This window comes from Arthrobacter psychrolactophilus (genome assembly GCF_003219795.1).
GTDB classification, from domain to species: Bacteria; Actinomycetota; Actinomycetes; order Actinomycetales; family Micrococcaceae; genus Specibacter; species Specibacter psychrolactophilus.
The window spans coordinates 1-42,237 of the sequence record NZ_QJVC01000028.1 but is presented as its reverse complement, the minus strand read 5'-3'; the positions used below and the strand labels follow the sequence as shown (position 1 = coordinate 42,237).

45 protein-coding genes are annotated in these 42,237 nt (G+C 62.1%); 27 read left to right on the top strand and 18 right to left on the bottom strand.

The annotated features are described in order from the left end of the window. Positions 1 to 92: 92 nt before the first annotated feature. On the bottom strand, positions 93 to 677 hold the full coding sequence (locus CVS30_RS17115; RefSeq protein WP_245934668.1) for a nucleotidyltransferase family protein: 585 nt from the start codon (positions 675 to 677) through the stop codon (positions 93 to 95). Between the two features lie 54 nt (positions 678 to 731). Between CVS30_RS17115 and CVS30_RS17110 the strand changes: the two genes are divergently transcribed. From CVS30_RS17110 to CVS30_RS17090, 5 genes are all read left to right on the top strand, one after another. After that, positions 732 to 1,187, top strand: a complete 456-nt coding sequence (locus tag CVS30_RS17110) for a GNAT family N-acetyltransferase (RefSeq protein ID WP_110486767.1) — start codon at positions 732 to 734, stop codon at positions 1,185 to 1,187. 84 nt (positions 1,188 to 1,271) lie between these two features. Then, positions 1,272 to 1,742: an NUDIX hydrolase gene (locus CVS30_RS17105; RefSeq protein ID WP_110486766.1), complete on the top strand. Its 471-nt coding sequence runs from the start codon at positions 1,272 to 1,274 to the stop codon at positions 1,740 to 1,742. Then, positions 1,739 to 3,016 (top strand): Y-family DNA polymerase, encoded by a 1,278-nt coding sequence (locus tag CVS30_RS17100; protein WP_110486765.1) that lies wholly within the window; start codon positions 1,739 to 1,741, stop codon positions 3,014 to 3,016. The genes CVS30_RS17105 and CVS30_RS17100 overlap by 4 nt, the downstream gene beginning before the upstream one ends. Before the next feature lie 64 nt (positions 3,017 to 3,080). Further along, on the top strand, positions 3,081 to 3,494 hold the full coding sequence (locus tag CVS30_RS17095; RefSeq protein ID WP_181419853.1) for a ribosomal maturation YjgA family protein: 414 nt from the start codon (positions 3,081 to 3,083) through the stop codon (positions 3,492 to 3,494). Then, the gene (locus CVS30_RS17090) at positions 3,469 to 4,629 is read left to right on the top strand and encodes an FAD-dependent oxidoreductase (protein WP_306418798.1); all 1,161 of its coding nucleotides are present in this window, start codon (positions 3,469 to 3,471) and stop codon (positions 4,627 to 4,629) included. The genes CVS30_RS17095 and CVS30_RS17090 overlap by 26 nt, the downstream gene beginning before the upstream one ends. On the opposite strand, the gene CVS30_RS17085 is transcribed toward CVS30_RS17090, so the two are convergent. Then, entirely contained in the window at positions 4,588 to 4,932 is a 345-nt protein-coding gene (locus tag CVS30_RS17085) for a hypothetical protein (RefSeq protein ID WP_110486762.1), read from the bottom strand. The genes CVS30_RS17090 and CVS30_RS17085 overlap by 42 nt on opposite strands. A gap of 86 nt (positions 4,933 to 5,018) precedes the next feature. Here CVS30_RS17085 and CVS30_RS17080 point away from each other — a divergent pair, with 86 nt between their 5' ends. Further along, positions 5,019 to 6,008, top strand: a complete 990-nt coding sequence (locus CVS30_RS17080) for an LLM class flavin-dependent oxidoreductase (RefSeq protein WP_110486761.1) — start codon at positions 5,019 to 5,021, stop codon at positions 6,006 to 6,008. A 93-nt stretch (positions 6,009 to 6,101) separates the two neighbouring features. On the opposite strand, the gene CVS30_RS17075 is transcribed toward CVS30_RS17080, so the two are convergent. Beyond that, positions 6,102 to 7,556, bottom strand: coding sequence for an FUSC family protein (locus CVS30_RS17075; protein ID WP_110486760.1), 1,455 nt, complete (start codon positions 7,554 to 7,556; stop codon positions 6,102 to 6,104). A 73-nt stretch (positions 7,557 to 7,629) separates the two neighbouring features. On the opposite strand from CVS30_RS17075, the gene CVS30_RS17070 reads away from it, so the two are divergent. Further along, positions 7,630 to 8,130, top strand: a complete 501-nt coding sequence (locus tag CVS30_RS17070; RefSeq protein ID WP_110486759.1) for a MarR family winged helix-turn-helix transcriptional regulator — start codon at positions 7,630 to 7,632, stop codon at positions 8,128 to 8,130. Here CVS30_RS17070 and CVS30_RS17065 read toward each other — a convergent pair. Next, on the bottom strand, positions 8,127 to 9,056 hold the full coding sequence (locus tag CVS30_RS17065) for an NAD-dependent epimerase/dehydratase family protein (RefSeq protein ID WP_110486758.1): 930 nt from the start codon (positions 9,054 to 9,056) through the stop codon (positions 8,127 to 8,129). The genes CVS30_RS17070 and CVS30_RS17065 overlap by 4 nt on opposite strands. 133 nt (positions 9,057 to 9,189) lie before the next feature. Here CVS30_RS17065 and CVS30_RS17060 point away from each other — a divergent pair, with 133 nt between their 5' ends. Both CVS30_RS17060 and CVS30_RS17055 read left to right on the top strand, forming a co-directional pair. Continuing rightward, the gene (locus CVS30_RS17060) at positions 9,190 to 9,882 is read left to right on the top strand and encodes a TetR/AcrR family transcriptional regulator (protein WP_110486757.1); all 693 of its coding nucleotides are present in this window, start codon (positions 9,190 to 9,192) and stop codon (positions 9,880 to 9,882) included. Between the two features lie 46 nt (positions 9,883 to 9,928). After that, the gene (locus CVS30_RS17055) at positions 9,929 to 10,504 is read left to right on the top strand and encodes a DinB family protein (RefSeq protein ID WP_110486756.1); all 576 of its coding nucleotides are present in this window, start codon (positions 9,929 to 9,931) and stop codon (positions 10,502 to 10,504) included. Positions 10,505 to 10,509: 5 nt separating this feature from the next. On the opposite strand, the gene thiE is transcribed toward CVS30_RS17055, so the two are convergent. Further along, entirely contained in the window at positions 10,510 to 11,190 is a 681-nt protein-coding gene (gene thiE, locus CVS30_RS17050) for a thiamine phosphate synthase (RefSeq protein ID WP_110486755.1), read from the bottom strand. A gap of 133 nt (positions 11,191 to 11,323) precedes the next feature. Between thiE and thiO the strand changes: the two genes are divergently transcribed. The 4 genes from thiO to CVS30_RS17030 are packed head-to-tail and all read left to right on the top strand — an operon-like array spanning position 11,324 to position 14,368. Beyond that, on the top strand, positions 11,324 to 12,589 hold the full coding sequence (gene thiO / locus CVS30_RS17045) for a glycine oxidase ThiO (protein WP_110486754.1): 1,266 nt from the start codon (positions 11,324 to 11,326) through the stop codon (positions 12,587 to 12,589). Then, on the top strand, positions 12,586 to 12,825 hold the full coding sequence (gene thiS / locus CVS30_RS17040) for a sulfur carrier protein ThiS (RefSeq protein WP_110486753.1): 240 nt from the start codon (positions 12,586 to 12,588) through the stop codon (positions 12,823 to 12,825). The genes thiO and thiS overlap by 4 nt, the downstream gene beginning before the upstream one ends. 48 nt (positions 12,826 to 12,873) lie before the next feature. After that, the gene (locus CVS30_RS17035; protein ID WP_110486752.1) at positions 12,874 to 13,674 is read left to right on the top strand and encodes a thiazole synthase; all 801 of its coding nucleotides are present in this window, start codon (positions 12,874 to 12,876) and stop codon (positions 13,672 to 13,674) included. A gap of 37 nt (positions 13,675 to 13,711) precedes the next feature. Beyond that, positions 13,712 to 14,368, top strand: coding sequence for a 4a-hydroxytetrahydrobiopterin dehydratase (locus CVS30_RS17030; protein WP_110486751.1), 657 nt, complete (start codon positions 13,712 to 13,714; stop codon positions 14,366 to 14,368). A gap of 58 nt (positions 14,369 to 14,426) precedes the next feature. On the opposite strand, the gene CVS30_RS17025 is transcribed toward CVS30_RS17030, so the two are convergent. From CVS30_RS17025 to CVS30_RS17000, 6 genes are all read right to left on the bottom strand, one after another. Next, on the bottom strand, positions 14,427 to 14,732 hold the full coding sequence (locus CVS30_RS17025) for a hypothetical protein (protein ID WP_110486750.1): 306 nt from the start codon (positions 14,730 to 14,732) through the stop codon (positions 14,427 to 14,429). Positions 14,733 to 14,769: 37 nt separating this feature from the next. Next, positions 14,770 to 14,994, bottom strand: coding sequence for a DUF3107 domain-containing protein (locus CVS30_RS17020; RefSeq protein WP_110486749.1), 225 nt, complete (start codon positions 14,992 to 14,994; stop codon positions 14,770 to 14,772). A 62-nt stretch (positions 14,995 to 15,056) separates the two neighbouring features. Then, the gene (locus CVS30_RS17015) at positions 15,057 to 15,695 is read right to left on the bottom strand and encodes a TetR/AcrR family transcriptional regulator (protein WP_245934666.1); all 639 of its coding nucleotides are present in this window, start codon (positions 15,693 to 15,695) and stop codon (positions 15,057 to 15,059) included. Positions 15,696 to 15,851: 156 nt separating this feature from the next. Continuing rightward, the gene (locus CVS30_RS17010; RefSeq protein WP_110486747.1) at positions 15,852 to 16,655 is read right to left on the bottom strand and encodes a MetQ/NlpA family ABC transporter substrate-binding protein; all 804 of its coding nucleotides are present in this window, start codon (positions 16,653 to 16,655) and stop codon (positions 15,852 to 15,854) included. A 70-nt stretch (positions 16,656 to 16,725) separates the two neighbouring features. Further along, positions 16,726 to 17,427 carry a methionine ABC transporter permease gene (locus CVS30_RS17005; protein WP_110486746.1) on the bottom strand — a complete coding sequence of 234 codons (702 nt, stop codon included), beginning with the start codon at positions 17,425 to 17,427 and terminating at the stop codon, positions 16,726 to 16,728. Continuing rightward, on the bottom strand, positions 17,421 to 18,404 hold the full coding sequence (locus tag CVS30_RS17000) for a methionine ABC transporter ATP-binding protein (RefSeq protein WP_110486745.1): 984 nt from the start codon (positions 18,402 to 18,404) through the stop codon (positions 17,421 to 17,423). Before CVS30_RS17000 ends, CVS30_RS17005 begins: the two co-directional genes overlap by 7 nt. 334 nt (positions 18,405 to 18,738) lie before the next feature. Between CVS30_RS17000 and moeB the strand changes: the two genes are divergently transcribed. Further along, positions 18,739 to 19,926: a molybdopterin-synthase adenylyltransferase MoeB gene (moeB, locus tag CVS30_RS16995; RefSeq protein WP_110486744.1), complete on the top strand. Its 1,188-nt coding sequence runs from the start codon at positions 18,739 to 18,741 to the stop codon at positions 19,924 to 19,926. Here the strand turns inward: moeB and CVS30_RS16990 are convergent. Together CVS30_RS16990 and CVS30_RS16985 are read right to left on the bottom strand one after the other, a co-directional pair. Then, positions 19,923 to 21,008 carry a hypothetical protein gene (locus CVS30_RS16990; protein WP_110486743.1) on the bottom strand — a complete coding sequence of 362 codons (1,086 nt, stop codon included), beginning with the start codon at positions 21,006 to 21,008 and terminating at the stop codon, positions 19,923 to 19,925. The two genes, moeB and CVS30_RS16990, sit on opposite strands and share 4 nt — an antisense overlap. 118 nt (positions 21,009 to 21,126) lie before the next feature. After that, positions 21,127 to 22,479, bottom strand: coding sequence for a glutamyl-tRNA reductase (locus tag CVS30_RS16985; RefSeq protein ID WP_110486742.1), 1,353 nt, complete (start codon positions 22,477 to 22,479; stop codon positions 21,127 to 21,129). A gap of 163 nt (positions 22,480 to 22,642) precedes the next feature. Here CVS30_RS16985 and hemE point away from each other — a divergent pair, with 163 nt between their 5' ends. The 9 genes from hemE to CVS30_RS16940 all read left to right on the top strand — a co-directional run bounded on the left by hemE (position 22,643) and on the right by CVS30_RS16940 (position 32,051). After that, a complete protein-coding gene (gene hemE, locus CVS30_RS16980) occupies positions 22,643 to 23,698 on the top strand; it encodes a uroporphyrinogen decarboxylase (RefSeq protein WP_110486741.1) in 1,056 nt (351 codons plus the stop codon). Between the two features lie 47 nt (positions 23,699 to 23,745). Beyond that, positions 23,746 to 25,257 (top strand): protoporphyrinogen oxidase, encoded by a 1,512-nt coding sequence (gene hemG / locus CVS30_RS16975; RefSeq protein ID WP_110486740.1) that lies wholly within the window; start codon positions 23,746 to 23,748, stop codon positions 25,255 to 25,257. A 73-nt stretch (positions 25,258 to 25,330) separates the two neighbouring features. Continuing rightward, complete coding sequence (gene hemQ / locus CVS30_RS16970; protein WP_110486739.1) at positions 25,331 to 26,026, top strand: hydrogen peroxide-dependent heme synthase; 696 nt, start codon at positions 25,331 to 25,333, stop codon at positions 26,024 to 26,026. After that, entirely contained in the window at positions 26,023 to 27,192 is a 1,170-nt protein-coding gene (locus tag CVS30_RS16965) for a ferrochelatase (protein ID WP_110486738.1), read from the top strand. The genes hemQ and CVS30_RS16965 overlap by 4 nt, the downstream gene beginning before the upstream one ends. Before the next feature lie 17 nt (positions 27,193 to 27,209). Further along, entirely contained in the window at positions 27,210 to 28,190 is a 981-nt protein-coding gene (hemC, locus tag CVS30_RS16960) for a hydroxymethylbilane synthase (protein ID WP_110486737.1), read from the top strand. Next, entirely contained in the window at positions 28,190 to 29,101 is a 912-nt protein-coding gene (locus tag CVS30_RS16955; RefSeq protein WP_110486736.1) for a uroporphyrinogen-III synthase, read from the top strand. Before hemC ends, CVS30_RS16955 begins: the two co-directional genes overlap by 1 nt. 15 nt (positions 29,102 to 29,116) lie before the next feature. Beyond that, complete coding sequence (hemB, locus tag CVS30_RS16950) at positions 29,117 to 30,097, top strand: porphobilinogen synthase (protein WP_110486735.1); 981 nt, start codon at positions 29,117 to 29,119, stop codon at positions 30,095 to 30,097. Between the two features lie 42 nt (positions 30,098 to 30,139). Continuing rightward, positions 30,140 to 31,447 carry a glutamate-1-semialdehyde 2,1-aminomutase gene (hemL, locus tag CVS30_RS16945; protein WP_110486734.1) on the top strand — a complete coding sequence of 436 codons (1,308 nt, stop codon included), beginning with the start codon at positions 30,140 to 30,142 and terminating at the stop codon, positions 31,445 to 31,447. A 55-nt stretch (positions 31,448 to 31,502) separates the two neighbouring features. Next, on the top strand, positions 31,503 to 32,051 hold the full coding sequence (locus CVS30_RS16940; RefSeq protein WP_181419852.1) for an MOSC domain-containing protein: 549 nt from the start codon (positions 31,503 to 31,505) through the stop codon (positions 32,049 to 32,051). Positions 32,052 to 32,102: 51 nt separating this feature from the next. Here the strand turns inward: CVS30_RS16940 and CVS30_RS16935 are convergent, their stop codons facing one another. The 3 genes from CVS30_RS16935 to CVS30_RS16925 are packed head-to-tail and all read right to left on the bottom strand — an operon-like array spanning position 32,103 to position 34,547. Further along, positions 32,103 to 32,840, bottom strand: coding sequence for an amino acid ABC transporter ATP-binding protein (locus tag CVS30_RS16935; RefSeq protein WP_110486733.1), 738 nt, complete (start codon positions 32,838 to 32,840; stop codon positions 32,103 to 32,105). Between the two features lie 3 nt (positions 32,841 to 32,843). Beyond that, positions 32,844 to 33,602, bottom strand: coding sequence for an amino acid ABC transporter permease (locus CVS30_RS16930; RefSeq protein WP_110486732.1), 759 nt, complete (start codon positions 33,600 to 33,602; stop codon positions 32,844 to 32,846). A 12-nt stretch (positions 33,603 to 33,614) separates the two neighbouring features. After that, positions 33,615 to 34,547 (bottom strand): ABC transporter substrate-binding protein, encoded by a 933-nt coding sequence (locus CVS30_RS16925; RefSeq protein ID WP_110486731.1) that lies wholly within the window; start codon positions 34,545 to 34,547, stop codon positions 33,615 to 33,617. A 777-nt stretch (positions 34,548 to 35,324) separates the two neighbouring features. Between CVS30_RS16925 and CVS30_RS16920 the strand changes: the two genes are divergently transcribed. Further along, entirely contained in the window at positions 35,325 to 36,146 is an 822-nt protein-coding gene (locus CVS30_RS16920) for an MBL fold metallo-hydrolase (protein ID WP_110486730.1), read from the top strand. 887 nt (positions 36,147 to 37,033) lie between these two features. Next, a complete protein-coding gene (locus CVS30_RS16910; RefSeq protein ID WP_110486728.1) occupies positions 37,034 to 38,254 on the top strand; it encodes an MFS transporter in 1,221 nt (406 codons plus the stop codon). Between the two features lie 197 nt (positions 38,255 to 38,451). Here the strand turns inward: CVS30_RS16910 and CVS30_RS16905 are convergent, their stop codons facing one another. Further along, positions 38,452 to 39,093 (bottom strand): GNAT family N-acetyltransferase, encoded by a 642-nt coding sequence (locus CVS30_RS16905; RefSeq protein WP_110486727.1) that lies wholly within the window; start codon positions 39,091 to 39,093, stop codon positions 38,452 to 38,454. A gap of 316 nt (positions 39,094 to 39,409) precedes the next feature. Then, entirely contained in the window at positions 39,410 to 40,474 is a 1,065-nt protein-coding gene (locus CVS30_RS16900; RefSeq protein WP_181419851.1) for a DUF4232 domain-containing protein, read from the bottom strand. A gap of 315 nt (positions 40,475 to 40,789) precedes the next feature. On the opposite strand from CVS30_RS16900, the gene CVS30_RS16890 reads away from it, so the two are divergent. Both CVS30_RS16890 and CVS30_RS16885 read left to right on the top strand, forming a co-directional pair. Beyond that, positions 40,790 to 40,969: a hypothetical protein gene (locus tag CVS30_RS16890; RefSeq protein WP_110486724.1), complete on the top strand. Its 180-nt coding sequence runs from the start codon at positions 40,790 to 40,792 to the stop codon at positions 40,967 to 40,969. Positions 40,970 to 41,873: 904 nt separating this feature from the next. Beyond that, positions 41,874 to 42,137, top strand: a complete 264-nt coding sequence (locus CVS30_RS16885; RefSeq protein WP_110486723.1) for a type II toxin-antitoxin system Phd/YefM family antitoxin — start codon at positions 41,874 to 41,876, stop codon at positions 42,135 to 42,137. Positions 42,138 to 42,237 lie beyond the last annotated feature (100 nt).

Below are 42,237 nucleotides of genomic sequence, written 5' to 3'. Positions count from 1 at the left end.
CTACCCATACCACAATTATAGTCACCACGTTCACGAAACACCAGAAGAATTCGAAAAATACTAGAACAAATATCTGAACGAGCAAAGAGGTGCTAACTGGCTGATGGCCAAGGCAAAACGGTCAGGGATGGCCAGACCTTACTCCACCGCTTGGTCTTTGCCTCGTATATATCGCGGGGAGCCAGGATTGGATTTGGAACCACTTTGTGAGCGAAGAGATCCTTGAATCCGTGTGGTGCGTACGTCTTCAAGGTTCCCGCGGTGTCGGCGGTGACGGCAAAGCAGCAGGTCTTGGCCGCGAAGTGGTCGATGGCATCGCTCGTGCTGGTGAATGCAACGGCGGGAACACCAAAGTGCTCCTCGTACCAAAGGTGCACGCGCGCCTCGTTGCGGACCTCCACGTCCACACCGAGGCTGCTAAAGAGCTCCTTAGCCCGCTGAATGACGGCGTCCTCGGCCTCATAGGAAGTGTCTGCATCAAAGTAGAAGAGGTCGTAGTCACGAATGCCAGCCTGTGGGTCCTTGCCTTCGAGAATATTCCAGACTGTTTGGAAGAGCGCGCCAGCTGTTAACCACCAATCCGATATCCCGAGCTGGGGTGCCAACTGGAGGATCTGCCCATTGATCGGATTCCGATGGATATAGTCCAAGAAGAGCTTTTCGTCGTGGTTACTCACGGCTCTATCCTGCCGTAATTTTGTCATTATTGGCCCATCGAGTTGACTGGACGAATGATCCCCCTGTTCTCATTGAAGGCGGCCACTGCTGCCGATGCGCTGTGGATTGCCGAACTTCGAGCGGTCGTGCTGCGAGAAGATCTTGAACGTCTCGGACGCTACGATTCCGTGCGTGTGCGCCAGCGCTTCCTCGACGGCTTCGACCCCGAGCTGACGCAGCTCATCCTTGTTGACGGTGAGGTGGTTGGCAGTATCGCCGTCCGGCCCGCCCCTGACGTTCAATGGATCGAACATTTCTATCTTGATCCCGCATGGCAGGGGAGGGGTCTGGGAGGGGCGGTCCTGTCGGAGTCGATGAGGCGGCATGCCGATGAGCGTCCCTTCCGCCTGAATGTCCTCGCCGGCAGTCCTGCGCAACGGCTCTATCTGCGGCACGGTTTCACGGTGGAGTCGCAGGATCCGGTTGATGTTTTCATGGTCGCCCCTGGCGGTGCCAAGCAAGGGTCGTAAAGCCGGGCTTGCCGTCAGGCCCAAAAGTTTGGGAACATAGATTCGAATACGGTTTGTTGGACACCCGACGTGCGAGGAATTGTTATGAATCAAAGAGTCGCTCTTGTTCCGGCCAGCTACGTCATCTTCCGTCGCGATAATTCGGTGCTGCTCCAGCTTCGCCAGAATACGGGCTACATGGACGGGCATTGGGCTACGGCTGCCGCGGGCCATGTAGAAGCCGGAGAATCTGCGGAGGCGGCCGCGATCCGTGAGGCCTATGAAGAACTTGGTGTGCGCATTGCTGCCGAACATCTCGTTCCTCTGACGGCCATGCACCGTTTTAAACCGCAGGGCAGTCCCCTTGAACAACGCGTGGACTTTTTCTTCAGTGCCGACCTATGGGCGGGGGAGCCGCGCATCATGGAGGGCGACAAGGCGGCGGATCTACAATGGTTCTCCCTCAACGCGCTGCCCGAAGTAATCGTGCCACATGAACGCTACGTTCTTGAGTGCCTCCTGACCGGGATGGCACCCATCGTTAATATCGACATGGGAACGCCCGTGACACCGTGAGTAACGAGAGAATCGCGCTGGTAGACGTGAACAACTTTTATGTCTCGTGCGAGCGGGTCTTTGACCCGAGGCTGGAAGGCCGTCCCGTCGTCGTGCTTTCCAATAATGATGGCTGTGTCGTGGCGCGATCCTCGGAGGCGAAGGACTTGGGGATCAAGACGGGCACGCCGTGGTTCCAAATCCAGTCGCAAGCTGCCGGCTGGGGTCTGGTGGCACGCTCGAGCAACTACGAGTTGTATGGGGACATGAGTGCTCGCGTCATGGAGGTCGTGGGGCGCTACGGCACCTGGCAGGACGTGTACTCGATCGATGAATCGTTCCTGGGGCTGGTGGGGGATCCCGCACAATTGCAGGCCGCCGGGCGCGATATCCGTGCCGCCGTGATGCGCCACGTGGGTGTGCCCGTCTGCGTGGGGGTTGCCACCACGAAAACGCTGGCGAAGTTTGCGAACAGGATCGCGAAACAAAATCCCGCCCTAGGTGGGGTATGCGCCCTCGAGGCCATGCCCCCGGAACACGTGGCCGCGATTCAGGGGCGCGTTCCGGCGTCGGGCCTGTGGGGAGTGGGCGGCAGGACGGCGAGTCGACTCAAGATGATGGGCATTGAAAGCATCGCCGATCTCAAGGCCGCAGACCCAGCGCTCATCCGGAAGAAGTTCTCTGTGGTGTTGCAAAGAACCGTCATGGAGCTCAATGGCACGGAGTGCATCCCGCACGCCGAGGAGCGCGCCGACAAGCAACAAATCATGTTCTCGCGCAGTTTCTCCACTCCCGTCACCACGGTGGCGGAGATGGAACAGGTCATGACGGTTTATGCCCAGCGCGGTGCCGCCAAGCTCAATGAGGAAGGACTGCGGACCTCGTCCATGACGGTGACGGCTGGGACCAGCCGTTTTGCTGGTGGGGAGGGAAGCTTTCCCGCCGCCACGATTCGCTTCGTGACACCCACTCAGGATCCCATCGTGCTGGTTCGGGCAGCCGTGGCAGCCATGAGGCAGAGCGCCATTCCGGGAGCCTCATATCTGAGGGCCGGCGTCATGTTTCACGGACTCGAGCCGCTCTCGGCGCCGGCAACGCTCGACGTTTTCGGCACAGGGGAGCCCGGCCCGGACGTCGGAACAGTGTTGGGCGATGTGCGCAGCAAATTTGGTTCGATGGCCATAGGTATTGGGATCGGCGGATTTGCCGTTGCCCCGGCGTGGTCCATGAAACGAGAACTCGCCTCACCGCGCTACACGACGGAATGGAAGGAGCTGCCGATCCTGCGGGCCTAGGGTGGAGAGTGGCGGAGGCGCTGGCTGAGATAGAGCGGTCCCCTCCATGGGTAGACTCGAGGCCATGCCCTCAACACTGACGTCCCGGCGTTCCGCGCTTCTGATCGCCGCCGTTCTCACCGTCGCCCTAGGGCTGGCAATTCACTTCTTCGTCCCCGGTGATCTCGCCAGCCTGATCGCCGATGCCCTCTACACGGTGTTGGTTTATCTCGTTCTGGCGTTCATTCTTCCCAAGGCCCAGCGCCTGTGGATTGCGCTCGCGGCCTTCGCCGTCAGCGCCGCCATCGAACTGGCCCAGCTGACCGGTGTCCCCGAACAGCTCGCGGTGAGCTTTCCGCCGTCGCGCTTAATCTTTGGTACGACCTTCTCCGCACTCGATCTGGTGGCCTACGAGGTCGGTGCGGCGGCCGTCTACCTCGCCGATCGTGCCCTCTCCCGGACCCTGCGGCAAGGTGGTATCACTCACAATCGGAAATAGCCCCGTAGCGCAACAGGTTTGCACACTACAGGAGGCAAAGATGCTGGATGTAGTGGTTATTGGAGCAGGTCAGGCCGGACTGTCGGCTGCGTATTACCTTGCACGGCAGGGACTCGCGCCCGAGACGGACTTTGTGGTGCTGGACGCCAATCCGGCTCCCGGTGGCGCGTGGCTGCATCGTTGGCCGTCCCTCACCTTGGGCGCCGCGCACGCCGTTCATGATCTTCCCGGCATGAAATTGCCGCCGTCCGATCCCACAGTGCCCGCATCGGCGGTGGTGTCTCGCTACTACGGTGACTACGAAAAGTCTTTTGGCCTGCCCATCCGTCGCCCCGTCAAGGTCCATGCCGTGCGTTCTGCGACTGTAACGGACGACGGCGGTGTCCCCGACGACACGCTCAGCCAGCCTCTGGTGGTGGAGACCGATCAAGGCAATTTCACCGCACGCCTGGTCATCAACGCCACGGGCACCTGGGACAAGCCCCACTGGCCGCACTACCCGGGCGTCGAGAGCTTCACGGGCCGGCAGCTGCACACCCACGACTTCCAATCTGTCCAGGAGTTTGCAGGGCAGCGCGTCCTTGTGGTGGGCGGTGGCACCTCGGCCGTGCAGTTCCTCTTGCAGCTGGCTGAGGCCGGCGTCGAGACGGCCTGGTCCACGCGACGTCCAGCAGACTTTACCAAGCGGGCCTTTGACCCCGAATGGGGACGCGACGTTGAGGCACGCGTCAACGAACGGACCGCCGCGGGTCTGCCACCCCTGAGTGTTGTGGGCGTGACCGGATTGCCCCTGACCGAGCAATACCAGGAGGGGATCGACGCCGGAATCCTTGTGTCCCGCGGACCCTTGGCACGGCTGACGGCCGAGGGCGCAATTTTTGAGGACGACTCAGAATTTGCCGCCGACACGATCCTGTGGGCCACGGGATTCCGGGCCTCGATGGATCATCTGGCACCCCTGAAACTGCGCGAAAATGGTGGTGGCATCGTGATGGATGGCGTCAAGGTGGCCCGCGAACCCCGGCTCATCTTGGTGGGTTACGGCGCCTCGGCCTCCACACTGGGTGCGAACCGAGCCGGTCGGGCCGCCGCGTTAGCTGCCCTCGATCGGCTTAACGTCCCGCTCGGGGTGTAACGCGGAACTGTCGATAATCACCTTGGTGGGGACGCCGTCGTCGTCCATCACCACGTGAAAACCCTTGGGAAGATCACCGGGGGAGGGGATGGGCGCGCGCATCCGGGACTGTTCCTCGCGCTCTTGTTTCGCCTTGACGGCCTGCGGATTCAGCACTGCATCAAAGCCGTCGAGGGCGCCGCCCAGGGCGCCCATGTGCCGCCGGGTGTCGGGATGGGACACGCTGCGCTGGAACCAGGTGATCGCCACAATGGCCACCACAACCATGCCCAGCATGATCAGAATCGTCCACCACCATTCCATGTGACGAGTCTAAAGCCGTGGCGAGGAAATATCCCGGGTGACTTGGCGGTTGGCGCAAGAGAGACCCTTTTGAAAGGCAGCACCACATGACACTTCCACTTTCCATCCTTGACCTGGCCCATGTGGGCGAGGACGGCATTGCCGAGAGCTTCCGCGCATCCGTGGAATTGGCGCAGAAGGCTGAGGGGTGGGGCTACAAGCGGATCTGGTTTGCCGAGCATCACAACATGCCCTCGATCGCCTCCTCGGCCACGAGCGTATTGATTGCGCACGTCGCCGCTCACACGACGTCGATTCGCTTGGGTGCCGGTGGCATCATGCTACCCAACCATTCGCCGCTGCAGATTGCCGAACAGTTTGGCACCTTGGAGACCCTCCACCCGGGACGTATCGACCTGGGCCTGGGGCGTGCCCCGGGCAGCGATCAAAACACCATGCGGGCGCTGCGTCGGGACCCCATGTCGGCCGACACCTTCCCGTCCGACGTGCAGGAGCTGCAGGCGTACTTTGACGGCGAGACCCGGATCTCCGGCGTCAACGCCTACCCGGGCAAGGACACCAGGGTGCCGTTGTTCATCCTGGGCTCCTCGCTCTTTGGCGCCCGGCTCGCCGCAGCCCTGGGCCTGCCGTACTCCTTCGCCTCGCACTTTGCCCCGCAGGCACTCGAGGACGCCGTGCGGATTTACCGCCGTGAATTCAAGCCCTCGGCCGTCCTGGCCGAGCCCTATGTCATCGCCGGCGTCAATGCCATCGTGGCCGACACCCAGGAAGAAGCCGACAAGCTGGCGTTGGACGCCCGCCGCCGCCGGGTGGTCTCCCTCGTAGCGCGCGGGCAGACATTCACGGAAGCCGAGATGGACCTGTTGTTGGATTCCCCGGCCGGGCAGCAGGTGAGCACCATGTTCCGGTATGCGGCCATCGGAACGCCGAGCGTGGCGCGCGCCTACCTTGAGGACTTCGCCAAAGTGGCCGACGCCGACGAACTCATCGTCGCCACGCAGGTCACGGACCGCACCGCCTGGATCCGCAGCTTTGAGCTGCTGGCAGAGGTTATGGAGCTGGGCGCGCAGGCCTAAGGCTTTGTGCTGAGGTAGCGGCGGTGCCTGAGTGCCGCGTCGTGCGTCATGGCTCCCTCTGCGGTGGGAGCCTCTCCTCCCGCCACGGAATCCCTAGGGCTTCGTGGGTAGATGGTGGCGGTCGGCCAGCGAGATGCTCAGCGCCGCCACGAGGGTGCCGATCACGACGCCAATGAGCGTATCGGCAACCCTGCTCAGGGCCGCGTCGGGGCCCAGATGCGAGCCCAGCCCGGTCATAATCAAGGCCATGGGCGTCACGGCGATCGTGGTCAACGTGTAGTTCTTCAGCACGAGCAACTCGGCCACGACCTGGAACGCAATGACCAGCACCACCGACGGCCAGAAGCCCAGTGACAGCGACAAAATTACGACGGCGATCGCCGCACCCACCACGTTGCCCACCAAACGCTGAATGCTGCGCTGGACTGTGACGGCATAGTTGAGCCCTTGCAGGGCCGCAATGGCGCCCATGGTTGCCCATAGCGGATGTTCCAGACCAAGTGCAACCGCCACCCAACCGGATAACGCGGCAGCAAGGGCCATACGCAGCGCCTGATGAATACTGCTCCGCGCAGCAAATTCGCCGCGAGCTGTGGACAAAAAACCTTGCGGGGCCGTGCCGCGGCTAGAGATTACAGCGTTGTCGGGCGCAGGGACTTGGATTGAGAGCATGGGGATGCCACGAACCTTGCGCAGCTCCGATTTATGCCGCCCGAGGCGGGCAAGTGCGTCCCCCCGCGATCCACTGCCAGAGGTCTGGAACAGCGCCAGAGTTGCTTCGGCGTCATCAAGCAAGAGGTGAAGCTGTTCCGCGTGCTGATGGAGACGGCGCGAACGTGAGCTGTTCTCATTCAACGTTCCGGCGCTTATCGTCACCGAACCGCGAGCCGAGCGCAAGGCGGCGGCAGCGGCGGTGCGGGAACCGGCGTCGTCGGATTCTAGGGCGATGACGGCCGAAATGCCGCGCGCGACGGCCAGCCGCGAGGGGGCCAAGGGTACCCACAGGGCAGGTGCCATGGCGGCGAACCAGCCGACCACAACGCCGATTGCCATGGCCACGATGGGCAGGGCCATGTCGGTGAAAGAGTGTGCATAGCCCGAACCGACGCCTGCCGCGAACACCAGAATCACGGCGCCGGGGCCGGAGATGCGGAAGGCCGTGAAGACATGTGACGCTAGGCCAGCCAGAAGCGAAAGGACCAGAATTTGAAGCACCATCGGGACTCCCGCGGCGCCCAGGAGTACGCCAATGGTAATGGCCACGATCATGCCCACGCCCACGATCGCCATCATGCGCCCGAGCCGACGGTAGGGCTGGTAGCGACCAAAGGCACTCGTCAACGCCCCGAGGGCGGCCATGCCGGCAAGCTGCGGTTGCCCCATGAGACCGCCCGCAACGAGGACGATCGTTGCGGCAATTCCCACCTTGATGGCCGTGGTGAAAATGGCATCCGCGGGCCGCATATGAAAGGCGCCGCGCCAGGCGGCGGGCGAGAGCGAATGGGCCAGAGCGGTGCCGGAGTGACGGAATCGGGTCGAAGGGGTCATAGGAACATCTTACAATCTATTTTACTAGTAAAATAGATCTCTGATATGTGAGTGTGATCTCTAGACTGAGGGAATGACTGTGAAGGTATCGGATTTTGTGGACCGGGCGCGGCTCGGCTGGGCACGATCACGTCCCGAGCTGGATGTCTCCAGCATCGAGGTCATGGCCCGGATCGGCCGCATTGGCGCGTTGGCGGCGCACCGGGCCGGACGCGAGCTAGCGCCGGCCGGGGTGACGCGCGCCGAATTTGATGTGCTCTGCACGCTGGCGCGCGGGGACGGACCCATGCGCGCCAGCGAGGTCACGGCGGCAACGATGCTCAGTGGCGCCTCGACAACCAAAAACGCCGAGCGGCTCGTCAAGCGCGGCCTCATCGAGCGGCTGCCCTGGGAGAACGACGGCCGCGTGGTCCTCATGCAGCTGACCGCGGAAGGTGAGGCGCTCATCGACCAGGAATTTCCGCATATGCTGGCCAGCGACGCCCGGATGCTCTCGGGATTATCGCCACACGAGCGCGCTCAGTTGGCTGCACTCTTGCGGAAGCTTGCCCTCACGGTTGAATCGATGAGTTAGGCGCGCTGCTGCCACCACTCCACGGTGTCACGAGCGGCAATGGTCAATGGCGTAGGGGCGAGGTCCAGAAGTCGTTCACTCACTGCGGAGTCCATGATGAAGGGCTGCTCAAATTGGTACAGCAACTCCGCCATCTCCTTCATCTCCGGTGAGACTACAGCCGCCGCCCGGACAACCCACCCCGGAATCGCGGAGATCTTTGGTGAACTCAGGCCCGCGGCCGTGGCGAAAGCCTGCGCCAGTTCTTGTTGTGTCAGCGCTGGCAAGGTGGGCGCATGAAGGACTTGATTCCGCGCTTCGGCAATGGTCGACGCGCGAACCATGGCGGCCGCCAGATCGGGGATGTACGTAAAGGAATGGGGAGTTCTCGCGCTGCCCATGACCCATAGCCGCTTGCCTTGCAAGAGTGTGGGCACGGCGCGCTCTCCTGCATGAGCCGTGAGGACCTGCGGGCCAAAGAAATCCGAGGCCACGACGCTGATGGTCGGCGTGGCGGAGGCGGCCCGGGCTGCCAAAAGATCCCGTCGAATTCCCCGCTTTCCGCCACGGGCCTGCCGCGAACTGTGCTCCGTCATGAGCTGTTCTGGAGTGTCGTAGGAATACAGGCTTTCAGGGAAAATAACGACGGCGCCCGCCTCGCCGGCCGCCGTTAATACGGCGTTTTCTGCTCGCGGCAGGCTCGAGCGCCACGCATCGGCGGAGTATGTGGAGCTGTGAATGCAATGGAACACCGCATCCGCTCCGCTGAAGGCTGTGCGGAGTTGATCTATATTGCCGGCATCGATCGTGAGTCGCTCGATCAGTGGGTGTTCCGGGCCGGAACCGGAGCGGGTGAGCACGCGAACCGGATGCCCTTGCTGCGCGAGTTGCTGTGCGACGGTCCAGCCCACGGGACCCGATCCTAAAACAATCTTGTGTGACTTCATGATGCTTTCCTCAGCTTCCAGGGAACAATTGAGAGCGGTGCTCTCGGATAAAGCGTGGCTGACGCAGCAAGATAAGTCAAGAGCACTGCTCACTTAAGTTGACGATGGTCTCGAATCGAGTGACACTGAGACTATGATGCAAACACCGCGCGAACGGGCGCGCCAGCAAACCATGGCGGAAATTGTCACGATTGGGCGCCGGCATCTGGAGCTCCATGGTGCTGCGGGGCTGTCGCTGCGGGCCGTTGCCCGTGATTTGGGGGTGGTTTCCTCAGCGATTTATCGCTACGTCAAGAACCGAGATGAGCTGCTGACGCTACTTCTGGTTGATGGTTATGACGCTCTCGGTGACGCCGTGGACGCGGCCGTGCAAGGCGTGGCTGAGGATGACCCAGTTGGTCGATTTCGGGCCTTGGCGCGTGCCGTACGGCAGTGGGGGCTAGCCGAACCGGCGTGCTATGGGCTGCTTTTTGGCTCACCCGTGCCAGGCTATGAGGCGCCCGCCGAGCAGACGACCGCTCCAGGAACACGTGTTATATTCCAGCTGGTGCAGATTCTTGAAAGTGCCGATCACAACGGGCGAATTGCGCTGGGCGACCGAACGCTTGATCCGCGACTGGCCGCTGACTTCTCCAAAATCCGTGACGAGAAGGGCTTGACCATGGACGATCAGCTCGTGGTAGCGGCTGTCTTGGTGTGGTCAGCGCTCTTTGGGGCCGTGAATTTTGAGGTTTTCGGGCACTACGGACAGACCACCTTCAGCGATCCCGCGGCACTCTTCGAGGCCCATCTGCCCGGGTATGAAGCGATTCTGGGGCTTCGTTAGGTGAGGCTCCTCGCCACGCGCGTCCGCATGGTGAATACTGGCAGGCATGGATGACAAAGCCGTTCTTCTGAACTATTTACAGCTGCGCCGGGCGGATCTGCTGGCCAAAATCGATGGCCTCAGCGACTACGACGCCCGCCGCCCCATGACCCCCACGGGAACCAGCCTGCTGGGCCTGATCAAGCATGTCGCCAGCGTGCAGGTGGGCTACTTTGGTGAGGTGTTCGGCCGGCCCAGCGACCTAGACCTGCCATGGTTCGCCGAGGATGCACCCCTTGACGCTGACATGTGGGCCGGGCCCTCGGAGAGCCGGGCCGACATCATGGCACTCCACGAAGCATCCGCCCGGCATAGCGACGAAACCATTGAACTCCTGCCCCTCGACACGCCGGGTGAGGTGCCATGGTGGTCCGGAGAGCGCCGCCACGTCACGCTCCAGCAGATCCTGGTTCACATGTGCGTGGAAACGGCGCGCCATGCCGGCCACGCCGACATCCTCCGGGAACTCATCGACGGGCAGGTGGGCAACGGGCCCCAAGACGCTAATGTTTCCCACCGCACCACGGAGGAGTGGGCCGCGTATCGGGCCGAGCTCGAGGCCGTGGCCCGCGGCGTGCGTTAGGGATATTACCCCAGCGCTGGCAGACGAGAGAGCAATTCCTGGGCGGCCGCCGTCGGATCTGCCGCGTCGGTGATGGCCCGGACCACGACAATGCGGGACGCACCCGCGGCCACCACCTCATCGACGTTGCTCAGGTCCACCCCGCCAATCGCGAACCACGGTTTGCTCGTCTTCAATGAGGCGGCATGCTCCACGAGGGAAAGTCCGACGGCGGCCCGGCCGGGTTTGGTGGGAGTGGCCCAGACCGGTCCCACGCAGAAGTAATCGGCCTCGGGGTGAACCGCGGCGGCCGACACCTGGGACGGGTCATGACTCGAGAGGCCCATGACGACGTCGGCGCCGATGAGGGAGCGTGCCGCCGGAAGTGGGAGGTCCTTTTGGCCGATATGGAACACGGGCGCACCGCTGAGGGAGGCGATGTCGGCCCGGTCGTTGACGGACCACAACTTGCCACATTCCTGCGCAACAGAGCGCAGAACGGCGAGAAGTTCGAGCTCTTCGGCGGCCTCGAGGGACTTATCACGCAGCTGGATAATATCCACGCCACCGGCATAGGCCGCCCGGAGGAAGTCGGCAAAATCGCCTTGTTTGGCGCGGGCATCCGTGCACAAATACAGCCTGGCTTGGTCAATCGGGGCGGCGGTCGGTGCGGCTAGGGTGTCATGGATGAGAGAAGTTGTGCTCATATCTCATAGACTAGTGCAGTACCGCGGGAGCCAGTGAAGCTGGCTGAGAGGGCGCCGATTGCGCCGACCGACTGACGCCCCTGGGGCTCAAGAACCTGATCCGGATCATGCCGGCGTAGGGAAGGAGAATGTCGTGGCACCTACCGTGCCTGAAATTTTAACCACCGAGGTAGCCGTCATTGGCGGCGGCATCATTGGCCTGGGCATCGCCTGGGAAGCCCAACGAGCCGGCCATCGAGTGACCGTCATCGACCCGGCCCCCGCGAGCGGCGCAACGTTTGCCGCGGCCGGAATGTTGGCGCCCGTGAGCGAGCTGCACTACCAAGAAGATGAGCTGCTCGCGTTGACCTTGGCGTCGGCGGCCCGCTGGCCGGAGTTTGTCGCCTCCCTGCCCGGGGCCTTGGCCACGGGATTCAACACCTCGCCCACCCTCGTGGTGGGCGGCGATCCCGCGGACCGCAAGGCCCTGGCCGATCTGCGCGAGGTGCAGCTGGCCAACGGCCTCGAGGTGACGCAATTGACCATCCGGGAAGCCCGAGCCCAGGAACCCTTGATTGGCCCGCAAATTTCCTGTGCCTACAAGGTCGAGCAGGACCATCAAGTGGATCCCCGTGCCATGGCCGCTGCGCTCCGGACTGCCCTGCAAGACGCTGGTGCGGCCGCCGTTGCTGACGCTGCTGACAGCGAAGGTGCCGCGCCGACATTCCTGGAGGTGTCCGCCGTCGGGCTTCTGCATGAGGACCCGAGCGACACCTTCTCGCGCGTGACGGGAGTGGAGCTGGCCGATGGTCGGCTCCTGCAAGCCAGCGAGGTCATCGTGGCCAATGCGCTGGGTGCCCCGGGGCTCGCGGGGCTGCCCGAGGGGCTGCACCTGCCGATTCGCCCCGTCTATGGGGATATCCTGCGGCTGCGGGTGCCCGAACATCTGCGCCCGCTCACGACGGCCACGATTCGCGGCATCGTGCGCGGCCTGCCGGTGTACATCGTCCCGCGAGACAACGGCACGGTCGTGATTGGGGCGAGCAGCCGCGAGGATGGCTCGGCCGGTGTCAGCGCCGGGGGAGTATACCAGCTTTTGCGTGACGCGCAGGTGCTGATCCCCGCCGTGGCCGAGCTGGAATTGCTGGAAACCACGGCGCGGGCCAGGCCAGGAACCCCGGACAACGCGCCCCTGCTCGGTCGGGTCGCGGGCGCCGATGGGAAAGATCTTCCAGGCCTCATCATCGCCACAGGATTCTTCCGCCACGGCGTGCTCCTGACCGCCATCGCCGCCCACATCACGCGGCAATTATTGGGCAACATCACGGATCTGGCCTGGACGGCGTTTCGTCCCGACCGCTTCTCACCCACACTGCACGCCCCCATTGCCACAGACGCCACCACTAAGGAACAGCCATGAGCAACCTGACTCTCAACGGAACGCAGCAGCCCTTCAGCGCGGGAACCACCGTGGCCGATCTCGTCACGGCCCTGACCGGACGGGTCCTGTTGGCGACGGGTCAAGCGGTCGACGGCGGACGGCTGGGTGTCGCTGTGGCCCGCAACTCGGACCTCGTGCCACGCAGCCAATGGGCCGCCACCGCTGTCCAGGATAACGATCAGCTCGAAATCGTCACGGCCGTCCAAGGCGGCTAAGACCTACGCCGCAAGTCTCCTACCCTCGATTTTGAAAGTGCTTAGCTCATGACGCAACTCCTCAACACTCCCGACGCTCTCGTCATCGATGGCGTGGCCTTGAACTCCCGACTCATCATGGGTACCGGCGGGGCGCCGAGCCTCTCCGGATTGGGTGCAGCCCTCGTGGCCTCCGGCACGGAACTGACCACCGTGGCCATGCGCCGCTACTCCGTGGATGAGGCGGCCGGTGGCGGCACCAATCTATTCAAGCTGCTGCTGGAAAACAACATCCGCATCCTGCCCAACACGGCCGGTTGTTTCACGGCGCGCGAGGCCATCATGACGGCCGAGCTGGCCCGCGAAGCCTTGGAGACCGACTGGGTCAAGCTCGAGGTGGTTGCGGACGAGCACACCCTGTTGCCGGATGCCCTGGAACTAGCCGACGCCACCGAACAGCTCGTCAATCGCGGCTTCAAGGTCTTTGCCTACACGAACGACGACCCGGTGTTGGCCTTGCGTCTGGAACAGCTTGGCGCCGTGGCCGTCATGCCTTTGGGCGCCCCGATTGGCACGGGCCTAGGTATCTTGAACCCGCACAATATCGAGTTAATCGTCTCCCGGGCTGGCGTCCCCGTGGTGCTGGACGCCGGAATTGGCACGGCCTCCGACGCCGCCCTCGCCATGGAGCTCGGCTGTGACGCCGTGCTTCTAGCCACCGCCGTGACCCGCGCCCAGAATCCGCTCATCATGGCGGAGGCCTTTAAACACGCCGTGATCGGTGGCAGACTGGCAGCACAGGGCGGTCGCATTCCCAAGCGTGCGCATGCCCGGGCATCCTCGGCCATGGCAGGTCGCCCCGATCTGTAAAGAAGCACCCGAGGTGTAGGCGAGCAAGGAGGCCATCATGGCTGTGCACGATGTCTTGAGCCGGGAACAAATCGACGCCGAGCTGGCAACCCTGCCGGGGTGGAGGTTCCGCCTCGGTGGGCTGGCGGCGGTTCTGAAATGTCCGACGTCGGCCATGGCCTTAGAGCTGTTGGCCAGAATCGGTGAGCTGGCCCAGAAGGCCAACCACCACCCGGATGTTGACTGGCGTTACGACACCTTATTTGTGGCGCTGAGCTCGCACGATGCCGGCTCGAGGGTCACCGCCCGCGATGCGGCCCTGGCCAAATCGATCTCGGCCGCGGGGAAGGATGCGGGTGCCGTGGAAGAACCGTCGCGCCTGCGGAGCCTGGAAATCACCATGGATACGGACAATATCGAGGCCATTGCACCCGTGTGGGCGGCGGCCCTGGGCTTCGTTGCGGGCGCGCCGGATGACTTACGGGATCCTGCGCGCAGGCTACCAACCCTGTGGTTTCAGCAGACGGCCACGCCCAATGCGAACCGGTTCCACCTAGATATTTACGTGCCCGCGAGCGAGGCGCACAAGGTGCTGGCAGCGGTCGAGGAAGCCGGGGCGAGCCTGGATCGCTCCCATGCCCCGTCCTTTGTGATTGCCACGGATGCTCAGGGAAACCGGCTGTGCATCTGTTCCGAGGAGGGTCGCGACGCTTAAAGAGGTATGCGCGGGACCCGAAGTGAGTCCCGCGCATACCCTTTTAGAGAATGCGAGCTTAGTGCATCGCCAAGATCGCGTTATTCCGTACTAGCTGCTGGTGTGCGCGGGAGCGTCCCACGAGGCCAGCCGTGGCCCACGCCGCGGCGCCGCCCACCACAATCGAGAGAATCCACGGGATCCACGCGGTGGCCGGATCGTTGTCCAGACCAACCGCCATGGTGATGATCCAGACGATCAAGGACGCGCACACGGCAGCACCTGCCGGTAAGAGCGCGCCAAAAGTTGCGCGGTGCTTATCGACGGCCCAGGCAAGGGCGCCTAGGGCAGCTGCGAACAAGGCAATGACAATCAAGGCGACCATGATCGAAGACCGACTCTCTGAGCTAGTAATGAGGGACTTAGAGTCCCGCGAAACCTACGCTACGGGGCTTTTCGCCACCGAGTTCAACGTAGCCCAGGACGTTACCCGGAACAATGACGACGCGACCCTTTTCATCCTTGAGGGTCAGCGTGGTGCCCTTGGTCAATGCCTCGGACACCAAGGCGGCGACGTCGTCCGCCGTCTGATCAGATTCAAGGACAATTTCGCGGCCAATGTTCTGGATGCCGATCTTGATTTCCACAGTTATCTCCTTGGTGCAAGCTAAAAAATAGTTCTCAGTACACCCACTTTAGGGGCAGGTACTCAGGATTCCTTGGGGAAACGGCTAATTCCGCGCCAAGCTAAACGGTAGACCAGATCGCTGGCCACCTCGATGTCGAGATCGCCATTGGCTTCGAGCCAATAACGGGCGCTGACCTGTGCCATCCCGGCCAGGGCACGGCCCAAAAGTGTGGCCTCAACAGGGGGCAGCTTGGTGTCCTCGGCGATGACCTTGCCAATCGCATCGGCATAGTCTGCGTTGAACTTTTCCAGCCGCGCGGCAACCTCGGGATCGTTGACCAGATCGGATTCAAAGACCAGACGATGGGCTTGATCGTCCTTGGCCATGAACATGAAGTACGCCTTCATGGTGGCCTGGACCCGCAATTTGTTATCCGTGGTGCAGTTCAACGCATCGATCAACATGGTGGTGAGGCCGGCCAAATGACTATCCAGCAGGGCCAGGTACAGCTCACGCTTGCTGGGGAAGTGCTGGTACAGGACGGGCTTGCTGACCTTGGCGGTCTCGGCAATCTCATCCATGGCGGCGCCGTGATAACCATGGTTGACGAACACCTCAAGAGCGGAAGCTAACAGCTGGGCGCGACGTTCATCGCGGGGCATACGTGCCGGCGTTGTCCGTGCTGCGGGACGTTCCTTGGCGGCGGGTTCCAAACTCATGGTGGCAGCCTTTCTTTCCGGTGCCCCTTGAAAATGCTGGGCTGTTTGGTGACATTCTACCCGCCAGTAGGCAACAAACGGGGACCACCGGTGCAACTTGGTGGTCCCCGTTGATTGCGCGTGGCTCAGGGTCCGCATGCGGGTGTGAAGCTAAAACTAGGATGCGGGGATAACAAGACCCTTGAACTCGGTGTTGATGTAGTCCTTCATGTCCGGGGAGGTGAGAATCGCCAAGAGCTTCTGCACGCGGGGATCGTCCTTCATCTCTGCCCGCACCGCGAGCACATTGTAGAAGGGGCTGTCCTCGCCCTCAACGACAAGCTGCTTGTCCGAGCTGAGTCCGGCCGGCAGGGCGAAGGCCAAGGTGACGATGGCGGCGTCCTTGTCATTGAGGGCCTGCGGGAGGCTTGCGTTCTCAATTTCCGTGAACTTGAAGTTCTTCGGGTTCGCCGTGATGTCCTTGAGCGTGATGGGGTTGTCCTTGACCTCGATCAGGCCCTTGGAAGCCAGGAGCAGCAAGGCGCGGCCTTCATTGGTCGGGTCGTTGGGGACCGCGATGGAGGCACCCTCGGGCAGCTCGGCGAGTGTGGCGATGTCGTTGGAGTACAACGCCATCGGGGGCAGGTAGACCTTGCCGACGCTGACCAGATCCTTGCCGGCGGCCTTGTTGTAGGTCTCCAGGAACGTGGTGTTCTGGAACAAGTTGGCGTCAATGTCGCCGTCGCTGAGGGCAGCGTTCGGGGTGTTGTAGTCGCTGAATTCCTTGTAATCGAGAGTCAAACCATCCTTGGGTGCGAGCTCCTTGGCGACGTGCTTGAGCATGTCGCCGGCCGGAACAGCAAGCGCGCCCACCTTGATCGTGTCAGCGGAGGAAGCGTCCGAGCCGGAACCGCAGGCCGTGAGCGCGAAGATGGCGGCAACGCCGACAGCGGCGGCCTTGAAAAAGGTGGAACGGAGCATGATGATTCTTTCGATAGGGGTAGCTGCAGGGGCGGAGCAATCCGCCGTAGGACCAGCTGAGGAACGGTATTTAGCGGTGTGAGAGTCGCCGGGCGGCAAAATTGCCTAGCGACTGGAAGAGCTGGACAAAGACGATCAAGAGGATGACCACGGCAAACATGTATTCGGGGCTATAACGCTGGTAGCCGTAGCGGAAGGCCACATCTCCCAGCCCACCACCACCCACGGCGCCAACCATGGCCGAGTAGCCGATGAGACCCACAATTGTCGTAGACAGGCCCAGGGCGAGGGCGGGAACCGCCTCGGCCACCATGACCTTGGCCAGGATCGTCCAGCGCGTTGCGCCCAACGATTCGGCCGCCTCGATGAGCCCCACGGGCACCTCACGGATGCCGATCTCCACAAGCCGGGCGAAGAAGGGGATTCCGGCAATCGTCAGCGGGACGATGGCCGCCGTCGGGCCGATGAAGGAGCCCACGAGCATCCGGGTGAAGGGAATCAGCAAGATCATCAAGATGATGAAGGGGATGGAGCGGCCCACATTGACGAGCAGATCCAACAGCTTGTTGATGACGATGCCCAGGGTCCGGCTGCCGAAGGGCTTCGCGAGGAGCCCGCCAGTTTCCGTCGTGACGAGCACAACACCGGCGGCAAGGCCGAAGATGACGGTGAACAGCAGGCTGAAGCCCACCGTGTACAAGGTTTCGCCGGCACCTTGGAGGATGGTCTGGAAAAGATCAGACCAAAAGGACGGGTCATTGCGATCTAGCATCCGATAACCTCCACGAAGAGTCCTTGACCGCGCAGATCGGCTATGGCCGCCGCGACGGTTTCTGCGGAGCCGGGCAGCTCCAGCCGGGTTCGGCCTGTTTGATGGCCATGGACAGTTTCGATGGCGGCACCGAGAATGCCCACATCGATGTTGTACGTACGGGCCAGCTGTGCAATGACGGGGCGGTCCGTCGTGACACCGTTGAAGGTGATCTCGATGATGGTGTTCCCGTTCAGCGGGATTTCGCCGAGCGGGAACAGCGCCTGACCCAGCAGGGACTTCTCGGTGGTCAGCAAGCCCTCGACGGTGCCCTGCTCGAGGATTCGACCCTGACTCATGACGGCGGCGGAATCGCAGATGCGCTTCACAACGTCCATCTCGTGCGTGATCAGCAGGACGGTCAGGCCCAGTTCCCGGCTGAGCTGGCGGATGAGATCCAGAATCTGCTGGGTCGTCTCGGGGTCCAGTGCGGAGGTGGCCTCGTCACTGAGGAGCACGGACGGCTTGGACGCCAGGGCACGGGCAATGCCAACACGCTGCTTTTGGCCGCCAGAGAGCTGTGCGGGGTAGGCGGTGGCCTTGCCCGAAAGTCCCACGAGGTCCAGGATCTCAGCGGCGCGCTTGCGTCGGGCGCCGCGGTCCATGCCGGTGATCTCGAGGGAAAGCTCCACATTGGACTGGACCGTGCGGCTGCTCAGCAGGTTAAAGTGCTGGAAAATCATGCCGATATTGTGGCGTGCCGAGCGTAGCTGGGCGCCCTGCAGCAGATTCATGTTCTGGCCGTCGACGGTCACCGTGCCGCTGTCGGGGCGTTCCAAGGAATTGATGGTTCTGATCAAGGTACTCTTGCCAGCGCCGCTTTGACCGACGACGCCGAAAATCTCGCCCTTGGCGATGTTCAGGGAGACATTGTCGAGTGCGTGAACAACATTTTCCCCCGAACCATAGCTCTTGCTGATCCGGTCAACTGAAATCATGGTGCTCCTGTCTCCGCTGATAGTTCCGGCACTGAATTGATGAATCACACAGGCCGTGTGGACCGCATAAAATTCTTCCAAAGAGGTGGGGTTGAGGAGAAATTAGAATAATTGCCGCTTTTGGGGCATAAAAGCGGTACTTCGTTCATGTAAATACCGGGCATCGTCGTGAGCGAGGCCACCAAAGCCGGTTATGGCGGGATAATCAACGCCACCGCGCATATCCATTCAAAGTGAGACGGTAGTCACATATTCCCTCTGAGGTGGGCGGCTAATGTGAGCCCCTGTGGCGACGGGCTGGCCACTGGAGCGGGCGCGCCCTAGATTTATAGTTATGGTTTCCTTGATCCAGCCACTTGCCCCGAAGGCTCCCGCACTACCGCCTCTTGTTGCGCCCGGTCCGCCGTTGGCGCATGAGGAATTGGAGCGTTACTCACGCCATGCCTTGATCCCTGATATTGGCCTCGAGGGACAGCGGCGCCTGCGCAACGCCAAGGTGTTGGTCATTGGCGCCGGCGGTCTCGGATCTCCCGCCCTCCTGTACTTAGCGGCCGCCGGGGTGGGCACGCTCGGCATCGTCGATGATGACACAGTTGAGCTAAGTAACTTGCAGCGCCAGGTCATCCACGGTGTGGGGGATATTGGTCGAAGCAAGCTGGAATCTGCCCGGGAATCAATTGTTGAGCTCAATCCTGGCGTACAGGTGGTGCTGCACCCCGTGCGCTTGGATTCGAGCAATGCGCTGGAGCTCTTCGCCGATTACGACATCATCTTGGACGGCGCCGACAACTTCGCCACCCGCTACCTCGTCAACGATGCGGCAGCCCTGCTCGGCAAGCCGTATGTGTGGGGATCCATCCTGCGTTTCGATGGCCAAGTCAGCGTTTTTTGGGACAAGTTCGGCCCCAACTACCGCGATCTGTACCCCGAACCTCCGGCTCCCGGCTCTGTTCCGTCCTGCGCGGAGGGCGGCGTATTTGGTATGTTGTGCGCCTCGATTGGCGCCATGATGGTCACGGAAGCCGTCAAACTCATCACGGGAATCGGCCAGACGCTTTTGGGTCGCCTCCTGATCTTTGACGCCCTCTCGGCCCGCTGGCGTGAAATTCGCATCGCCAAAGACCCCGCGGCCCCGCCCATCACCGAACTCGTCGACTACGAGATCTTCTGCGGTTTCGCGCCGGCCGGGACCCAGGAGCACGACGACGAGCTCATCTCCGCGGAGCAGCTCGCCGAACGCTTGGCTCGCCGAGAGCGAGGCGAGGAGGACTTTGTCTTAATCGACGTGCGCGAGCCTGTGGAGTTTGAGATCGCCCGGATTCCTGGCTCGGTGCTGATTCCCCTGGCCGGGATTCGCGACGGTTCGGCCCTAGCCCAGGTGCCGCGCGGGGTGCCGTTGATTCTGCACTGCAAGGCCGGCACCCGCTCGGCCCAAGCATTAGCGAGCCTGACCGCAGAAGGTTATGACGACGTCGTCCATCTTGCAGGTGGGATTGACGCGTGGGCTCAGTCCGGGCACTAGCCTACAAGGGAGCAGGAGGCGTTGCTTCGGTACATCTCCTCCACGGTGTCAGGCGCCCGATCGTTGCCGTCATTGAGGTGATCGACGGGCCACCACTGCAAGCCGATGCGGTTGATATCGCTCAGCGAACCGGGGTTGGGAATCTGGACGTAGTCGAACGTGGCGGCCAAGACATCGCCGACGGCGAGGGCCTGATTGACATTGAAAAGTGTGTAACCGGAATATGTCTGGGTGTCTGGTGTGAGTAGCCCCGGTGCCGAAACCCCGTTGAGCGTCACATTCGTGGCCGTTACGGCCGAGGTAATTCGGTAGTCATAGGCGACCATGACCTGGTCGGATGCGAGCGTGGGATTCGGCCCGACGCTGGTCATCGTGGCGCTCGCAACAAATTCGGCGTTGCAGCTACCGCCATTCCAGCTGTAGGGCGCCCATGTGCGCTCGATATCGACACCCCACGGAGCGGCCGGCGTAATCGCGGAGGCGCCCCATGGGCCGAGCTCATTGTTACCCGGATTGGCATCGTCGAGAATGATGATGTGCCGGGTCGGTACAAAGTCATCGATCGCATCGTTGGGATAGGCGTTAAGTAACGCGGTATGAGTCAGGATGGCCACGGCTGCGGGGTCGGTGTAGGAGCTATTGGGTTGAATCTCCAAGGGGATGGTGAAGGAAACCGTTGAAGAGTTTCCGGCGACGACCGGCGCTGAAGGAGTGATGGGAACCGAGACATCGCCCATGCGAGCCTCAAAGGTTGTGGGGCGGAAGACTCGATTGTCATAGGTGAGGCTTGCTGCAGTTCCCGCCGGGATGGCCTCGGTGCCATGGTTGAGGATGAAGAATCCGCCCGGGTCGATGACCGAATAAACTCCCGTGAGATCTGCGGTGAAAAGACGGGAGGTGCTACCCCTTTGTAGGCCAAAAGCCTCGGCGTCATAGGCGAAGGGTGTGCTGGCGGATGCTTGAGGTGCGGCGACGGCCAAGGTAATGACGGGAGCCGCCCATGCTGCGGCATTGACCACGGTGCGGCGAGTGGGATGCTGTGTGGTTTTCGCGGTGGGATGAGTGTTCTGGTTGCGTTGCATTGCCAACTCCTGGCCGGTTCGACGACTAATAACTCCATCGAATGTAGCATCTGAGTCATACCTTCGTGAAGAGCGGAGAGCAGATTTTTTGCCGGTGCAAATGACCCCGCGAAACTGCTTAGACCGCGGTTTCGCCTTCGATACGGCTCGTGATGGCGGTGCTGATGGTCTCCGGTGAAATCTTCAGCCCGTACAAAACATCCAGTGCGGCCAGGTAGCTTTCCGCGTCACCGGCGGCGGCAATTTCCTTGGCCCGAACCGTGGGGGTGTGCAGCAACTGCTTGACCATGCGACGCATGGCAAACTCCACCTGATCGGCGGCCGCGGAACAGCCGTGCTGCTTGCGCACCTTGGCGATTTCGGTGTCCAGGACGGCCATGGTGTGCCGGCGCAGCGCCACGATGGCGTGGTCAAGGGAACGCGAATTCTGGGACTGCTCAAAGTTGGCCGTGGCCTCGGCGACCATGGCCGAGGCTTCCGCCAACGTTGACTCCTGCTCGGCCGGGGCAGCCTGCCGCACAGTCTCCAGCGTCAGCAGATCAACGCCCGGAAGATCGGCGATATCAGGGGCAAAGTCATGTGTCAGGGCCAGGTCGATGGCTGTCAGTTGCTGCGTCGAGCCTGCCCGCATGGCGGCCAGATCGGCCTGCGTGAGCTGATGGTCGGAGCCGCTGCAACCCACTAGTAACGACGCCTTGGTGACGGCTGCGGGCAGCGTGGTCTCATCGAGGGCGGTTCCGCCACGAGAGGCCACGAAGGTCTCGGCACGACCCGATGCGGAGTACACCGAAATGTCGGTGCAGCCACGCTGCAGTAGTTGGGCCATGGCGGCGCCGGCGTAAGCGCCCGTGCCGAAGAGGACTGCTGCTTTGCCCTTGAGGGAGCCGGGAAGTGATGCGGCGATGGGCGACACGCCGCCGGAAAGTGATGCGGCGTCTTGGAGATCGGAGGCGAGGTCTAGGGCTACCGAGACGATCGACATGCCGCGGCGGCCCAGGGCGGTCTGTGCGCCAACGTCCTTGGCCGTCTTGGCTGCAGCCTGAAAGAGACGAACCAAGGGAGGGGAGGTGACGCCTTGCTCCTGTGCCGTGCTCAAGGCGCGGCGGACCTGCCCGGCAATCTCACGTTCCCCCACGACGGCGGATTCCAAGCCCGTGCTGACCGCGAAGAGGTGGCGGGGGACGGCGTCGGAATGCAGGGTGTTCAGTGCCTGGGAAACTTGAGGTTCGCTCAGGCCCGAATGCTGACTGACCGCCTCGATGAGGGAGCTGCGTGCCGCCTCAACATCGTCGCTACTACGGGCATGAACATAGAGCTCAAAGCGGTTGCACGTTGCAAGCGTGACCATGCCGGCCACGGCGTTGTCCTTCTCAATAACGTCAGCACTGATAGCCGCGGCACCGGCACTAAGGCGGGCAACGGTTTCCAGATCAATGGATGAATGAGAGGCAACAAGCGAAAAGACGACCACAATTTCACTATGGTAGACCCCTAAGCTGAGGGTTTGCGGACAGGAAGGGCAAAAGCGTCACCAAGAATCTGTGATGCTCCTTACCTCTGCCGCGGTGCCATGCCTTACTACGGTGACAGATTGTGCACAAAAGAACTTCAGATTGGCTCTGTAGGGTGGTGCCATGACACTGAGCCCCAGCCACCCCCTGATGGATGGCCGCACCGCAAATTCCCCTCTGATCACGGCTTACCGGGGCGGCACCCCCAGCCGCCGACCCGTCTGGTTCATGCGCCAGGCTGGCCGTTCACTGCCTGAATACCGAGAACTTCGCGTAGGCACCACCATGCTGGAGTCCTGCCTCAAGCCGGAAATGGCTGCCGAGATCACGCTGCAGCCCGTCCGTCGCCACGACGTCGACGCGGCTATTTTCTTCTCCGATATCGTGATCCCGCTCAAGCTGGCCGGCGTCGGCGTGGATATCGTTCCCGGTGTTGGTCCGGTGTTGGACAAGCCGATCCGTACGGCCGAGGACATTGCCAATCTGCCCGAGCTCACCGATGAGGCGCTCGAACCGATCCGCCAGGCTGTTGCCCTGACGGTCGCCGAATTAGGTAGCACCCCGCTGATTGGCTTTGCCGGGGCGCCCTTCACGGTGGCCGCCTACATGGTCGAGGGCAAGCCGTCCCGCGACCACCTCGGCCCGCGCACCATGATGCACGCCGAACCGGAACTCTGGGCGGCGCTCATGAATTGGGCCGCAGACGCATCGGGTAAATTCCTGCGCGCCCAGATCGAAGCCGGCGCCAGCGCGGCCCAGCTGTTCGACTCCTGGGCTGGTTCGCTGGGGCTTGCCGATTACAGCGAACATGTTGCTCCGGCGTCGGTCAGGGCTTTGGACCATGTCCGCGACCTGGGCGTGCCGCTGATCCACTTCGGCACGGGCACGAGCGAACTCTTGCCGGCCATGTACGGAGTGGGTGTTGACGTCATGGGCGTCGATTACCGCCTGCCCCTGGATGAGGCCAACCGCCGCCTCGGTGGCACGGTGCCGCTGCAGGGCAATATCGACCCCGCCCTGCTCAACGCGCCGTGGGAGGTCCTCGAGGCACATGTTCGCGAGGTAGTGGCCGCGGGAGCATCCGCACCGTCTCATGTGGTGAACTTGGGTCATGGAGTGCCCCCGGAAACGGATCCGGCGATCCTGACGCGCCTGGTGGAGCTCATCCACTCGATCTAAAGCACGCCGCACCACCACCAGATAGCTCCAGTCGCAAAGGGGACACCATGGAACACCGTAAGCACGCAGCGAAGTCGCACAGCCACCCAGTTCGGGAACGGGCTGTTGTTGTTGGCGGAGGAGTCTCAGGGCTGCTGGCCGCCAAGGAACTTCAGGCAGCCGGTTTCCAGGTGTCCCTGTACGAGGCCGCGGCTACCCTCGGTGGTTGCTTCTCCAGCCACGAGGTGGCCGGGGTGGTGCTGGACGGTGGCGCGGAGTCGTTTGCGACGCGCAGTACCGCCGTGGCGGATCTGGCTCAGGAGCTGGGCCTTGCCGCGAACATCGTCACACCCAATCCTGCGGGTGCCTGGGTGTGGCTCCCGGATGGCCCCGTGCCGCTGCCGCGTACGGGTGTTTTGGGCATCCCCTCGGACCTCAATGCCCCCGAGGTGCGTGCCGCCTTGGGCGCCTCCGGAGTGCTGCGGGCCGCACTAGATGCCAAGATGCCCGCCACGATCGGCACCACCGAGGCCGTCTCGAGTGTGGCCGATCTTGTCAGGGCCCGCATGGGTAAGCGGGTCTTGGAGCGGCTCGTGGCCCCCGTTGTGGGTGGCGTCCACTCGGCCGATCCGGAACTCCTCGACGTTGACATGGTGGCCCCGGGCCTGCGCGCGGGAATTCGCGAACACGGCTCCCTCGCGGCGGCCGTCGCGGCCCAGCGTGCCGGCGGCAGCAAGCCCGGCTCGGCCGTTGGTGGTCTCGTGGGCGGCATGCACACCCTCGTGACGGCCCTCGTCAAGGCGCTCGTTGCGGCGGGCGTGGAGCTCCATACGAGCCATCGCATCAAGGCTATTTACCGCGGTGAGGAGCTCGCTGCCGGCAAGCACGACGGCGCCACCTCCTTGCCCTGGCAGCTCGACTGGGAGCATGGCACAGAGCGCGGGGTCGCCACGGCTCAGGTTTTGGTTGTCGCCACAGATGGCCCCACGGCCGTCACCTTGCTGGGCGCCGAACTCCCGCAACTTCGTCCCTTCGCGCCCGCGACGGGTCCGGACATACGTCTCGTGACCCTTGTCGTGGATGTGCCAGAGCTGGATTCGGCCCCACGCGGCACGGGGATCCTCGTGGCCCCCGGTGTGCCCGGCATCAAGGCCAAGGCGCTCACACACGCCACCTCGAAGTGGGCCTGGTTGGCCGATTCCACAGGTCCCGGCACGCACGTGCTGCGACTGTCCTACGGAAGGGCCGGCGTCAAGGCCTCCGACGCCGTGCGGCTGAGCGCGGCAACACCCACCGAGGAAGATCTGGTGCCCACAGCCCTGGCTGACGCCTCAACCCTGCTGGGCCTAGAGATCACCGAGGCGGACCTCCTCGGCTCGGACATTGTCCGCTGGCGGGGCGCCTTGCCGTTTGCCGCCGTCGGACATCAGGCGAAGATGGCACAGGTCCAGGCGCTCGCCAGCGAGGTCCCCGGGCTGGCCCTGACGGGTGGCTGGCTCAGCGGCAATGGCCTGGCCGCCGTGGTGGCTGGAACGCAGCGCACCATGAAGGCCCTCATCGAGTCGTCAGCTAAAGTGTGACCTTGCGCACTTTCTACGCAATGTAGAGAACGCTGATTTAAGCTTTCGGGTTGATGGGGTGCAAACTTGAAACATGAGCCACACAAACGCAGAATCTGTCACCAAAACCCCCAGTGAGACCCCGTTCACCTTGTGGACCGTCTTCAAGCGGACCGGATCCTTCATCGGCGCGGATGCCGCCATCGCAGAATTTGATGAGCTCGTCGCCTCTTTGGCTGCGGAGAGCATCACCTTGCGCGGAGCCTACGATGTCTCCGCCATGCGCAACGACGCCGACATCATGGTGTGGCTCGTCGGAGCGGACGCAGAAGGCCTGCAGAAGGCCGTACGCAGCATCCGCCGCACGGAATTGTTCGCCGCCACCGAGATCGCCTGGTCCGCCATGGGCGTGCACCGCGAGGCGGAGTTCGCCAAGTCCCACGCGCCGAGCTACATGGGCCCCAACGAGCCCAAGGGCTGGGTCTGCGTCTACCCGTTCGTGCGCTCCTACGACTGGTACATCCTGCCCGCCGAGGACCGCTCCCGCATGCTGCGCGAACACGGCATGCTGGGCCGGGAATTCCCGCAGGTTCAGGCCAACACCGTCTCCGCCTTTGCCCTAGGTGACTGGGAATGGCTGCTGGGGCTCGAAGCCGATGACCTGGTTGACCTCGTCGACATGATGCGCAGCCTGCGGTACTCCGATGCCCGCCTGCACGTGCGCGAAGAAGTTCCCTTCTACACGGGCCGCCGCGTAGCCACCGCCGAGGTTGCCGAGGTTCTCCGATGAGCGCCCCGGTTTCTGCCCCGGCAGAGTACGACGCGATTCTCCTGGCCTCCTTTGGCGGCCCCGAGGGCCAAGACGATGTCATTCCCTTCCTGCGCAACGTGACGCGTGGCCGCGGTATCCCCGATGAGCGCCTCGAAGAGGTCAGCCATCACTACCGCAAGAATGGTGGCATCAGCCCCATCAACGCCCAAAACCGTGCGCTCAAGGCTGCTCTTGAAGCCGAACTGGCCGCCCGCGACATTGAGCTGCCCGTGCTGTGGGGCAACCGGAACTGGGATCCTTACATTCCCGCCGTTTTGCAGGAAGCCTACGACGCCGGACACCGCCGACTCTTGATGGTCACTACCAGCGCCTACTCCTCCTACTCGAGCTGCCGCCAGTACCGCGAGGATATCGGCATGGCCCTGACCGAGACCGGCCTGGATGGAAAGCTGGCCGTGGACAAGGTGCGCCAGTACTTCGACCACCCCGGTTTTGTGGAGCCCTTCATCGAGGGCACGGCCGCATCCCTGGTCAAGGTTCGTGCCTTGTTGGCCGAGGCCGGAACCCCCGAGGCCCCGATCCACGTCATGTTTGCGACGCACTCCATCCCCACCCGGGACGCGGAAGCCTCCGGGCACTCCGAGCTGGAACTGCGCGAATTCACCGAGAACTCCGCCTACGTGGCCCAGCACCTCGCGGCAGCGGAAGCCATCATGGCAGCCGTCGACCCGGCCCAGGAATGGTCGCTGGTGTACCAGTCACGTTCCGGCGCCCCGCACGTGCCGTGGCTGGAACCGGACATTAACGATGCCCTGGCGGAGCGGGCTGCGGCCGGCACCAAGGGTGTTGTTGTGGTGCCGCTGGGATTTGTCAGCGATCACATGGAGGTCCGCTGGGATCTTGACACCGAGGCAGCCGAAACGTGCGCCGAGCTGGGCCTGGCCTTTGACCGTTCGCCCACTCCGGGAACGCACGAGAAGTTTGTGAGCGGCCTCGTGGACTTGATCTGCGAACGCACGATTGAGAACCATATCGAGGAACGCCCCGCCATGACGAAGCTGGGCCCGTGGTTCGACGTGTGCAACCCCGGTTGCTGCGCCAATTTCCGTGGCGAAAAGCCCGTCATTTCTGAGGTCGGTAGCACCGTTGGCCTCCTCTCCGCTTCCACCAAGGTTGGTTCTTAATTTCCATGGCTGGAACAATGACAAGTGTGAAAATTGGAACGCGCGGGAGCAAGCTGGCTCTCAGTCAGACCGGACAAATTACGGAAAAGCTCAGCGTTATTGGCGGCTTTACCGCCGAGATCGTGCCGGTCAAAACCGAGGGTGACATCCTCACCGGACCCCTGTCTCAAATGGGTGGCACGGGCGTTTTCGCCGCCGCCCTGCGTGACACGCTCCTCAACGGTGGCGTTGACGTCGCCGTGCATTCGCTCAAGGATTTGCCCACGACGGCGGTCCCCGGGTTGACGCTGGGAGCGATCCCCGTCCGGGCCGACGCCCGCGACGCGCTGTGCGCCCGCGATGGGTTGACTCTGAACGAACTACCCGAGGGTGCAACGGTCGGTACAGGCTCACCCCGGCGTGCAGCCCAGCTCCTCGCGGCCCGCCCGGATCTTACGATCGTGGATATCCGCGGCAATGTGGACACCCGGCTGGCCCGGGTTCCCGGCCTGCCCGGAAACCCCGAGGCTGCTCCGGTTCCCGGCAAGGTTGCTGACCTTGACGCCGTCGTCCTGGCCGCCTCGGGGCTGGGCCGGATCGACCGTCTGGACACCGTCACCGAGTTCCTGTCCTCGGAGATCATGCTCCCGGCACCCGGCCAGGGGGCACTCGCCCTAGAATGCCGCACGGCAGATACGGACCTCACAACGGTTTTGGGTCAGTCGCTCTCGGCCGTTGACGATCAGGACACGCGTCTGGCCGTCACGGCCGAGCGCGCCCTCCTGGCTAGGCTGGAAGCTGGCTGCAGCGCCCCTGTCGGAGCGCTAGCGCACCGCAAGGGTTCCATGTTGTACCTGGAAACTGTTGTCTGCTCCCTTGATGGAAAACGGTCCCTGCGCCTGAAGAAAGCCACCGACGGTCTCACCTCCGTGGGGGCAACACTGCTGGGCATCGAACTGGCCGAGGAACTGCTCGCCGGCGGCGCCGCAGACCTGGCCGAGTTGGCCGGCCCGGCGTAATGACGTTCATCCCGCCGGTTGAGAGCAACGCCTCTCTTGCCGGTCTGCGCGTGGCCGTGACGCGGAGCGTTGATCGAGCAGGTGGCTTGATCAACGCTTTGACGGCTGCCGGGGCTGAACCAGTCATGGTGCCCGTCATCGACTTTGAGATTTCCGAGCCACAGGAAGTCTCAGAGGCTCTGGGACGGCTGGCTGCGGGGGAGTACCGCTGGCTTGTCATCAGCTCCATCACCACGGTGCGGGCGTTGAAGCAGGCCTGCCAGGCCGCGGGAACCACGCTCGCGGAGCTGATTCCGGCTGCCACCAGCGTAGCCACTATCGGCCCCACCTCGCTCGCCGTTCTCGCGGCCGAGGGCATCCACGCGGAGCTCGCACCGATTGATCTGCAATCGGCCGCCGGACTCGTGGAGCTGTGGCCGGATATTGATCCGGGCGACGGCGGACCCTCTCGAGTGCTCTTGCCACAGTCAAACCTCGCAGAAGCAACCCTGGTGGACGGCATCACCGCCAAGGGGTGGGCGCCGGAGATCGTCACGGCCTACAAAACCGTCAACTACCCAGCAGATCCCGAGTTGCGGTTGACGGCCACGCTGGAGTCGAGGGCTCCGGAGCGGGGTCTGGACTCATCCGATCACCGTGAGTTTCCCATCCTGACCCCTACCGAGGCGGCACAGGAGATTCACGCGGGAGCGATTAACGCCGTCGTGCTCGCCTCCGGAAGCGCCGCCCGCCGTGTCGCCGAAACCATGGCGCCACTGCCGCAAGATTGCCTACTAGTGGCGATTGGCCAACCAACGAGGAGCGAGGCGCAGCGGCTGGGCATGACCATGGCCGCCACCGCCGAGCACCCAACACCTGAGGGCATCGTGGCAGCGTTGCTCCGTGCCCGCACACACATTCACCAGCAGTAAGAAAACGGAGTCAGCATGAGTTTCCCCCATCACCGTCCGCGCCGTCTGCGCACTACCATCGCCATGCGCCGGTTGGTCAGCGAATACTCCGTGGCGCCGGCCGATCTGATCCTGCCGGTCTTCATCCGTGAGGACCTGAGCGAACCCAAACCCATCACCTCGATGCCCGGCGTGGTGCAGCATACGACGGCGTCGCTCGTTGAGGCGGCCCGCGAGGCCGTTGCGCTGGGGCTCGGCGGCATCATGCTGTTCGGAATTCCGGCCGAGCGCGATGCAACAGGATCGGCGGGAACAGATCCCTTCGGTGTGCTGAACAAGGCCATCCGGGACGTCCGTGCCGCCGTGGGCGATGAGCTCGTCATCATGAGCGATCTCTGCCTGGACGAATTCACCGACCACGGCCACTGTGGCGTGCTGGACTCCGCCGGTCAGGTCGACAACGACGCTACCTTGGAGATCTACGCCAGAATGGCTGTGGCCCAGGCCGCCGCGGGTGCCCATATTGTGGCGCCCTCGGGCATGATGGATGGGCAGGTGGCCGTGATTCGCGAGGCACTGGATTCTGCCGGATTCTCCACCGTCTCCGTTTTGGCCTACGCCGCCAAGTACGCCTCCGCGTTTTACGGCCCGTTCCGTGAAGCCGTTGATTCCCAGCTGCAGGGCGATCGCCGCACGTACCAAATGGATCCCGGCAACCGCACCGAGGCCCTGCTCGAGGTGGAACTGGACCTCGCGGAAGGCGCCGACATCGTCATGGTGAAGCCCGCCATGAGCTACCTCGACATTCTGGCAGATGTGGCCGCGATGAGCCCCGTCCCGGTGGCGGCCTACCAAATCTCCGGCGAGTACGCCATGATCGAGGCAGCCGCCGCAAATGGTTGGATCAACCGCCGCGCAGCCATCGAGGAATCGGTGTTGAGCATCAAGCGCGCCGGTGCCACCATGATCTTGACGTACTGGGCGGCCGAACTGGCCGGCTGGCTCCGCGAAAACTAACGCTTACTTCCCTTTCAGATCCCCTTTAGCCAAGGACTTTTCATGACCAGCTCGCAGGAACTTTTTGACCGCGCCAAGACCCTCATGCCCGGTGGGGTGAACTCGCCCGTGCGCGCCTTTGGGTCGGTGGGCGGCACTCCGCGCTTCATGGTCAACGCCAAGGGCGCCTACCTCACCGACGCCGACGGCCGCGACTACGTTGACCTGGTCTGCTCCTGGGGACCGGCTCTTGTGGGTCACGCGCATCCCGACGTCCTGGCCGCCGTGCACGCAGCCGTAGACCACGGGCTGAGCTTTGGCGCCTCCACCCCGGCCGAAAGCGAACTGGCTGCCTTGGTCCAGGGGCGCGTGTCCGGCGTCGAGCGTCTGCGCATGGTGTCCACGGGCACCGAGGCCACCATGACGGCCGTGCGGTTGGCTCGCGGCTTCACGGGCCGGGATCTGATCATCAAGTTTGCCGGCTGCTACCACGGCCACCTCGACTCCCTGCTGGCTGCCGCCGGTTCGGGCCTAGCCACCCTGGCACTGCCCGGTTCTGCCGGCGTCACCGCGGCTACGGCTGCCGAGACCCTGGTCTTGCCCTACAATGACCTCGCCGCCGTCGAGGCTGCCTTTGCCACGCACGGTGACCGCATCGCCGCCGTCATCACCGAGGCCGCACCGGCCAACATGGGTGTTGTCACCCCCGGCGAAGGCTTCAACGCCGGGCTGTCCCGCATCACCGCCGCCCACGGCGCCCTGCTGATCCTCGACGAGGTCCTGACCGGATTCCGTGTTGGCGCGGCCGGCTACTGGGGCCTCACGGGCGCCTCCGAAGGCTGGACCCCGGACCTGTTCACCTTCGGCAAGGTCATCGGTGGTGGACTTCCGACGGCGGCCCTCGGCGGCCGCGCCGAGGTCATGGACTATTTGGCTCCCTTGGGCCCGGTCTACCAGGCCGGAACGTTGTCGGGTAACCCGGTCGCCATGGCCGCCGGTGTGGCCACGCTGACGGCCGCCACCTCGGCCGTCTACGCCACGGTGGATGCCCGCTCGCTGGAACTGTCCGCGGCCCTGACCTCCGCGCTGTCTGCTGAGGGTGTTGACCACTCGATCCAGCGCGCCGGCAGCTTGTTCTCGGTGGCCTTTGGTACCTCGGTGTCCGGTGTTCACAACTACGACGACGCTCAGGGCCAGGAAGTCTTCCGCTACGCGCCGTTCTTCCACTCCATGCTGGACTCCGGCGTGTACCTGCCGCCGAGCGTCTTCGAGGCCTGGTTCCTCTCCGCAGCGCACGACGACGCGGCCATGAACCGCATCTTCGAGGCCCTGCCCGCAGCGGCCAAGGCTGCCGCAGCCGTCAAAGCCTAACGGTTCAAGCCGCGGGTCTAGACAGGGGCCCTGAGGTCATGTTTAGACTCGCACTGTGAAGTCATTTGCGAAGATCTCCTCCGTCCACCTCGACACGACGCATCGCTTCAGTAAGCAAAGCGTGGACACGATTGAGCTCGTGGCCGGACGCGGCGTTGCCGGGGACGCGCATTCCGGCGTGACAGTCCAGCACCGCTCGCGGGTGCGGGCCGACCCCACGGCGCCGAACCTGCGTCAGGTGCACCTGATGCACCAAGAGCTCTTTGACTGGCTGGCACAGCGTGGTTTCTCGGTAGCCCCGGGGGAGTTGGGCGAGAACGTCACCACGGAGGGCCTGGACCTTCTGAGTCTGCCGCGGGGCACCTTATTACATCTGGGTTCCGAGGCGGTTGTTGAGGTGACGGGCCTGCGCAATCCTTGCGCCCAGATCGAGGACTTCCAACCGGGCCTCCTGAAGGAACTCGTGGGCTATGACGACGGCGGGACGCTCGTGAGGCGTGCCGGGATCATGGCTGTGGTGCACCACGGTGGCACCATCCGCCCTGGTGAGGGCATCGCCGTCGTACTTCCTGACGAACCGCATGAGGCCCTGGAAAGGGTTTAAAACACAGCGACCCCGCAACTCAAAAGAGTTGCGGGGTCGCTGGCTTAATGGCTAGAGCACGTCCGAGAGGAAGCCCTTCAGGCGCTCGGTCTTCGGCTCGCTGAACAGCTGATCCGGAGATCCGGTTTCTACCACGACGCCGGCGTCCATGAAGGTCACGGTGTCGGAGACGTTGCGGGAGAAGCCCATCTCGTGGGTGACAACAACCATGGTCATGCCGCCCTTGGCCAGATCCGTCATGAGCGCCAAGACGCCCTTGACGAGTTCGGGGTCAAGCGCCGAGGTGGCCTCGTCAAAGAACATCACCTCGGGCTCCATGGCCAGCGCACGGGCAATCGCCACACGCTGCTGCTGCCCGCCGGAGAGGTTTCCGGGACGTGCGTCGGCCTTGTGCGCCAGACCCACGAGTTCGAGCTGCTCCATGGCCTTGGCACGTGCCTGGTCCTTGGGGAGCTTCTTGATCTTGTGGAGCGCCAGCGAGACATTGTCGACGACAGTCTTGTGCGGGAACAGGTTGAACTGCTGGAACACCATGCCGATGCGGCGGCGGAGTTCGTCCGGGTTGTCCTGTAAGACGGAGCGGCCATCGAGCTGGATGTCACCCTGATCGGGTTCGATCAACCGGTTCATGACGCGCAGCAGCGTTGACTTACCCGAACCCGAGGGGCCAATGACCGAGGCCGTGGTGCCCTGCGGGACGTGCAGATCGATGCCACGCAGAACCTTGTTGTTGCCGAAGGCCAGGTGAATGTTGCTCGCGGTCAGGGATCCTGAATTAAAGTCGCTCATGATTTAGGCACCCTTTCCGACGACGGCAGCAGCTTCGTCCGGTTCAATTTTTGGTGCCCGACCCTCACGCATCCGCTTGTCAATGAAGTTGACCAAGTGGGTGAGCGGGATGGTCATGCACAGGTACAGCAGACCGGCGGCGATCAAGGGCGACATATTGCCGGAGTTCGCGGCCGCATCATTACCCACACGGTAGATTTCACGCTGGCTGGCAAGCAACCCGAGCATGTAAATCAACGAGGAGTCCTTGATGAGGTGAATCAGCTGATTGACCAAGGCCGGAAGAACCCGGCGAATACCCTGCGGAATGACCACGAGGAGCATGGCCGAGCCGTAGCTGAAACCCAAGGCCCGGGATGCCTCCAGCTGTCCCTTGTCAACACTTTGAATGCCCGAACGGAAAATCTCACCCATGTAGGCGGCAGCCATCAACGTCAACGCAAAGATTCCCAAGGGGAACGGGTTGGTGATGCCCATGGTCTGGCGCAGGATCGGGCCGAGCCCAATCCCGATAATCACAATCACCAAGATCGCCGGAAGACCGCGGAGGATATCCGTGTAAATCCGGGCAATCCACCGCGGGATCGGGTTTCTCGAGATACCCATGATGGCCAAAACTAGGCCAAGCAGGGAACCTAGGATGCCCGAGGAGATGGCAAGGATCAGCGTGTTGGGCAAGCCGACGGTGAGCATGCTGGGGATAACTTCCCCCATGGCCTGCCAGTCAAAGAATGTTTTAAGGAACTGCTGGAATGCATCCATATAGTGCTTGCCTTAGGAGATCTTTGCAGCCTTGGACCCGGGGGTCCAGTCTGCCGGAGTCTCGCGGGTCGGGTACCATTCCTTGGTCAACTTGGCCCAGGTGCCATCGGTGATCACGGCGTCCAGTGCGGAGTTCAGTGCGTCGATGAGTGCCTTGTTCTCTGAGTTCACGGCGTAAGCGGTGAAGTTCTGAGTGTTGACCACGGACTCGGCGATGACGGTGCCGTCGCCGTCCTTGACCTGACCGGTTGCCTGCTGTGAAGGAGCAACCCAGGCGTCAACCTGACCGTTCTTCAAGTTGGCGTAGGCCGTGTTGTAGTCGGAGAAGCGAACCGGCTCCAGCTTGAGGGTGTTGGTGACGTAGTCATCCTGCACGGTGCCCTGAACCACGGCGATGCGGGTGCTGGCGCTCAAGTTAGCAAAGCCCTTGACCGCTGAATCGGTTTTGGCAACAACGGCCATGTAACCGAAGTCGTAACCGTTGGTGAAGCCAACGGTCTCGCGGCGCTTGTCGGTCGTGGAGATCGAGGAGGATCCGACGTCGAACTGCTTGTTCTGAACCTGGGACAGCAGGGCTGAGAAGTCAGTGGACTTGAACTCAACCTTCAGGCCCAGCTTCTCACCCATGGCGCGGAGCAGCTCATTGTCGTAACCGGTGAACTTGCCGTCCTTGTCGATGAAGATGTTCGGCGGGGCATCGGAGAGGGTGCCGACCGTGATGGTGCCGGGAACGATCAGGCCCAGTTCATCGACCTTGATCTTATCCAAGGCAGTGACATCGGCGGTTGTGTACTTGTCCAGCGAAACCTGATCGCTTCCTGCGAGGGCATCCGTGGGCTCACCGGAGCTGGTGGCATCTGTGGTGCCGCCGCATGCGGCGAGCGAGAAGGCCAAGGCAACGGCGACCGGAACGGTCGTGAGCCACTTAAGGGCAGATTTCTTCATCAAACATTCGCTTTCATTGCAGTTGCCCAGCCCGACGGAACGGCGCGGGAGGGAAGAGACATAGTGCGGGAGCTTAGGGCGAAACTCACAGGAGCTTCATATCAGAACTCAACCAGCAAAACTAAATTATGTCATCCGCTTGGTAAATGTGGCAGATCTGAACTTATGCGCGTAAAAATACGTGTTTTGCCAAAGATACTGCAATCTGAGGCGTTCCAGCACTCGCCCCGGATGGGTGGAGGTAGTTGCGTCCGCACGACTGAAGCGCCTATGAAAGCGCAAGTGTAGGTAATTCTTAATGTGATTTAACTCATATCTTAATGAACTTTAGGGCGGTGCCTGTCCCGTCTCAGCTGAAGTGGATTATTCCCACGACGCATGGACCATGAGCAGGATCTGCCTCAGTACTACTGGGTCACTAGACCGTGACTAGATCACGCCTGAACGCCTTCAAATCATGTCCCGCTTAGGGCTCGGGCCCCGGGCTTTATCTCGGGATATATGGGATTGTGCCCATTTTTCCTTACGCGGGGGCAGCATCGTTGGAGCGCAGACATGACCTAGGAAAGTTGCAGAGGCCAGAAGTGCCGCGGCCAACCGGTGATGCTGCTCGCCCATGTCTGTAGGCTGGTCGTGTATCGACCGCCGGACCATGGCGTGGACGGCCTACTGCGCTGCATCACTGTCCCGCAGGGGAACTATACTGCGGCAAGCGATTATCTCTTTCCCTGCCGATCCGCCTCAGATTAATCTTGCCGGTCGGCGTACTATCGGGGCATGACGTGGGAAGAAGTAGCATCGGGCATTTTTGTGAAGCAGTTTGGCTCTGATGATGTGAACGTGGCGGCGATTGTCGGACCGGCGGGAGTGACAGTTGTCGACACCGGAGGCTCTCTGACTGAGGCACACGATATCGTCACTGATTTGACGAAACGCTTCAGCGTCCCGATCGTCGGCGCCATCAATACTCATGCTCATTACGATCACAGCTTCGGCAATTCCATGTTTGCAGCACTTGGCGTTCCGATTATCGGTCACCACCGGATTCCCGCTCATTATGATGCATTCGAAGGTCCGCGACTGCACGCCTGGTGCGCGGGCCACACTCGTGATGCCGATAAGGATTGGGAAAAGGTCGTCTTGACCCCGCCGTCCGTCCTAATTACTCAAGCAACGACATTCACCGCCGGTGGGCGTGAAATCAAGTGTCTGCCGATCACTAGAGGACACACCGATACGGATCTGGCCGTATTCGTGCCCGACGCGAGAATCTGGATGCTCGGTGATGTGATCGAAGAATCTGGACCACCTATGTTCGGTTCAGGTAGCTGGCCACTGGACTGGCCAAAAGCACTGGAGGAGCTTTTGCTCCATGTGGAACCGACAGATGTCATCGTTCCAGGTCATGGGAGCGTGGTTGACCGCGAGTTCGCGACCCGGCAGGCGGCAGCTTTGAACGCCGTGACAACGGCAATTCGTGATGCCTGGACAGCAGGAATGAGCATCGAGGAAACATTGGCCACGGTTCGACTTCCTTGGCCGGAGTGGATGTTACGCTCGGCCCTCGAGCGAGGTTTCTCGCAGCTATCCGTTGAGTGACGTTTCGCCCTACGGGCACTCGCCGGCGAGTGCTAGCGGTGCGAGCATGCCGACTCGCAGTTTTGGGTCTGGTCGCTGTTGAGCCCTGCCTGCTGATGAGGCCGTTGCGCTCTGAACGACCAGATGGCGAGAGGAACGAGTAGTGCACTCAGCTCGTGGCCATGGCCGGTCAGGCTGGAGTCTACGGGCGCGATGGTGGCCTGTGTTGTCGGGTGACGGAAATGTCTTGCTCGTCAGCATCGCACCAATCAGTGCATTTGCCCGGGGAAAACCACGTGTTTCATAACCCCACCTTCAGTGGGCGGGATGGAGAGAATGCGTTAGGGCAGAGCGGCGCTGTCAGATATTGGTTGGACAGATCTCGGCGTCGCTCGGGCACTAAGATCCCTGAGCGGGCGGAATGCCGACGGTTCCTGAATGCCGATCAAAACAATCAACTTGGGGACATTACCTATGGTCGAACTTCACCGATTGCGTAATCCGTAGAGGGTGCCGGGATTGAGAAACTGCCGCCCCCACAGGAGGCGCCTGTCGGCGATAGGCAGCATTCCGAAGTCCGCAGCCTCCGCCCAGTGCCCATGAATAGCGTCTTCGATTTGCGCAACGATGTTGTTGGCCTCGTCTTTGGCCAGAGGTCTGCGGTGTTCAGCAGAGTTTCCAGGGGGCGGGCGAGTCATGTTTAGAGGTGCGATGCTGCCCACACTCAACGTCAACTCGTAGCGGACCACACTCCGCTATAACCACGTCATGGCTAACCAATGAAGAGCACCTGTGCGTGCGGCCCTCATCGGGACCTTGAACGGGACGTTGGTTGACATGCCGTGACCTTGGTACTGCCAAGATGCTCCTGCGAAGCGATCACTCAATAACGGCATAAAATTCTACACATGACTAATACCCTCGCGGATTTCCGCCGGCGCCGCATTGCCATTTTCGCCTTCATGCTGATGTTCGGCATCGGCATGTCCTCGTGGGTTGTGCGGACCCCGGCGGTGCGGGATCTGCTCGTGGCATCGACCGCCGAAATGGGGTTGGTGCTGCTGGGATTGTCGGTCGGCTCGATGAGCGGTGTGCTGTCCTCGGCCGCCGTTGTCCGCTGGCACGGCGTGCGCCTTACAGTGGCTGTCGGCGGCTCCAGCTTCATCGCAGGCGTCGCCATGATCGGCGTCTTCGCAGGTCTCTCCGCCTTTGCAGGGGTCTTTGCCGGACTGGCGTTGGTGGGCTTCGGCATCGGTGTCTCGGAAATCGCCATCAACATCGAGGGCGCGGCGTTGGAGACGTTGTCGGGGAAATCTATTCTGCCGGCCCTGCATGGTTGTTTCAGCCTTGGCACGGTGATTGGTGCCGTCTCCGGCATCATCTTGACGGCCATCAATTTCTCCGTCACCTGGCAGCTCATTTTTGTTGCCCTGCTCGCCGCCGGTGTGCTGGGCTGCTTGACTCGCTTCGTCTCCCCGGAGACGGGCCGGGTTGCCCGACAGTCCGGGGAAGCCAAGACGCATAATCCCCGGAAGTCTTGGCTCGCAGCTTGGCGTGAACCGCGGCTGCTGATGCTGGGCATGATCATTCTCGCGTTGGCACTGGCGGAAGGTTCGGCTATGGACTGGCTGCCCCTGCTCATGGTTGACGGTCACGGACTCTCGCCCACACTCGGCTCAGCGATCTTCGCAGGATTCGCGGCGGCCATGACTGTCGGGCGTTTCCTGGGGGCGCCGCTGCTGAAGAAATTCGGCAACGCCACCGTGCTGCGCGCCAGCACGCTCATCTCCGCCGCCGGCATTGCGCTCGTCGTCTTCTCCGACAGCCCGCTCGTCGCCGGCGTCGCAGTTCTGCTCTGGGGCGTGGGCGCCGCCCTGGGCTTCCCGGTGACCTTGTCCGCAGCGGCCGACAGCGACGATCCGACCTCGTCGGTGGCCGCTGTCGCCACCGCCGGCTACATTGCCTTCCTTGTGGGCCCGCCCCTGTTGGGTTTCCTGGGCGAGGAATTCGGCCTGCGGGGCGCCATGATTCTGGTTCTCGTGGTCGTGACGCTCGCATCCCTGCTAACCTCGGCCGCCAAACCGAAGCCCAGAAAGCCAGCTCCCGAATTGGACTCCATTTCCAGCTGACTCGGCCCGTTCATATCCCCTTTTCCAAAGTACGACGTCGGGAGCTCACCTTTCAGCGCGAAGGCGGGCTCCCGACGTCGTACTTTCCATGCACGAGGGAAGGCCAGTCGGCCGCCGCTGGGGGGTGACTGGATGAGACTTCTGTAGCGTCACAGTAAGACCGCTCCACCTGCGGGCGTCGTCTCTCCGTGTTTTTCCTAAGCACTGAAGAACGGAAGAGCTTCCGCAAGACCGGTCACTGTCAGATCCGTGGGATCGGGCGTGGCCCAATCTGAAACATCGAGGCGCAGCCGGTCGGAGACTACAACCCGCCCGGCGAGCACGTCCCGCGAGGTGCCATCGGGACGATAGCCGAGCCTACGCGAGACGCCTTGCGAACCAACGTTGTCCTGGAACACCTCGGTCAGCGCGGTCACGGCTCCCAGTCTCTCAAAAGCAAAACTCAGCAAGGCTGTCCGAGCCTCAGTACCAATGCCCTGCCGGTGAAATTCAAGCCCAAGCCACGACTCGGTTTTTACTTCACGCAGTACAGAGAAATTGCGCGCCTTCAACGTGACCATGCCTACCGGCTGGTCCGCATGAAATACGCCCATTTCCAATGCCCAATCCTCCGCACACCACATACCCCGGCGGCTCCAGTGCTGCTGCATCACGTAGAGTGCCCGTTCACGAGGAGGAAGATCCGTCCAGGGTGTCAAGAAAGGCTGCTGACCAGGCTCATGCACACCGATGGCCGCAACCTGAGCGAGTTCGGATAACTCGTCATCGTTTGGAACACGAAGTTCTAAACGCTTGGTTGCAAGCTTCAATTGGGCGAGAGGCCAGTAATCGTTGAGCACTTCGCCAGTATGGCACGGTAGAGTTCACTGGCTCACGTTGAGGCTCCCGAGAAACCGCCGGCCAACTGCCACCACCGTCCCGCAGGACGTTCCCCAATAGGGTGTCAGTAGCGCGAATCCGCTCATTTAATGCTGGCGTTTATCTGAACTCCGTCAACGACCAATGTGCCGGAAAGATTCGGGGCCCCGCCTTCGACCTCCAAATCTACGGCGGTTCCCGGCTGCAGCACGACCATGGATGCAACATCTAACGGTGGTACACCAAAGAGGCCAACAAAGCTGCCCGCATCAATGCGGCAAGTGCCGGTGCTGAGGTTTAACAGGCGATACGGGAGCTCGGCTGGCTTGTCCTGCTCTGACGATGAGCCCATCGGTCGGGCGTGGTCACAGCAAGTTGCTGGGGCTGGCAAACAGGTGCGACGTCTACAGAGGTGTACCCGTTCTCCCATGTTCCAACACCTACGCCGTACCCAACAACTTCCCATGGTGTCGCGTGGATTTGGGTTGACTTCGAAACCGCAAGCACCCTTCCAGAGCGGCCGGCGGGCGCTCCCACCATCACATCGCCGTCTGCCAGGTGCAGAGTGATGATCTGGTGTCCAGCTGCGGTGTCATCGGGCCGGTAGGAAATGGCCGTCGTTGCAGACTCCCGTGGTTGCAGCGTCACGGTGGAGCTATCCTGTGTCCATGGTGGACGAACGGTTTCCGGGCCTTGATTGATTTCGAGACCGGTCAATTCCGACAGCTCACACGGTTCTACCGAAACATTTTGCACTCGCACGATGTAGGCATCCATACTCCCTACGGCGTTGCCCGAGTCAAAGGTTGCATCCAGATCATTCGCGGAGCACCGTCCCACGGCTCGGGCCGGATTCGCTGGGAGGACCCCTGCCATGGTCATGCCACGCTTCGCGGGCTGCCCCGTCATCAGGCCGCTTTGAATCTTTACAGGTAAATTCAGCATCACAGCTCTTTTCTGAGGCGCGTCGGTCTGCCCTGGTTCGGACGGCACGTTTTGCGGGCAGCCCATCTCCTGCAAGTTGATCCGTGCCCCAGCACGATCCACGCTAACCTCCGCGCAAAGCGTTGCCAGATCGGCCGTGGTTCCCGGTTCGTCAACCCACACCACGATGCCGACGGCTTTGGCATCGGATTCATAAGTGAGCGGAACATGAAAGAGGGCATAGTCGGCCTTGGGCCAATCCTCACTATTCAGAGACGTAGGTCGAACCGCCGCGAGATAGTCGGCAAATACCGGCGTGTAGCTCACCTGAAAACCAGAAAGCTGCTCTTCAAAGACTCCTGCAATCTCACTGAGGACGGTGTTTCCCGACGCTGCAATCCCCAGTGGTAGATCGCCGCGATTCGTTGCGCGATCCACAGCCCAACCGACGACGAGACCCAAAAGCACGAATAGGGCAACCGCCCATATGAGTACTTTCCTAAGGGGGACAAGGGGACATGGTTTGCTTCTCATCACAGTTTCTTCCTACCGCGTCAGTGAGTTCTTGGCGTCCAGCCGGACTTTCTCATCGAGTGGTGAACTCGTGTTCATCGAGATTGTTTACAACCTGAAGCTGCCAGTCAGCTCAGGTGATCACGTTTATGAAGCCCATCTCGCTAAGCGTCCCGCAAAGTGTTCCGGCTACGGTAGCAACGGGGCTGTGTGGACGAGTATTGAGAATGAAAGAGTTTCATGAGCGATGAAACGCCTCCAGGGAGGTGGCTCATTTCCTTAGAAGTGGGCAACTTGGACTACGTGATCATCTCGCTGCTGGAAGTTGAACCGGGGCAGATAATGTCATCGGCAACAACACTGATGATCGTGGCACACGGCTTCATCGGCTGTGATTGTCAGTCCTTGAGGAAGAGATGAGGACGAGGATGATCTCAGCGAAGCCGGCAACACCCCAGAGGAGGAGACACTCCACATAGAACATTGCCTCCATCATCCCGCCGCCGGGGAGGCCCGCCAGTAGTAGCCAAGCGGTGTACTTTGCTTGCTTGCGACCGAGAAGACGCAAGCAGGCATGGAACAACCAGGAAATGCCGACGCAAAGGGGAAGTAGGTAAAAAAGGGCTCATTCTTCTAACCTTGCAGACGGTGAAGGACAAAGCACGCTACCGAGGGATGATTTTGCAGGGAATGTTCCGTTCCCTTTGGAACTTGGAACCCGTGCCCGACTTCGTATCCTCATCGGGCCCCTGAGGAACGGACAAACGTGAAACAAACTGAAGTCGACGTTTCCGGTTTCGACAGCCTGAGTGTCACACCAGGGGGTCGTTACGTCGCCGCAAGCGACGACACACACTAGCAAGTCAGTATTGGTGGTCATTTTTGCTCCGCAAACGGTTCCTCCGTGGCACGATGTGCAGCGGGCTTGGCGTTTGCGAAAGTTGGCGCTGAAGCCACGTGACCAAGCCGACAAGTGATCGTTGGCTCGGCTATCTACCGCCGGACTCATGATCCCGGAATACGTCAACCTAGCAGCCGCCAACTGAAAATGGGTGACCCGCTGTGCCGCCGCTACGAGCCCTGCACGGGTCCGATGAGATCCCCTGGCATCCCGTGGAGGTCTTCAAAGTTGGCCACTGTCCCGTAACTCTCAAACTGAGAGCCTTGGCATCACCACGGGACGCCCAGCAAACGACGACCTGTTTTGGCCAACTTTGCACTATCCCAAGCAGCGTTCCTTGCGAAACGCGGACAACCTTTGTGTGCGACCTTTTGCCCGAAAGTACATTGAGGCAAATGCTTACGCAAGGGCTATTTCGGGGACATGAATACGATTACCTCAGCTGTCACGATACGGGCACTTCGCGATGGCCTCGCCGATGCAGTGGGCCGTGCCAGCTATGGAATTGAACGAGTGGAGATTACCAAGAATGGCAAGCCTGCGGCTGAACTCCTTGGAACCGAGGATTTTGAGCTGCTGGAGCGACTGGAAATGCTCCCAGACGTCGCCGGATACCGAGCCGCCAAGTTGGTTGATGACGGAGGCCGAGTCAGCCCGAATGAACTGCTTGCTGAATTAGATGCGTGAGTTCCTACCGCATTGAACTCACAACCCTACGTGTCAGGCTGGAGCGGTACCACGGTGACAGAGCAAATCGGCTCGATCGCGTAGGGCGAGAACCAGGAAA

What these genes read in the sequence shown, in the direction of transcription:
- CVS30_RS17075 (WP_110486760.1), bottom strand. Translation starts at nt 7,556, where the DNA reads ATGACCCCTTCGACCCGATTCCGTCACTCCGGCACCGCTCTGGCCCAT.
- hemC (WP_110486737.1), top strand. Translation starts at nt 27,210, where the DNA reads ATGACAAGTGTGAAAATTGGAACGCGCGGGAGCAAGCTGGCTCTCAGT.
- thiS (WP_110486753.1), top strand. Translation starts at nt 12,586, where the DNA reads ATGAGCAACCTGACTCTCAACGGAACGCAGCAGCCCTTCAGCGCGGGA.
- CVS30_RS16920 (WP_110486730.1), top strand. Translation starts at nt 35,325, where the DNA reads ATGACGTGGGAAGAAGTAGCATCGGGCATTTTTGTGAAGCAGTTTGGC.
- CVS30_RS17005 (WP_110486746.1), bottom strand. Translation starts at nt 17,427, where the DNA reads ATGCTAGATCGCAATGACCCGTCCTTTTGGTCTGATCTTTTCCAGACC.
- CVS30_RS16930 (WP_110486732.1), bottom strand. Translation starts at nt 33,602, where the DNA reads ATGGATGCATTCCAGCAGTTCCTTAAAACATTCTTTGACTGGCAGGCC.
- CVS30_RS16925 (WP_110486731.1), bottom strand. Translation starts at nt 34,547, where the DNA reads ATGAAGAAATCTGCCCTTAAGTGGCTCACGACCGTTCCGGTCGCCGTT.
- hemL (WP_110486734.1), top strand. Translation starts at nt 30,140, where the DNA reads ATGACCAGCTCGCAGGAACTTTTTGACCGCGCCAAGACCCTCATGCCC.
- CVS30_RS17030 (WP_110486751.1), top strand. Translation starts at nt 13,712, where the DNA reads ATGGCTGTGCACGATGTCTTGAGCCGGGAACAAATCGACGCCGAGCTG.
- CVS30_RS17105 (WP_110486766.1), top strand. Translation starts at nt 1,272, where the DNA reads ATGAATCAAAGAGTCGCTCTTGTTCCGGCCAGCTACGTCATCTTCCGT.
- CVS30_RS16885 (WP_110486723.1), top strand. Translation starts at nt 41,874, where the DNA reads ATGAATACGATTACCTCAGCTGTCACGATACGGGCACTTCGCGATGGC.
- CVS30_RS16965 (WP_110486738.1), top strand. Translation starts at nt 26,023, where the DNA reads ATGAGCGCCCCGGTTTCTGCCCCGGCAGAGTACGACGCGATTCTCCTG.
- hemG (WP_110486740.1), top strand. Translation starts at nt 23,746, where the DNA reads ATGGAACACCGTAAGCACGCAGCGAAGTCGCACAGCCACCCAGTTCGG.
- CVS30_RS17010 (WP_110486747.1), bottom strand. Translation starts at nt 16,655, where the DNA reads ATGCTCCGTTCCACCTTTTTCAAGGCCGCCGCTGTCGGCGTTGCCGCC.
- CVS30_RS16990 (WP_110486743.1), bottom strand. Translation starts at nt 21,008, where the DNA reads ATGCAACGCAACCAGAACACTCATCCCACCGCGAAAACCACACAGCAT.
- thiE (WP_110486755.1), bottom strand. Translation starts at nt 11,190, where the DNA reads ATGAGCACAACTTCTCTCATCCATGACACCCTAGCCGCACCGACCGCC.
- CVS30_RS17095 (WP_181419853.1), top strand. Translation starts at nt 3,081, where the DNA reads ATGCCCTCAACACTGACGTCCCGGCGTTCCGCGCTTCTGATCGCCGCC.
- CVS30_RS17110 (WP_110486767.1), top strand. Translation starts at nt 732, where the DNA reads ATGATCCCCCTGTTCTCATTGAAGGCGGCCACTGCTGCCGATGCGCTG.
- CVS30_RS16910 (WP_110486728.1), top strand. Translation starts at nt 37,034, where the DNA reads ATGACTAATACCCTCGCGGATTTCCGCCGGCGCCGCATTGCCATTTTC.
- CVS30_RS17080 (WP_110486761.1), top strand. Translation starts at nt 5,019, where the DNA reads ATGACACTTCCACTTTCCATCCTTGACCTGGCCCATGTGGGCGAGGAC.
- CVS30_RS16935 (WP_110486733.1), bottom strand. Translation starts at nt 32,840, where the DNA reads ATGAGCGACTTTAATTCAGGATCCCTGACCGCGAGCAACATTCACCTG.
- CVS30_RS16955 (WP_110486736.1), top strand. Translation starts at nt 28,190, where the DNA reads ATGACGTTCATCCCGCCGGTTGAGAGCAACGCCTCTCTTGCCGGTCTG.
- hemE (WP_110486741.1), top strand. Translation starts at nt 22,643, where the DNA reads ATGACACTGAGCCCCAGCCACCCCCTGATGGATGGCCGCACCGCAAAT.
- CVS30_RS16890 (WP_110486724.1), top strand. Translation starts at nt 40,790, where the DNA reads ATGAGCGATGAAACGCCTCCAGGGAGGTGGCTCATTTCCTTAGAAGTG.
- CVS30_RS17070 (WP_110486759.1), top strand. Translation starts at nt 7,630, where the DNA reads ATGACTGTGAAGGTATCGGATTTTGTGGACCGGGCGCGGCTCGGCTGG.
- CVS30_RS17025 (WP_110486750.1), bottom strand. Translation starts at nt 14,732, where the DNA reads ATGGTCGCCTTGATTGTCATTGCCTTGTTCGCAGCTGCCCTAGGCGCC.
- CVS30_RS17065 (WP_110486758.1), bottom strand. Translation starts at nt 9,056, where the DNA reads ATGAAGTCACACAAGATTGTTTTAGGATCGGGTCCCGTGGGCTGGACC.
- CVS30_RS17055 (WP_110486756.1), top strand. Translation starts at nt 9,929, where the DNA reads ATGGATGACAAAGCCGTTCTTCTGAACTATTTACAGCTGCGCCGGGCG.
- CVS30_RS17000 (WP_110486745.1), bottom strand. Translation starts at nt 18,404, where the DNA reads ATGATTTCAGTTGACCGGATCAGCAAGAGCTATGGTTCGGGGGAAAAT.
- CVS30_RS17015 (WP_245934666.1), bottom strand. Translation starts at nt 15,695, where the DNA reads ATGAGTTTGGAACCCGCCGCCAAGGAACGTCCCGCAGCACGGACAACG.
- hemB (WP_110486735.1), top strand. Translation starts at nt 29,117, where the DNA reads ATGAGTTTCCCCCATCACCGTCCGCGCCGTCTGCGCACTACCATCGCC.
- CVS30_RS17035 (WP_110486752.1), top strand. Translation starts at nt 12,874, where the DNA reads ATGACGCAACTCCTCAACACTCCCGACGCTCTCGTCATCGATGGCGTG.
- CVS30_RS17060 (WP_110486757.1), top strand. Translation starts at nt 9,190, where the DNA reads ATGATGCAAACACCGCGCGAACGGGCGCGCCAGCAAACCATGGCGGAA.
- hemQ (WP_110486739.1), top strand. Translation starts at nt 25,331, where the DNA reads ATGAGCCACACAAACGCAGAATCTGTCACCAAAACCCCCAGTGAGACC.
- moeB (WP_110486744.1), top strand. Translation starts at nt 18,739, where the DNA reads ATGGTTTCCTTGATCCAGCCACTTGCCCCGAAGGCTCCCGCACTACCG.
- CVS30_RS17085 (WP_110486762.1), bottom strand. Translation starts at nt 4,932, where the DNA reads ATGGAATGGTGGTGGACGATTCTGATCATGCTGGGCATGGTTGTGGTG.